We start from the raw sequence: 56709 nt of genomic DNA on the forward strand, positions 1-56709 counted from the left end.
AACCTTCGACCCTCTGATTAAAAGTCAGATGCTCTACCAACTGAGCTAATGGCTCCTTAAGATGCGGATTTTTCATAGAGCAAAACGACTTGGATCAAGTTCTTATCTTGTACTCTATTGAAGCAGTTTCCGTAACAACGAGATTTATAATATCATGAACAAATAGAAGTGGCAATAACTTTTTTGGTTTTTTTTCATATTTTTTTCTCAGACCAACTTATCTGCAGTTTTCAAACAAAAAACAAGCCCCTGAAAACAGGGGCTTGCGGGTATTCTGCTTAGTTCGCACGGTACACGCTGCGAAGGACATTTGTCTGTGAACGGTCTGGACCGACAGAGAAAATAGAAAGCGGAATGCCTGTCAGCTGAGACACACGCTCAAGATAGTGGCGCGCGTTTTCCGGAAGCTCGCTAAGGCTCTTCGCACCTGTGATATCCTCAGTCCAGCCTGGCATTTCTTCATAAACCGGTTCACATTCTGCAAGTTCTTTAAGGCTTGCAGGGAACTCTTCGATGACTTCTCCTTTGTAACGGTAAGCCACACAAATTTTCAGTGTTTCAATACCTGTTAACACGTCAATTGAGTTCAATGAAAGATCTGTGATTCCGCTGACACGGCGGGCGTGGCGGACAACGACACTGTCAAACCAGCCGACACGGCGCGGGCGTCCTGTTGTTGTTCCGTATTCACGTCCGACTTCACGGATTTGATCGCCGATTTCGTCTTTCAGCTCAGTCGGGAAAGGACCATCGCCGACACGAGTCGTATAGGCTTTTGAGACACCGACTACGTGCTGGATTTTTGTCGGGCCGACACCTGAACCGATGGTGACTCCGCCGGCAACCGGGTTAGATGACGTAACAAACGGGTATGTTCCTTGATCGATATCAAGCATAACCCCTTGTGCGCCTTCAAATAACACGCGTCGTCCTTCATCAAGCGCATCATTTAAAACAACGGATGTATCGCAGACATATTTCTTAATCTGCTGTCCGTATTCATAATACTCATCTAAGATATCTTCTATTTTAAATCCTTCTGTCTCGTACATTTTCTCAAGCAGACGGTTTTTTTCTTCAAGATTGCGCTCGAGTTTCTCCGCAAACGCGTCACGATCCAACAGATCCGCGATACGAATGCCGATACGGGCTGCTTTATCCATATAAGCAGGGCCGATTCCTTTTTTCGTTGTGCCGATCTTGTTTGCTCCTTTTCGCTCTTCTTCCACTTCATCCAACTTCAAATGATACGGCAGAATCACGTGGGCTCTGTTGCTGATTCTCAGGTTATCTGTACTGACGTTGCGCTCATGAAGATACGCAAGCTCTGTGACTAATGCTTTTGGATCTACAACCATTCCGTTTCCGATCACACACGTCTTATCTTTATAGAAAATTCCAGACGGGATTAAGTGAAGCTTGTATGTGACTCCGTCAAACTTGATGGTGTGCCCTGCGTTATTTCCGCCTTGATAACGGGCGATCACTTCTGCATTTTCTGACAGGAAATCTGTGATTTTGCCTTTCCCTTCATCGCCCCATTGCGTACCTACTACAACTACTGAAGACATGTCCGTGCACCTCCGTTAACCTTTCAAAAACGATTCTATTCAAACAAATCAAGTTTATCAGTGAAGAAACAGAAAGTCAATTGTAAATCCGAACATTAAATTCTTGTAAATCCAAATTCGTTCGCTTTAAATGACTTTAGAAGCGTTTTCTTAAAGATTTGCCTTGAAAAGCTCATGAAACTTTTATCCTTTAGCAGAGGAAAGAATCACTTGCCTGAAATCCCTTTTGTGTTCATAAACACGATCCGCCAGCCGTCTGGATCCTCTATTGTCACCCCTCCATGACTCCAGTACGGGTTCTCAGGTTCAGCCTCCTGATAGCCCATGCTTTTTAATTTTACAGTGATGGCTTTGATGTCTTCTTCGCTCGGCACATAAAAGACGAGCAGGCTATCTGGGTGGGGAACGGGGGCTGTTCTTTCCTCTGCATGCTGGGTGAATTCCAAGTGGTAATCGGTATGCGGGAGGCCAAACATGACTCCGTCAAACCCATTATGCTGATGAAATTCACCAATTCGTTCTAAGCCCAGCCCTTCTTCATAAAAGCGAATGATCTGATCAAGCCGGCCCGTAGGTCTTGCTATCCGAATTTGCGCGGCATGAAATTGTGAAAAACGATTTCTCATTGTTACCCTCTCCTTTTTGTCTCATTTTATTAAAACGCTTTCATTTTTACATCCGCTAAGTGGCTGGTTCCTCTTCAGTCTTTTGGACGAGAAAACCCCAAGAAGAAGCTCTTGGGGTTTACGCGCCAGGCGGAACACCTGCGTCGTCAAAACGCCGTTCCAGGTTGACGAATTTATTGTATTCTTTTACGAACGCAAGAGACACGGTTCCTACCGGGCCGTTACGCTGTTTGGCAATAATGATTTCGATAATGTTTTTGTTCTCAGATTCTTTGTCATAGTAGTCATCACGGTAAAGGAACGCGACAATATCCGCATCCTGCTCGATACTTCCTGATTCACGGATATCAGACATCATCGGACGTTTATCCTGACGCTGCTCAACGCCACGTGAAAGCTGAGAAAGCGCGATAACAGGGACTTGAAGCTCCCTGGCAATCGATTTCAGTTCACGGGAAATTTCTGATACTTCCTGCTGACGGTTATCCTTTGAACGTCCGCTTCCCTGAATCAATTGCAAGTAATCAATCAAAATCATGCCAAGGCCGCTTTCCTGCTTCAAACGGCGGCATTTTGCGCGGATTTCACTGACACGGATACCCGGTGTATCATCGATATAAATCCCGCTGTTGGACAGGCTTCCCATCGCCATCGTCAGCTTACCCCAATCTTCTTCGGTCAGATTTCCTGTACGAAGATTTTGGGCATTGATATTTCCCTCGGCACAAAGCATACGCATAACGAGCTGCTCGGCACCCATCTCAAGACTGAAAATGGCTACACTCTCGTCGGTCTTCGTCGCTACGTTTTGCGCGATATTCAAGGCAAAGGCCGTTTTCCCTACTGACGGACGGGCAGCCACAATAATCAAGTCATTGCGCTGGAATCCGGCAGTCATCCGATCAAGCTCAGAAAACCCTGTCGGAATCCCGGTAATATCGCCTTTTCGATTGTGAAGCTGCTCGATGTTATCATACGTCTGAACAAGGACATCCTTGATATTTTGGAAGGCGCTTGTATTTTTGCGCTGCGCCACTTCCATAATCGTTTTTTCCGCTTCACTGAGTAAATCTTCGACCTCGTCCTCGCGGGTATATCCGTCCTGAGCGATGGTTGTCGCTGTTCTGATTAACCGGCGAAGAATTGATTTTTCCTCAACGATCTTTGCGTAATATTCTATGTTAGCCGCTGTCGGCACCGAGTTTGCGATATCAGTCAGATACGATATGCCTCCCACTTCTTCCAGCAGGTCCGTGTTGGCAAGCTCTGACGTCACCGTAACTAAATCAACCGGTTCACCGCGGTCTCCGAGCACCAGCATCGCATTATAAATTTTTTGGTGAGACATTCTATAGAAATCATCTGGAATCAATACCTCTGAAGCCAGTGTTAAAGCAGACGGCTGTAAAAAAATAGCGCCTAACACGGCTTGTTCGGCTTCTATATTTTGCGGCGGCAGCCGATCATTCAGAAGGTCTGTCATGCTAAGCACCGTCCTCTCATTAAAAAATCTCCAAACTCCATTTTACCATTTATCCAGAAAAAAAATAGAAAAATTCTTTGTTTCCCATTTTTTTCAGTCAGCAGATTGGATAGTTTCGGACAGTGCCAGGCTGGGAAAAAAACTGATAAAACTTGAGGGAGGAATGAATGATGCTGAAAAAATACGCCGTAACACCCAACGTCGATGCGGACGGCTGGTTTATCAAAGTGGAGAATGTGGCGCCTACAGCTTTATACACCTCAAAAGACGCCGCTATTGAAAAAGCGAAGCAGGTAGCCAAAGAGAACAGTCCGGCGAAGCTTGTGATTTATGACCAGCATAAAAATGTGGAAGATGAATTCTCTTTCTAACAAACTACTGAAAGCCTTCGCTGCCGCGGGGCTTTTTTTAGCAGGTACGACACGTTATTCCATCCATTTGAATCCAATACGCATCATGAGATCCGCCGCCTTTTGATACAGCTCCCACTCTTCAAAGGAAGCAAATTTCCCCATCAGCTCCTGAAGCTTATGCCGCAATGCAATATATTCTTCCAATGTGACAGCTTTCTCTGTGTCTATCTGTTGCTCATACAGCATTTGTTTTAATAATGATAATGGTTTGTTCATGATGAACCCTCCTTATCTCTTTTATAAGGGGCATTTTCAGAATGCACCATCCCTTTGTGATATCTTCTTACGTTCCGCATCTGATTCTTGTACAATGGACAAAAGAGAGGAGGGATCTTTGTGAGACCTTTGCAAATTTCTGCTGAAACTGCACAAAAGCTTGCAGAGTCTTTGAATCTGCCGCTTGAACAGATCATGCATATGCCTCAGCATATTCTGCTTGCCAAAATGGCTGAATTGCAGAAAGAGGACAAATCATAACCTGCACTCGCATACTTGCTTACATGTATCGGAATGATATTAAGTATATGTTAGAAAAGAGGAGTAACTGCTTTGCCACATCCACAAAATAAAAAAATCCAATCGTTTTGGCTGATTGCCGGTATTATCTTTATCGCGTTTAACTTAAGACCCGCAATCACTTCAGTCGGGCCGGTCATCAGCTCCATCAGGACCGAGCTGCACATGTCCAATGGGGCAGCCGGTTTTTTGACCGCACTGCCGCTGCTTTCGTTTGCCGTTCTTTCTCCGCTCGCGCCTAAGCTCGGACGGGGCCTAGGAAATGAGCGAACCTTATGGCTTGGTCTCCTGATACTGTTTATCGGTGTTTTGATTCGATCTGCCGGCTATACCCCCGCTTTGTTTTTCGGAACGGCACTCATCGGAATCGGAATAGCGATCGGAAACGTACTTTTGCCAAGCTTAATCAAACATAAATACCCTGAAAAGCCAGGGATCATGATCAGCCTGTATACGACATCAATGAATATATTCGCTGCTTTAGCATCAGGTATCAGCGTTCCTTTAGCGTCCCAGTTGGATGGCGGATGGAAACAGGGATTTCTTTTATGGGGAGGCTTGGCATGTCTAGCCTTGCTGATTTGGATACCTCAGCTTCGCCATCGGGATGCGTCCAACCAGACGCCGCAGCTTAAAACCAGTCCGATTTGGGCTTCCAAAGTGGCATGGTTTGTCACCATCTTCATGGGCCTGCAATCATTTTTATTTTACAGCAGTATCGCCTGGTTTCCTGAGATTCTCCGTTCACACGGGATTGATACGTCAACCGCCGGATGGCTGGTATCACTCATGCAATTTGCGAGTCTGCCTTCCACTTTTCTGACACCGGTTTTAGCTGACCGCGTGAAACATCAGCGCGGTATCGTTGCAGCGCTGACCGCAGTCTATCTGATCGGTCTATGCGGATTATTAACAGGCGGCAGCCATGCTATGCTTGCCATCTGGATGGTGATTATCGGTATCGGACAAGGCTCCAGCATTAGTCTGGCACTCACTCTCATTGGACTCCGCAGTGAAAATGCGTATCAGGCTGCAGCGCTGTCAGGCATGTCACAGTCATTTGGCTACCTTCTTGCAGCCGTCGGGCCGATCTTTGTTGGGTATCTCTTTGACCAGACACATTCATGGACAATGCCGATTGTGCTTCTTATTGCTGCTTTAATCGTCATGGGAACAGCAGGACTCGGGGCAGGACGCGATCGATACGTCCTTCAGACAGAGAGAAAGAGAAATTCAGCGTAGAAAAAGGGCGGGGAAGATGTCTCCGTCTCTTTTTTTATGAAAAAGCTGTCAGACATTCCTTGAATCTTTATGGTTTATTCATAAGTTTTTCATTTTTGTTTTTTACAATAGGACATCATAAAGAGGTGAAAAACGATGAAAACCAAACGTTTCGACACGGTCCTTATTGTTATTTTGCTTGCAGCGGCTTTTCTCAACACCTATCACATTTGGCAGGATGACGCTGCGAACCAATACTATCTGGCAGCGGTGAAAAGCATGACGCAGAGCTTCCACAATTTCTTCTATGCGTCATTTGACCCTTCCGGATTTGTAACAGTTGATAAGCCGCCTGTTGTTTTATGGATTCAAACGATTTTCGCGCTGATCTTTGGTGTTCATACGTGGAGTGTCATCATTCCTCAGGCTCTCGCCGGGGTTGGATCGGTATTCCTTCTGTACAGAATGATCAAACCGACATTTGGCATTGGAGCGGCCCGCGCCGCCGCACTTGTCATGGCGCTGACACCGATCGCAGTCGTCGTCAGCCGGACAAACAACATTGACAGTATGCTTGTCTTTACCTTATTGCTCGGTTCATCATGCCTGCTTCGGGCGGTCAAAGAAGGCAAGCTCGTTTGGCTTCTGACGGCATTTGGCCTGATCGGCCTTGCATTTAATATGAAAATGATGCAAGCCTTTATGGTATTGCCTGCATTTGTGTTATTCTACCTGATTGCTACTCGGGTTTCGCTAAAGAAAAGAATAGGTTCGCTGATTCTGTCTCTTATCCTCCTGACCGCTATATCGCTCTCATGGGCGGTTATTGTGGATTCAACATCCTCCTCCAGCCGGCCGTATATCGGAAGCAGCCAGACAAACTCTGTGTTAGAACTCGCCTTCGGATATAACGGCACAGAGCGGCTGCTTGGGCAAACCACCGGCCTTGCACGTGGTGATATGAATGCCGCAGGCGGCGGTAACATGCAGAATAATGGCACGATGCAAGCGCCAAATCACAATGAATCCTCTGACGGAACCTCTTCATCTCAGAACAGAAACAGCAAGGCAGATGGAAATCAAAACAGCACCGGTTCCTTCGGGGGCAATGCACAGGCTCCTCAGCCGCCTTCTGGACAAAGCGGCGCTTCCAATGGAGGGGGAGGCACACCTCCAACAGGCGGACCAGGAAATGGAGGACCCGGCGGTGGCGGCGGAAAAAGCATGAACATGTTCGGCACAGGTGATGCAGGACCGCTTCGTCTCTTCCAATCTGCTCTTTCCGGCCAGATCAGCTGGATGCTTCCATTCGCATTGATCGGATTACTAGGTGTAATTGTCAGCTGGTATCGTGATCGCCGCGGTCAGGCTACGGAAATGAAAGAAACGATATTCTGGACAGCATGGCTCGGACCTGTGGCAGGTTTCTTCAGCATCGCGGGTTTCTTCCACCAGTATTACTTGATTATGCTGGCACCGCCGATTGCCGCACTTTCCGGTATCGGATGGTATACAATGTACCGCTTATACAAAAACAATAAAGATTGGGCAAACTGCCTGCTGCCAGCGGCCGTCTTCATCACAGCCGCATTCCAAGTCTATATGTTAAGTGCTTATACAAGCCAAATCGGCAGTGGTTGGATGTATGTACTCGGACTCGCAGGACTCGGCATCACCATTGCTCTGCTCATGTTCAAAAGCAGCAAACAGCTAATCATTGTCAGCTTATGCGTGCTGCTGCTCGCACCAATCTACTGGTCAGCAACGCCGCTTTTATACGGGGGCAACAGCGTTCTTCCTGAATCCGGCCCGCAGCTTAAAAGCTCGGCAAACGGAGGAAACATGTTCTCCTCAGAAATGGACACCGGTCTCCTGTCTTATCTGAGGGAGCATAATACCGGCGAAGAGTATTTATTTGCTACGTTGACAACCGTAACGGCTGCGCCATATATCATCAATACAGATGAATCTGTCATGGCACTCGGCGGCTTCAACGGCACAGATCCGATTCTGACTGTCTCTGAGCTGAAAAAACTGGTCAATGAGGGCAAAGTGAAATACTTCCTGCTGTCAGAAACTAACTCAGGCAATACTGAACTCGTTTCTTGGATCAAGAAACACGGCCAAGAAATATCTTCTGACGAGTACAGCAGTTCCACGAGCAGCACAAGCAGCCTGCAAGGCATGAAAGGTGGACCTGGCGGAGAAAGCCGGCAAACCCTTTATCTCGCAGAATAAAAAAAGAGGCTTGGATCAATCCAAGCCTCTTTTCTATTAAGCTTCTTCTTTTACATGTACCTTTAACACAGCCTGCACCTCAGGATGCAATTTCACAGGAACGTTTGTATATCCTAACGCACGGATGCCGTCCGGCAGTTCTAGCTTCCGCTTATCCACTTTAATGTTATGGTCTTTTTGAAGCTGTTCAGTAATTTGCTTGCTTGTGACAGAGCCGAACAAACGGCCGCCTTCACCTGATTTCGCGCTGAGCTCAACAGTCAGTTTTTCTAATGTTTCTTTTAAGCTCTTTGCCTGCTCAAGCTCTGCGATGGCTTCTTTTTTCTCTTTCTGCTTTTGACCGTTTAGTACACTGATGTTTGACGCGTTCGCTTCAACCGCGAGGCCTTTTTTAATCAGAAAGTTATGCGCATAACCGTCTGCTACGTTTTTCACTTCGCCTTTTTTTCCTTTTCCTTTTACATCCTGTAAGAAAATAACCTTCATCTTTGTACGCCTCCCTCAAAATACTCATCTATGGCGCCCTTCAGCCGCTCCAGCGCTTCTGTTACTGAAATGCCGGATAACTGAGTCGCCGCATTTGTTAAATGTCCTCCGCCTTCCAGCGCCTCCATGATGATCTGAACATTCACATCGCCAAGAGACCTCGCACTGATACAAACAGTTTGTTCATCACGTCTTGCTACCGCAAATGAAGCCTCAACCTCGCTCATCGACAGCAGTGAATCCGCAGCCTGCGCAATCAGCACTTGATCGAAATATTCATCCTCATTCTCAGGCAGAGACGCAATCGCGATGTTCTCTTTATAGAGGGCCGTATGCTGGATCAGCTTCGCCCGTTTAATATAGGAATCAACGGTTTCTTTGAGGAACTTCTGCACAAGCACCGTATCGGCGCCTTTCGCTCTTAAATATGAAGCTGCATCAAAGGTCCGCGAGCCCGTGCGGAGTGAAAAGCTCTTTGTATCCACTATTATACCAGCTAATAGGGCGGTTGCTTCAATCATATTGATTTTTAAGCGCTTCGGCTGATACTCTAGCAGCTCTGTCACCAATTCCGCTGTTGATGAAGCGTACGGCTCCATATAGACGAGCAGCGGGTCTCTGATAAATTCTTCGCCTCTGCGGTGATGGTCGATGACCACAATATGTTCAATTTTGTTTACCAGCCGTTCTTCCATGACAAGCGACGGCTTATGTGTATCCACGATGACAAGCAGCGTGTCGTCATTGGCAATTTCCATCGCTTCTTCAGGCGTAATGAACCTTGACCACAGATCTTCATATTTTTTAATTTCCTCAATCAAGCGCTGCACACTTGAACCGATTTGATTCGGATCAATCACAATAAATCCATCTTTGTTATTTGCCTGTGACACCTTTAATATCCCGATCGCCGCGCCGATAGAATCCATGTCGGGGAATTTGTGTCCCATGATAATCACATTGCTGCTTTCAGAAACGATTTCCTTTAAAGCATGAGAAATCACGCGGGCGCGCACCCTTGTTCGCTTCTCCATCGGGTTTGTTTTACCGCCGTAAAACTTCACTTTACCGTTTGGCAGCTTAATGGCTACCTGGTCTCCGCCGCGTCCCAGCGCTAAGTCCAGACTGGATTGCGCCAAATCGCCAAGCTCCTTCAACGATGAGACCGAAGCTCCTATACCAACGCTTAAGGTCAGCGCAACGCCGTCAAATGAAGTTTTTTCCCGTACCTCATCCAGAATCGAAAACTTCGAATTTTCAAGTTCGGTTAAAATGTGTTCATTAAGCACAGCGATGAAACGTTCGGATGAAGTCCTTTTCAGGAATATTCCATACTCCTGCGCCCAAGCGTTGAGCAAAGATGTCACTTGGCTGTTCATCGTGCTTCTCGTCTGGTCGTCTAATCCTTGCGTCACATCATCATAGTTATCAAGGAAAATATAGGCCAACACAGTTCTTTCATTTTCATATTGCTTTTCAATCTGTATCTGTTCCGTCACATCGAAGAAATAAAGCAGACGCTCATCCCGTTTGATGACCACTTTAAATTTTCGGTCATTCAATGTAACCGTTTCCGATTCTACCTCTTGTTTGATGAGCGGCACAACTGATTCACAAGTATCATAAAGTGATCTCCCCACTAATGTACTTTCATTAAAGCAAGAAGAGAGAAACGGATTTGCCCATTCTATATAGTATTGATCATTAAAAAGCATGATGCCGATCGGCATTTCCATCAATGCCTCTTCACCGACTTTTTTCAACCTGTAGGATAACGTAGAAATATAAGCGTCAATCTCTTTTCGAATAAGAGAATCCGCGCGTTTTATAAAAAACAGTATAACTGCAAGCAGCAACACTTCGACGGTTCCTATGATCCAGTTAAAATAAAAGCTGATGAGGATTGTAATGATTGACAAAGTAATCAATGCATAGATGGGATACCGAAACAACGGTTTTTCATAAAAGCTTGGCATTTCTATCACTCCCCACCATGTGAGTACAACTCATATTCACTTCACCTTATTCCTTATGTTAAAGCCCATGTCCATAACGCCTAAAATGCGAATGGCTGCCATAAAAATCGGATGCAGCAGACCAAGAATGACTGCAATGACGGCGACTGCCTTCGGATATTTTTTCTTATGGCAATAGAAAAAGATAAATGATAAACCCTGGATAAAAATAAGAAACCCGAGTATAAACTCCCCATTTAAAGCGATAGAGTACAGCATTTGGCCTTTTTCTAAAGGCAGAAATGAAAGAATGACAATCAACAAATACAGTACTACCACACTTTGCGGAAACTTCAACTCTCTAAAAGGCTTTAGACTAGGAATATCGGGGGAGAATCGCCTTAAGAGCGGCTTAGCGATAAGGTAACTGAGGAAAGAAAAAATGGCTCCTACCATCACGATAGCTGTTGGAAAAAGATATTGAACCGTACTCAATTGTTCTTCCATCAGTTTCATTTGTTTCTCAAGCTCTTCAGCATTACCCGATTGTTTCAAAACGGATTCAACGATATCGAGTGATTGCCGGTATTGTGTCATTGCTTCATCAATGATATTGATACCCAAAAACTGAATGCTTATCACAAAATAGAACACGATACAAAGCATATAAATAAGGGCACCCGAAATAATAGCATGACCGGGTTCTCTTTTTTTGAAAAAATGCCCCATGGCAATGCCCGCACAAGCTGACATAAAAGCTACAATAAGTCCGTTAAAGGACCCGACAATAAAGACAACAGGAAGACTGACAGCGCCCATCCATAATCCTAATTTCAATCCGTGTCTGATCGTATAAAGGATCATAGGCAGCGGCAGTGCAAATAACAGAATTGTTCCAATCAATGGAACATAAACGACCAACAATGTGATGATCGCAAACAGACTGATTAAAATAGCACCTTCCATTAATGCTCTTGTTTGTTTCACTTAGTCACCTCGTATCATACTGAACATACGAATAGAAAAGAGCAGCATAAACGACTGCTCTTTTTTTCATCGCCGCAACATGTTTTGCACCAATGTTTTCATATCATCTCTAAAATTACTTTTATATTTTAACATAAGTCCAAATCGCAAGTAAAATGACGTCAATGTTTCATGTGAAACATTGCAAACGAAAAGACATTCTTTAAAAGAATGCCCATCACTTCTTATTCTTTATCATCCATAAAACCAGAAGTTTCTTTGTTTTTCTTCTTCGTTTTTCTGACATACACAAATATTAAAATCACAAGTAAAAGGGTTGTTGCTTGCAGAACGCCGCTGCTAAACAAGAAAAAGTTCTTTATCATGTCCCACATCGTGTTTCACCTCTTTTTGGATGTTCTCAACCCGTATCCTATATAAGGTGAATTTCCCTTTTTAAAAACTTCAAAACATCATGAACAACATTGAACGTTGGGCATATGCTGATACAGAATCTGATTGATAAAGGAGATTTGTTACATGGATGAACGCAGAACGTTGGCTTGGCATGAAACATTAGAGATGCATGAGCTGGTTGCTTTTCAGGCAAACGGGCTCATTAAACTGAAGAAAATGATTAGAGAAGTTAGAGATCCTCAACTCAGACAGCTTTATAGCGTGTCCATTCAGGCCGTTGAGCAAAACTTAAAAGAGCTTCTCCCGTTCTTCCCTCAGGCGCCGATGCCTCGCGATGATGAAGAGGAAGAGCGCGCGGATAATCCATTTTACAGCGGTGACCTGCTCGGCTTTGCCAAAACATCTGTCCGCAGCTATGCCATCGCAATTACAGAAACAGCAACACCTCAATTAAGAACCGTACTTGTCAAACAGCTAAACGCTGCCATTAAGTTGCATGCACAGGTTTATCAATACATGTATCAGCATGGATACTACCCATCTTACAACCTTTCTGATCTGTTAAAAAATGACGTCAGAAACGCCAATAAAGCCATTTCGATGAAATAAAAGTAGCAGCAAAGGCTCTCCCTTTGCTGCTACTTCTGCTGTTCTTTTAATAAACTGTTCGAACGACGCGCCTCCAGTACTTCTCGATTGGCGTCGCCCCATTCTTTCATTTGCAATACAATCGGCTCAAGCGTTCGCCCGAATTCTGTCAGAGAATACTCAACCTTGGGCGGCACCTGGTGATAAACTTCGCGATGAACAATGCCATCCGCTTCAAGCTCCCGAAGCTGCAGGGTCAGCATTCGTTGGGTAATACTCGGGCAGATTTTGCGAAACTCATTGAACCGTTTCTTGCCATCTATCATGTGATAAAAAAGGATTCCTTTCCACTTTCCGCCAATGACATCTAGTGTAAATTCAACTGGACAGCCTTCTTTGTTCGGATAAATATTATTTTTTCGGCTCATGTTCGACCCTCCAATAGTACCTTTTTTGATACTACAGATCATTTTGCAACTGACCTACCCAGTATTTTACACACCTTTCCTCTTCCACTCAAAAAAAATGCTTTTTATTCACATCAATTTTTAAGGGTTTGCATGATTACACCCGCAGCAAGACGTGTTAAACTATAAAAAGAATGTTTACACTACTTAAAAAAGGATAAGGAGTTATCATGGAAAAAATACTTATTTTCGGACACCAAAATCCAGACACAGATACGATTTGCTCTGCTATTGCTTACGCTGATTTAAAAAACAAACTCGGTTTTAACGCTGAGCCTGTCAGACTTGGACAAGTCAACGGCGAAACACAATATGCGCTTGATTACTTCAAACAAGAAAGCCCTCGTCTTGTAGAAACAGCTGCAAACGAAGTGAACGGCGTTATCCTTGTTGACCACAACGAACGCCAGCAAAGCATCAAGGATATTGAAGACGTTCAGGTTCTTGAAGTCATCGACCATCACAGAATCGCAAACTTCGAAACAGCTGAGCCGCTTTACTATCGTGCTGAGCCTGTCGGCTGTACGGCTACAATCTTAAACAAAATGTACAAAGAAAATAACGTAACCATCGAGAAAGAAATTGCCGGCCTTATGCTGTCCGCTATCATTTCTGACTCTCTGTTATTCAAATCTCCAACTTGTACTGACCAAGACGTAGCGGCAGCAAAAGAACTTGCTGAAATCGCTGGCGTAGATGCTGAAGAATACGGCTTAAACATGCTGAAAGCCGGCGCTGACTTAAGCAAAAAAACAGTTGAAGAGCTGATTTCTCTTGATGCAAAAGAATTCACACTCGGCAGCAAAAAAGTCGAAATCGCACAAGTCAACACAGTGGATATCGAAGATGTGAAAAAACGCCAAGCTGAGTTAGAAGCAGTGATTTCTAAAGTTGTGGCTGAGAAGAACCTTGATCTGTTCCTTCTTGTCATCACAGACATCTTAGAAAACGATTCACTTGCACTTGCAATCGGTAACGAAGCGGACAAAGTGGAAAAAGCGTTCAACGTCACATTAGAAAACAACACAGCCCTTCTTAAAGGCGTTGTTTCTCGTAAAAAACAAGTCGTTCCTGTGTTAACAGACGCGATTGCAGAATAAGAAAAAGCATCCCGCTCCCGGGATGCTTTTCCTCATTCGCCAAGCTTTTCAATTTGCCCCATTACATCAGTCATTTGCTTAGTGTTTTGGATCAATTCGGATTGCTCCAATTCCTCAATCGATACTTTTCCTTCTTCCACTTGCTGCAAGACGTCTTCCGCACTTTTTTGCAATGTGTCGTTATGCTCCTGCAGGGTGTTGTGAAGCTCCGCTGCGGCATCAGGCGGGGTTAATTCATTAAAATCAGCCGCTGCCTTTTGAATGGACTCAAGCTGTGTCTCTAGTTTTTCTTTCGCCTCAGTGTCATTTACAGCTTCCTCAGCTAATGCAGGCGCTTCCTCTGCAAACGTCTTCACCTTTTCCACATAAGCTGACGCTTCATTTGTATAATCCAGCCCGTCATTCACCTGATCCAGTATTCCGCATCCGCCTGCCCCCAAAAGACCAGCGCCGGCCAAAACCGTCAGAACCATTTTCTTCATTGTTTGCCCCCTTATCGTTTCTTCTTCATTTTTTCTTTTAAGATCGGAATCAATTTCTCTTTCGCTAATGGCAGCCCCTTCTTCACCAATTCATGTTTCAGCCATTTCTTCAGCTTAGACATCGTAAATCTCCTCTCCCTTTTTTGATAAAAATGAAAAAAACTCCACCGATTTGGTGAAGTTTAGAAACAAAAAGACCTTCACCAAATCAGATTTGGCAAAGGTCTCGCTAACAATTAAATTGCCAGCAAAGCCGAGGACACCTTGTCCCGTAATGACGACTTTACTGTGAAAGCTACTCCCCTTTGGAGTGTTCATTTTTATTACTTTCATTCTAAAGCAATGGGCTTTTCCAGTCAAATTCCTGCTGTCCGTTTACATAAAAGAGAGCTGTGGTATTTAAAATTTGAATGGTATTTACATCCGGAGATCATGCTATGACAGAGGAGGTTTTCATCATGAGTCAAGAGCGCGTGAAACGGCCCGGGCATACCAGATGGTATATATCTTCGTTACTGAGCGGCATTATCATTCTTAATTATTTTGATCGAGTGGCCATTTCTGTAGCTGCCCCGGCGATACAAGATTCGTTTCACCTCACAGCAACTGAACTCGGCATTGTGTTTTCGATTTACACATATTCGTACACACTGATGCAGCTGCCCGTCGGAAGTTTATTGGACAGGTTTGGCGTGGCCTGGGTCACAAGAATCGGAATGACGGTTTGGAGCATTCTAACGATCATTCTCGCTTTTTTACAAGGAAAACTGCTCTTATATGTGTTCCGGTTTCTCATTGGGCTGACAAGCGCATCGGCGTTCCCCGCCGCTTCCAAAGCAACCGCTCTATGGTTTCCGCCAAGCGAACGGGGTCTGGCGAACTCACTGTTTGATTCAGCCGCCAAATTTTCAAACGTAATCGGAGCGCCGCTGGTCGCCTTTCTCGTCACAACATTTGACTGGCGGGTCGCCTTTTTAACGATCGGATGCATCAATGTGCTGTTTACCATCTTTTTCTGGCAGTACTACGAGCAGCCCGAACGGCACAAACGCATTTCCAAAAGCGAATTAAACTATATTCAGAAACACAATACAATCACAACAGAGCAAATCCCTTACAAAACGGGTCCGCTTTTAAAAAAGCTTTTCACTAATCGTAAAGTATGGGGCTTAATGATCGGATTTACGGGGTACGGCTATACATTCAACCTGCTGCTTACATGGCTACCGACTTTCTTTAAGCATACATACGGAATGGATCTCATGTCATCCGGTTTATTCACCGCCGTGCCGTGGCTGATCTCAACCATTTCCGGCATTGTGGTCGGCGGCTGGCTCGTCGATTACCTTATCAAAAAAGGCTATTCCAACACCAAGGTGTACCGAACCGTGATCATTGTAGGGATGAGCTTCGGCTTTTTCTTTTTAGGCTCCATTTTGACGAATAATATCACCGTCGCGATTATCTGCATTTCAATCGGCCTCGCCGGCGTTTCTGCAACGGCTCCGGTCGGCTGGTCCATCTCCGCAGAACTGGCCCCGATTGGCTCCGTTTCCATGCTGAGTTCCATGGTAAACCTGGCAAACAACCTATTCGGAGGCATAATCGCCGCTTCACTCACGGGATATTTGTTTGATGTGACAGGTTCCTTTACGCTCAGCTTCCTGGTTGCCGGTTTTGTATTGCTGCTTGGGCTGATTTTTTACGTATTTGTGCTGGGAGATGTGAAAAGAATTAAGTTGGAGTAAAGAGTGCTTGTGTGCAAGCACTCTTTTCTTTGATCATAAAACAGCTTTCTCGGGGGCTATATCCCATTCTCTCCGGGTAAAAATAACATCATTTTTATTCTTGACTCCAACCAAAGGTAAGGCCTCATAGTGATAGAGGAAGGAGGGATTGAGTTGTGAAAGTAACAGTAAAAGAACTGTCGCACATTGCGAACGTGACAATCAAAACGCTTTATCACTACCACAAAATCGGCTTGCTGGTCCCAAAAGAAATCAGCGAAGCCGGGTATCGGTACTATGGTGCCGACGAGCTAAAAAGACTGCAGGAAATCCTTTTTTACAAAGAATTAGATATTCCTTTGTCAGAAATAAAAAGGTTATTAGATGAGGATGCTGACAGAACTGGCACATTAGAAAAGCAAAAAAAGCTGTTTGAAAAGAAAATTAAAAAGTACCAGCGCTTCGTTCAAACGGTCAATATGTCTTTAGAATACACAAGAAAAGGTGAGAACATGGATCATAAGGTCATGTTTAAAGGATTTGAAACCGCTGACGAATGGAAACAATCTTTAGCGGAACAAAATGACCATTTAAAAGAGCATTACGATTTTGAAGTAGATACCCACGCTGTCAATGTAGATGAAATGAACAAAATGGCGATAGAGGCAAAACATTTTCTTGATGGAATGGCTGATTTTTTAAGAAGCGGTGTCACGTATCATGACCCTGCCGTGCAAGAGCATGTCATGAATCATATTACGTTCCTGAATCAAAACGGACATCCGACAAGCAAAGAAGATTACGTAAAACAAACACGATTTTTTATGCAGGATGATTTCCATCGAGGAATGTTAGAAGAGCAGCAAACCGGTTTATCTTATTATCTGACCGTCGTTGCAGAACACCTGTAGCGTGAGTCTTTGCGACTACGCATTCTCTCTGCTCAAGTTGCGGCACCGCCAACAATCGATACATTCTGCCGGTCAACGCCAAAATTCCGCCCGTTCCATTTCAATACGGTTTGAACATATCCCAATGAGTCAGCGTTATATCTTCCGGCGATCCGCTGATACGCCAGCAATTCGTATACGCCATCTCTGTTGAAATCAACCGGATACAAGCCGGACAAAGGATTGACCCAGCCTTCTATCGGCGCTTTTAAAACACCCTGATTCGTATAAATTTCATTCAAATAGTCTCTGCCTTTGTAAGTAAGATCCAGTATATATTGTTCATGCTGGCGTTGACTGATCACGCTCGCTTTATATTGATTTTGATAGCTCACACTGTACTTGAATTCATCATTAAAAGAATCCGAATTGAAAATCTGTCTGAACTGCCGGTTCATATAGGCAAACACATACGCATAGATAGAGCCTCCGCTTCCCCCGGTATCGATTACAACAGCCACATCTTCCGTTTGATTGCCTGTCACATCAGCCAGAAAAAGTGACGGATTGTATCCGATATTGTTATGAAGCTGGATTTGCCGTTCCTGATGTGTTTTGCCGTCACGTATCACCAAAGTGATATTTCTCCATAGCGGACTGCCTGACGTTTGATTGCCAGTAAGGAAGACTTCATCAGCGACTCCATCTCCCGTCACATCCCCCCGCGCTGCAGTAATAATGGCGCGCGAGAAAACGGGCTGCCTATAGACATATGGATACTGGTAAAGCGTTGATTCTCCGGCATGATAAACCCAATAAGGTGCCATTCTGCTGTTGTATGGATTCAATTGAATTCACCCTTTCCTATTCACCTTCATGAATCATTATATGCAGGAAAAGTACACAGCAGATCACATGCAGCCCGTCTTGTTTCAGAATGTCACGAAAATGAATGTCAATGTAGAGGAAGGGCCTGTAAAAAGAACCGGTGCGCTTGGTCCGATTCTATCTGTCTATATAAGAGATCCAGATCAGAACCTGATTGAACTATCATAGTATCTTTAAATCTCCCAAAACATACCGAGTGAATTTGGTATGTTTTTGAGGGACTTATTCCTTCTAAAAAAACGATACTCAAAATAGTTTCACCCTTCTCCCCAACCAATTAATATTCTTTAATCTCTATACTTTAAAACATACCTTTTATACAGTTCTTCATTATAAAGAATGCTTTGTCCATGCGATGAGCAGATAAGAATTGGTTTGATTTCATCTATGATTGCGCCGCTATCTATATTCTCATTCATATCGACGCTAAATTTTCTGATAGGCGGGTGCAGCTCCTCCTTACTTGTAATAAAAAGGTCTCCCGATAATAAAATGTTATCAGTTTCATGATGGTAGATAACATGCCCCGGAGAATGTCCGGGTGCTACATAGTATTGTATCGGCAAATGAGCAAGTGTATGCTCCGTCAGCGGCCGGACAATATATGCTACCCCTGTGTTTTCGACGTCATTTTTGTTCGGATAAGGCGCTTCTCCATTTATATAAATCAGTTCTTTTTGATGGGCATAAATAGGAATGTCAAACTTCTCTAACCATCTTGCTGCACCTTGAATATGATCACTATGGCCATGGGTCAGCAGAATGGCTTTTGGATTGCCAATTGCCAACGCTGCCATTATTTGCGCATCTGCGAAACGTTCTATTCCTGTATCAATGATATAAACATCATCGCCATCTTTAATAAACCAAATATGAACTGGGATATGAATCGGTACATCGAGTTCAAATTCACACTGATAGACATGTTCTGATATTTGTATTAAGTTCAAGCAAACCACTTCCTTTGTATATTTTTGTTACCATTACTGTAATACAATTTACAAATAAGGTGGATATGTAATGAAGCACATTTTTGTAACTTAAATTGTGGGGTGACGATATGGGAAATCGGTTCAATGGGTATGGTGCTTGCAGTGCAGAAGGAAAAAAGCATGTCCTGCAGAAATGACTTTACACATTATCCGCGGAAAAAGGATGCTGACGTTGCAAATAAGGGAACTAGAAGCAGATGGTGTAGTGAAGAGAAAGGCAGAGAATACTGTACCGGAAAAGGTGGAATATTCTTTAACAAAACTCGGCGAAAAGCTATCTCCTATCATTTCATCGATGGGGAATCGAATATCTGAGTCATTCAAAACCGCCCAGAGCGTAATGAAAGGGACATGGCTGACTATTAGACATAGCTTCATGCCAATTAAAAAACCTGGACGAAAAAATTCAAGATCATCACAGGCTTTAAGTATTTCAAAATATAAGGAATTACATCATTTTACTTTGCGTTTTTTTCAATATGGCGCCGTCCATCTGCTTTGTACACTCTCTATGTTCTTTTTACAGATGGAGAAAGTATGTTTTCTATTAGATACTCAATTTAAAGTATTTCTCAAATGCAGCTTTTCCGCTTTGTGTAACCTTAATAGCTCTAGTTTTAGGCATACGCACAATCCATTGTTGTTCTAGCATCCTATCTAATAATGCATGTCCCAAAGCGCCTGCTAAATGATGCTGCCGCTCGCTCCAATCTAAACAGCAAAGCGAAAAAGATCTCCTCTTATTTCTTTGTTTTTCTTCGTCGACTCCAAAATCCTTGAAAAACAAAGAGCCTTCTGAAGTCACCTCGAACTGTAAATCCGCTTTTCGTAAGAAGCCCTGCTCGACTAATGAATATGTCACTTGCACGCCGATATAACCAGCCAAATGATCATAACAGGTACGGGCAAAGTGTAAATCACTTTTTTCTTTTGAATCATTGAAAGACTTCACTTTTGAATCAGGCGAAATACTGAGCAATTGTTCGATCACTTTTGCAGCATCGGCGCTAGCCAATTTATAATATCGATGTCTTCCATGCTTCTCTACACTGATGAGCTGTGCTTCAAGTAATTTTTGCAGGTGAAAGCTCGCAGTTTGAGGCTTGATTTTAGCGAAATATGCAAGCTCTCCAGCAGGGTGTATTCTTCCATCCATAAGGCTCAAAAGAATAGAAGAACGCGTGGGATCAGATAGTAACGAAGCAACCTTTGCAATATTAGGATTCATCATTCTCCTCCTTACATTCATATTTCGATGATAGTTGAAATGTTAAACCTTTACAATATAAATAAATAATGATTAGGAGGCAGTAAGCGTTGAACAGTGAAAAACAAGACACTCTTCATTATAAAGAAATCAAACCAAACATTATGTACTATGGCACGTCAACATTCCTTCTTTCCACTTTGAATGAAGACGGAACCACCAATATTAGTCCGATGTCTTCCTCGTGGGCGCTTGGAAACTATATTGTTCTGGGCGTAGGACTAGGAGGAAAAGCCATTGAAAATATAAAGAGACACAAAGAATGTGTCATTAACTTGCCCAGCCCCGATTTATGGAAAAACGTTGAAAGAATTTCGTCTTTTAGCGGAAAAAAGAATATCCCGCCTTTGAAGAAACAGCTCGGGTTTACTTACAAAAAAGAGAAATACGAAGCGGCAGGGTTAACACCTTTACCATCAATGACAGTAGCACCAACAAGAATTAAAGAATGCCCTATCCAAATAGAAGCAGAAGTGAAACATATTCGGATACCAGAATACGAACCATCATTTGCGATTGTGGAAACACAAGCTTTACATTTTCATGCCGAGGAAAAGATCATATTGAACGACAACCACATTGACCCTTCAAAATGGAGTCCGCTTATTTATAATTTCAGACACTATTTTGGTTTAGGAAAAGAAATAGGAAAAACCTTTCGTTCGGAAACATGACTCAATAAACCTTTTAATGGGAAATTGCGTATTATACCCCTTCTATGCTTCAATGGAAATCGTTAGTAACAGCTTAAAATAAAAATGGAGATATTGAAAATGAGAATTTTAAATACGAGATTTAAACGTTTATTGAGATTAAGAGATTTTGAATTCTTTCAAGTAGAATGAAACGATGATGAGAGATTTGCTTTTTTATTATACGTTGATGAAAGATTTCCAGATTCTGAAGAAGGTAACAATATTAATGTTTATTTGATTTCTCACTTTGAGCTACCTGATTCATCATATCAAGCTGTGCTACGTTTTCATGATGATCTATTGGGTATGAAACATAATTGTTCATATGTAATGGACACTTTAACTGTTACAGAGGAATTTAATTTCGATTTCCCATTTGATATGCCAGCTATTCGTGAATATGTTCAAGAGTTATTGTCCGCTTTAAAAATTGACAAAAAACTTCCTGAATTTGAAGAAACGGATTTCAATTATTTATCTCAAGAATAGTAAAGGATTAGCATGTATAACCAGTAATTTTGGATATGGTGTACAAAGTATTGTATATGCATTAAGAAAGTGTTGTTTGATTTGCACAGAGAAACATTAAAATTCATACTAACTTTATTTGCAGTCTATGCTACATCCAAGTTACAAATGAAATTGGTCCTGCTAACGATTGGTTTCTAAAAAGACTTATTCAGTTTTTAATTTGTATAGTTGTTTTTTTGGTTATTACTTTTATATTCCCCCCAAAAAAGAATAAGTGAATTTCATTTTGGAAAAAAAGAGCTCTCATTGAGCTTTTTTTTAAGTTGTGTACTTCTGGTAAGTCTATATGCTATTCTACTCTGCATTGATGCCATGACTATTAGAATAACCATTTCTTCATTCAGATGACGGAATGAAAAAAGAGTAGACCTTTCAGTCCACTCTTAAATAAATTTTATTTCTCTCGTTCTATATATTCTTCTTTTGTTGTTTATTGCCCATAAACTTTAACCTCTAATACTTTGCCATTAGTTGTATTCGAGCTACATCCTTACATGTTATGAGAACGAGCCTATATGGCTACATACTGATTCGGTGTTTTTGTTCAGTATCTATCTCGGGCTGTATCTCCTTTGTTAGATGATGACCCTCTATATCTACATTCGGAATGATTTTGTCTAACCATTTTGGTAAATACCAAGCTGCATTCCCCATCAACTTCATGATACTTGGAATGAGTGTCATTCTTACAATAAATGCGTCAAACAATACACCAAAGGAAAGAGCTAATCCATTTGCTTTGATAGAAGCTTCACCAGCAAAGATAAATCCTGCAAAAACAAATATCATGATTAGCCCGGCTGCGGTGACAACAGGTCCACTGTGTTTTAATCCAGCTTGAATCGCTTGTACTGGATTCTTTGTTTTCACATATTCTTCACGCATTCTGCTTACAAGGAATACCTGATAATCCATTGCTAAGCCAAAAAGAATACCAATCGTTAAAATAGGCAAAAACGCGAGAATCGGCCCTTTTTCAGGTATATTGAACAAGTCAATAAGATTTCCATCCTGTAACACAAATACACAAACCCCAAGAGTTGCTGTCATTGTTAATATGAAACCTGCTACAGCAACAAGAGGTACTAGCAGTGAACGGAATACGATTGTCAGCAAGATAAACGCAAAACCAACAATGAGTACAGCGAATATTGGTATTGCATCATTAAGACGATCTGAAATATCTATATTCACTGCCGTCGATCCAGTGACGAGCAAATCTATTCCGTTTTGATCTGCTAAACTGCGTACATCTTGTACCAAATCCTTAGTAGCTTTATCGTTTGGACCTGTTGTAGGAACAACCGTAATAATAGCAAAATCGCCTTTTGCATTAGGCATTGCAGGAGTAACACTTGCTACATGGTCTAAATCCTTAATTTCTGTTACTGCATCTGCGAATGCTTCAGCTTTATTTTCTGGGACGCTTGTGGCATCCGCCACTATCGTTAATTGGCCATTAAATCCTTCTCCAAAACCTTCGGCAAGCAAGTCATAAGCCCGGCGCTCGGGACTATCCTTAGCTTTCATTCCTGCATCAGGTAAACCTAGCTCCAAATGCATAGATGGAATACTAATGACTAGCAAGATGAGAATACTAAATACACTTAAAAGAATAGGGTTCTTTGTGACAAAGCGTCCCCAGAAATTTGTTTCAGCGCTTTGTATTTCTTTTTTCTTGTTTGCTTTCGGAATCATGCGTTTCCCTGCTATTGATAAAACGGCAGGCACTAATGTAATTGAAGCTAATACAGCCATGAGCACACTGAGCCCTGCTGTTAGCCCCATTGCGGACATAAAAGGAATATGAACTACAGTCAATCCGCAAAGTGCGACAATAACTGTGAGTCCGGCAAAAACGACAGCACTTCCAGCTGTTCCCGTAGCTCTCGCAATTGATTCATTTTTTTGTATACCTTCACCTAAAAACTGGCGGTGTTTCGAAAAAATAAACAAGGCATAATCAATACCAACTGCAAGGCCGATCATTCCGGCTAATGAAAGACTGACGGAGGCAATATCAAACACTTGTGTTCCAATCAAAGTCAGCCCAATGCTTACACCTAAACCAATAAGTGCAGTTAAAATCGGTAAGCCTGCTATTAATAAAGAGCCAAATGTAATAGCTAGAACAACAAAAGCCAAGACAATACCGACTATTTCTGATACACCGCCAATCTCCATCTCGGCTCCTGGTATATCTCCGCTTAACTCCGTTTGTAATCCTTCATCATCAGCAATGGACAAACTATCTTTCACATGTTTTATAGAGTAATCTTTTATATCATCTGCTGATGATTTGTATTTGATATCAGCATAAGCCACTGTCCCATCTTTTGCGATCGTTCCTGAATGAAAAGGACTTGCAATCGAATCAATGGAATCGTCTTTATTCATTTCCTTTAGTGTATTCTCTATTGCTTCTTTTGCTGATTTGGCAGTAAGTTTCTCCCCATCCTTAGCACCGAATATGATCCGTATGCTCCCTTTATCAGGACCATGAGGAAATTCTTTATTGATCACCTTCATTGCTTTTTCCGAAGGCGTGTCAGGTATTGACATATTCTCAGAAAAATTGGGTTTTAATATGCCGGCTGCCCCTATCGTTGCAATCAACACAACGATCCACGCACATATTACTTTAATGCGATGGCGAGCGACCCATCCGCCTAATTTATATAACATTCTTGACATCATAATCTCCTTTCAATACATTGCTTGATAACATTCTTCCTAATTGTAGTTCATAAGGAAATGAAAAAAACGTACATTCGGGCATGTACGTTTGGGCAACTTTTAAATAACCTTGTGTTATATATCTAAAGTTAAAATACCTCTCTGCATGGCAATCGCGACTGCTTCTGTTCTAGAATCCGCTCCCAATTTATTATAAATGGACGTGAGTCTTGACTTCACGGTTCTTTCTGAGATTCCTAAATCAAAGGCTATCGCTTTGCTTTTGAATCCTTTTGCAATTGCCTTTAGAACAACGATTTCCTTTTCCGTTAACTGAGTATCGCTGCTTGGTTTCTTCATTCTTTCCAATTGAATTTCTTGAAAACGTTTAAGAATGTCAGGCTGCAGCAGCACTTCTCCTCTTACTGCTGCATCCATTGTATGAAATAGGGTTTCTGAGCTCGTATCCTTCAACAGATATCCTTTTGCTCCTAATTCAATCCCCTCAATCATCAAGTGATCTTCATTATAAGTAGTCAAAATAATAATGGGTATGCTGTGTTTTTCTTTTATTTGTTTAATCGCTTCTAACCCACTCATTTCTGGCATGTATAAATCCATAAGAATGATATCTGGCTTTAATTCATCTGTAAGATAAACCGCCTTTTTTCCATTTTCCGCCTCTCCGATTATTATGTAGTTATCATTCGTCTCAATTAACAGCTTGAGACCTTCTCTCACAACCAGATGGTCATCAACGATTAAAACCTTATTCATCTTCAATCTCTCCCTGATTTGACAAGATTATCTCGATTTGTGTGCCTACTGATTTTTCACTCGTTATATTGAATTGGCCTTTCATTGCTCTGACGCGTTCTTGTATACCAAGAAGTCCATAATGTCCTCTCTTTTTCCTGCCTTTTTCAATATCAAAGCCTTTTCCATTGTCTCTGACGGTTAAATGGAGGTTTCCTTTCTCATCCCAAACTGATACCCATATCGTTTCTGCTTCAGCATGTTTTGCTGCATTTGTAAGGCATTCTCCTATGATGTAATAACAATTTTCAGCAGTGCGAACATCAGGCAATTGAGTTAATCTGTAGTCTAAAAAACAAGACAGACCTGTTGCATCTTTAAAATGATCCATTTGTAAGGTAATTCTTTCTTTTAAAGAATCGATTTCTTCTGATTTGCTGCGAAGATTGTCAATAGCTGAACGTGCATCAGCTAATGTGCTTTTCACTCTATTCATAGATTGTTGAATGATTTCTTTTGCTCTATCTGTGTTACCTTTCGATATATGAACATTAATAGCATCCAGCTGCATATTTAAACTGACCAGCCCTTGAGCAAGCGTATCGTGTAAGTCCCGGGCCATACGCTGCCTTTCGTTTTGCAGCGTCAGCTGTTCGACCTGCTGATGAGCCAGCCCCAGCCTTTCAAGAGTCAGCTGCGCTTTTATTTTTTCATCAACTTGGGCAAATAATGTAGCGGCATAAGTAATAATCACGATCATAATAGGTACGGCAATGACAAGAAAATGCAAATATTCACCTTTGTGAATCTGATGTGTTGCATTGATTGACAGCAGAAGCAGTAAATACAGTATGAGGAAAGTCCTTCTTCTGTCTGCTATTCCTGCAATCTGTCCAATCAAAAATGCATAAAGGCCAATAATGATCAGCACTAAGAAGCCAGTCATGATATTAGCCAGTGTAAAAGTGATCAAACCTTGCAGCACAAAATATAGAATGACCCTTTTCTTAACCCAGCGATATGAATGCCAATGCAGCAAAGCAAAAATGGCGGTCAATACTGTAAACACATGAAGCAATAAAATGGACCAGCTCCCAATAATAAATTGCAGCACGATAGAGGCTATATATATCATGAGAATAAAAGCTAAGCCTGGCAATCTGAGAGCAAGCATATTTAATGCCCGCCTATTTCGTGAAAAGTAGTTTTTATCAAAAGGCTTTCTTCGAAACATATTGCTTCACTTCCTTTCCTTTGACAGTTTAATCACAAAGGATCCACAATAAAAATAGGAACAATCCAGTCATATTTGTCATCTTATCATAAGAGCCGGCAGGCATTTCATTTATCGGCCAGCACGGCAAGAAGAAAACGCAAGATGAACAAAAGTTTAAAAATGCCCCAACGTACATAAGGATATGCCCTTATGTACGTTTTCTATATTCAATTTTAAAATTAAAATATATGGAGAGTTACTTTCATATGGGAGGATTGCAATTTATTGAAACCAATTGATCTCATTATTATAAACTTACAAAGAAAAGGAATCAGGGCTGAAAAAACAATTAAAAATCGGACCCCTCATACATTAAAATCCTCAAAGAAGTAAAGCAGAAGGGCTCTGCAAAATGCCCCCTTAAAGAATAAAGAAAACCTATAGAGAAAAGAGGAACAAGGTATGTATTGGTTTTTTGGTGTTTTATTGTACCTTCTCATCGGTACTTGTATATTCATAGGAGTCATCAAAGACACTCAATCAGGTTCTTGGTTACTGCTTGCATTAGTAGCTCCACTCATCATCTTTGGCTATCCTTACTTTTGTTCAAAGCAGCTTCTTTCCAAAAGATAAAGATATATATTGATTACGGAGTTCTTGAAAATAATGATAAATAACCTTTCAAACTCAAACTCAATATTTACCTTCAAGACACAGACAAGACATATCATGCTGCGAACCATTGCCCCTGAAACGATATAAATAGCTAGGTCCTGACATGTACCGGTGCCATGTTCGTTTAGAATAACCAAAACCAGTAATTTGCAGTCCGCACTTTATGAACGTTTTCATTGATTGGTTCCCTCGGGGATAGAAAGCATTTGAAAAAGCGCAACGTGAAAACAAGCCGGTTCTCGTCAGCATCGGCTATTCGACTTGTCATTAAGTACAGGTTATATTTCAGAGGTCACTTTATGAAATTATATTCATTTAGGAGAGATGAAGTATGTTATACCTTATTGGTGGTTCTTCAAGGAGTGGGAAGACAACTACAGCAAAGAGAATGTTAGCGGAAACAAAAATTCCTTATTTCTCATTAGACTATTTGATGATGGGAATTGCTAATGGAGTACCAGAAATGGAGGTTAATCCAACTGATGGTGATCTTAAAAATGGACAACGACTCTGGAAAATAGTTAATCCTTTGATGACAGCTATGGTTGAGAACAAAATAGATTACATAATAGAAGGTGTACAATTAATACCTAGTCACGTTTCAAAGTTTGAACAACACTATTTAGGGAATGTTAAGACCTGTTTTATAGGGATAGCAGAAATAGATATAGAAAATAGTGTGGAAAAGATGAAATTTCACTCTAGCATGACAGAAAATGACGGACTGAGAAATCTAGATCATCTTCAGATCAGATTAGAATTAGAGAGGATAAAAACAGATAGTACCCGAATAAGAGAAGAATGCAAAAAGTATAACCTTCAATACTTCGAAAGCTCTTTAAATTTTAATAAAACTATAGAGACAATAATAGCTTATCTCATTACACAATGAATGTAGCAAAGTAAACTGCATGTGGAAACATTAACACGTTATCGAACTTGGCACCAATGGTGAGTAGGGTAACCGAGGCTGGTCAGTATAGATAATAGCACTAATAATATAAAAGAAATTTGTAATGAAAAAAGACAACGATATGTTATCCTTTTTGTTTTTAGAAAGCCTCATTATTCTTCTTTAAGTTAAGCCCGAGAATTGTTAGTAAGGAAAAAAATAAAACAAATAAAGGTAATATAAAGTATGTAACATAAGGGGTATTAACAAAATCACCAATTATTAAAGATAATCCTAGAATTGAATAATAAGAAATAGCAATTTTTGAATTATTTTTAAATCCAGCCTTAGAAACTAACCACATGTATTTATCTATATTAGTCTTAACAAGTAAAGCACACATAATACTCATAAAACCTAGGAGAGATAAACCCAACTTTTGCACCTCCTATTATTACTTTTTGGGAATAATACTATCATAATATTCCAAGAAAATCTCTCTGCAATGGATCAAATTGGTTTGTGATTGTAAACAAGTTGGCTCTCTGAATGTATTTTCTGGTTACTTTAGCATACCTGCCAACAAATGCAAGTCATGATTTACTTACCTTTTTTTGAGGAACTTCATATTTCGAAACCTTTTGTCGATCGATGCGTAGCCTTAATAAAACATAAAGTTTTGTTGTTGAGTCTAAAAGGAGAGTTATAATGGGATTTCAATTATAAGAAAGATAACTTAAATGATTAGCCATTCTATTCAAGAAGGCATTGGATTATGTAGTATAAATAAGGAGTACAAAGCAGTGGATGAATTTTATAAGGCGTTAACATATGTAAATAAAATTTTTTATGAACCAAATCACTTAACTATAAATGCTATTCGAGAAGAAGCTCAAAATTCAGATTATGGGGCTGGTATATTTCAACTAAATTCAAAATCGGTTAGATTTAGAGTCGCAAAAAAAACACCTAACAAGATAGGACAGTTTGTTGCTTTTTGGGAAAAAGATGGGGATAATAAAAACCAAGCCTTTTCATATGAAAAGGCTACTGATTTATTGGTTATCAATACTTTTACTAGTAATAATTTTGGGCAATTCGTTTTTCCTAAAGAAGTTCTTTTAAAACAAAATATCCTTAAAACAGCTACTACAAAAGGAAAAATGGCAATTAGAGTTTACCCTAGATGGGATAATCCCACTAGCAAACAAGCTATCGAAACACAAAAATGGCAGTTAGCATATTTTGTTGAGGTGAACAATACAAATGGTTTTCCAGTACAAGAACTATTAAAGCTATATTCTAACTAAAATTGGATAGTCCTGAGTAGGAAATCAACATTTAAAATTAGCAGATTCATTAAAAAAATAAGATAATAAAATTAAAGATTACAACAGTTCTATAAGGAATATTTTTTTACACTGTTCTACTCATCAGAACGGTGTTTTTCAGTTTTTATCATAGCAATTCTTATGGTCAGTCCCATTCTTTATCTGGTATGTTTTTTTATAATGCAGCGTCTGCTTTTCATTCTGCAAATTAAGAGAACATAATCTTTATATCATTCAGGACTTGTATTTGGCCACTGCATATTTCTATTGATGGGACTATACCATATAATGCACTTTAAAATTTTTAAAGTTGAAAATTTGCACTTTAGTAGTCCCTTTTGTTTCCCTTCTTCACATATCCCAATCACGTTCTACATTTTCCCTGACTCTGTAGAGAGAAGGTGATCCCATGCCAAATAACAATAAACCCAATAGATTAATCGCTGAGCAATCACCGTATTTGCTTCAACAAGCCCACAACCCAGTAGACTGGTACCCGTGGGGAGAAGAAGCCTTCGAAAAAAGCAAAACGTGAAAATAAGCTGGTTCTCGTCAGCATCGGCTATTCGACATGTCATTGGTGCCATGTCTACTAAAATAACCACAAAAAACAAGCCGAGGTATTACAAACCGACTTGTTTAATTAATACTTTTACAATTATCACAGGGCAGTTCACCCGTTAGCTACTTTATGACTTACACTGCCCAGCACCATCCCGTAAACAGTTCAATCTCCTAATGCCTACTTTGAACATAGCAAACTAATCTCCATTTAAGAAACAATTGCGGTTCTCGTTCTCCATAATTCACACCAGAATACCCCAGATTGGCTCAAACTTCACCAGAATACCTATTCCGCAGCCTCTGCATCTGCCTTGGTCACATGAACCGTACCAAATGGATGGTTAGGAGGAGAATAAATGGAGTATAGTTTTAACGGCGTATTACCAGTATTAGTAAGATTGTGCCAAGTGCCGGCAGGTATAACAATGGCAGAATCATCATAGACATTTCTTTGGAAATTTAAATTGTCTTTACTCTTGCCCATTTTAACTATCCCTCGCCCTTGCTCAATCCGTAAGAATTGATCGACGTTAGGATGGATTTCCAAACCGATGTCTTCTCCAACACCGAGACTCATCAAAGTAACTTGAATATGTTTTCCAGTCCATAAGGCGGTACGAAACGTATTGTTTTGTTTTGTTGCTTTATTAATATTAACAACAAAGGGTTTTGCTCCATAATCTTTCAAGAGAAGGTTTCTATCTTCGTATGAAGAGCGCAAATAATCAAATCTGTTTGCATGCTCCATCTCATTTGGAACAGTCCAATAAACAGATCTTCCATCGTTATACATCGGTATATTTACATAATAACAACATTGATGCGAAAAAGGTATATAATACATTTTTTCAATCCTCACAAAAATTTTGAATTTTTATGATATTATCCTATGTATTCGTTGCGGAAATGTGCATACTAGGTGAATTTCTTACACAGATGTTGTTATACTTCTTTTGGGATAATTTTTTGCAATTTAATTGCAATGTAAGTAACAAATTAAAACTTTTAATACATCACCCAGAAGGAATGTTAAACTGGGAAAATAATAAAAATATGATTTGACTGAGCGCTACATATTTTGGACCTAAAAGAGCGCCTAAGATAAAGTTATTGATTAGAGTTCTTGCTTCTTAATCAATAACTTTATAAATCAATTTCAACTTTAGTCCACAAAAAATACAATCTATGTTAAAGCTCCTTTTAAAAATACAATAAATTGATATTTCACGTACCAATCAAAAAAGTTTCGAAGGCGAATGCCACTTGCATTTGGTGCCATGTCTATTAGAGTGGAAAACATAAGCTTTAAACTCTGCTATCAAGTAAAAAACACTAAATTATATGACAATACAAATATGTATAATTTAATAATACTTAGAGATAATACGCATTGTAGTAAGAGCACACTGCTTTATCACTGATTAAAACCTTACGTGAAGATATCACCCGTCTAATCCATTGTTCCACATAAGGTTTTAATCAATTTAATCAGACCTTTTCTTTTTGAATATGTTCTTCATTTTCTTAAATCCAGTTCTGCGTTTAGCTGTTAATGCACACTCCGCCCTCAAAACGACTAATGCTGAGCCTTCTGGATTTTCTTAATTTTAAACCCCAATAACTTATCTGTATTTTCACCTTCAAATACTAGGGGATATACAACCTATTTTTGGTAGCATGTTCGTTAGAATAACCAAACTAGTTATCTGTAGTCCGCACTTCATGAAATATCCCCATTAGTGTAAAAATTGTTTATTCTTTATTGATCCTCCCCTCACGTCACCTTTTAAACTAATATTTAAGTATAGAAAGAAAGGTGATTTTTATGAAAAAACCCACAAAAATAGAAATTTTATTAGTGCAGATGATGTTAGGAATTTCTTTAGCTCTAGGTGTATTACCTCCACTCGTTATGTTTTTTTCGCAACGAAAGAAGAACATCTTTTATCGTGAAGCAAGCAGAAAAGCACTAAACTTCCATTTAACTTTAATTCCCCTCTTTATACGGCGACTAAAAAGTCTGAAATGTCCTTGAGGGAAAAACCTATAAATTTTAAAAAAAAGCAGCTCCTCGCAGAACAAGAGAAAATACAACAGACAATTGATCAACTAAACCATATGTTTGCTATATTAGAAAACCAACAAGAAGTCTACACAAGTATCTTTTGTTTTATTATTCATTCTATCCTTTGGGAAGAAGAAAACTTAGATGAACTGAATCAAATCGAAAACTCAATTTATAACTTTAGAAGCAATGAAAGATTAGACTTAGATAAAGAATATTTTTCAGTATTTACAAAGTTAAAAAGCCTTGTGATTGAAAATGTAAGCCCCCAATCACAGGAAGCACAACTTTTTATAAAAGATTTTGTAGCACTTAATAGAAAAACGCTTTTAAAAATTAAAAACTCAAAAGATAATGTGATTCATTTTAATAAGAAAGATCAACTCAATATTCTTGATCCGTTAACTGAAAAAGAAAAACTCTTTATTAAAGAAGCATTTGCTTTGATAACAAATTAAATGAAGGGCAAGGTTTCCTTGCCTTTTTTCTGTACTTTCAGATTGGTTATTCAACTAATCATTGGTGGCATGTTCGTATAACTACACATATGATTTTTTCTTGACTCCCTTTCTTATTTCACTTATGATAATCACATCAAAATTATTTGATTAATCAACCAGAGGAGGACTTCAAAATGCTACAAATACCTCTAGAGAATAAACAGTTGGAAGAGACCTTTGAACAATACGAAAAAAAGTTTAAAGCATTATCTGATAAAAAAAGGCTTCATTTGTTACACATTCTTTGTGAACGTGGATCTACCTGTGTATGTGATTTAATCGATGAAATTAAGATGCCACAATCTAAATTATCTTATCATTTGAAAATCTTACTAGATGCAGGTTTAATTACAAAAGAAACAAAAGGTACATGGAGTTATTACTCCTTGAACGAAAAAGAAATAAATCATTTGCTATCAGCAGAATTATGCTGTTTATTCCGCCCTTCTCGCTAGGAAGGGAATTATTTTCAATTTATACATCAAAAAAAATTGATTTATAGGAGGAAACATATTATGCAAAAAACATTACCAGTAGCCATTATTGGGGGAGGACCAGCAGGAATTGCCGCAGCAGCTCATCTTGTTAAAAGAAAAGAATCATTTATTCTGTTTGAATCAGGAAAAGAAATCGGAACCAACTTTTTAAATTATGGACATGTACGGCTGTTTTCACCCTGGGAATATAATATAGACCAAGCAGCAAAAGAATTATTACAAAAACACAATATTCCTCTTCCTCCAAAAGATGAACTTCCACTAGGAGAAGAGATTGTTTCCAAATACTTAAAACCACTAATAGAACTACCTGAATTGAAACCTTATATCCATGTGAACAGCCCTGTTCTTCATGTTGGAAAAAAGGGGTTTGATAAAGTCAAAACAAAAGGCAGAGATCAAGCACCCTTTATCATTCGAGTGAAAGTAAACAACACTGAAGAGAAAATATATGAGGCAAAAGCAGTTATAGACGCTACAGGTACTTGGCAAAATCCAAATCCAATAAACGCTGAAGGACTCATAACTGATGCTGAAAAAAGGATTTCTAATCAGATTTATTATGGGATTCCAGATATTTTAAATCGGGATCGAAATCGATATAAAAATAAGACTGTTGCAGTTGTTGGGAGTGGTCATTCAGCTGTAAATACTTTACTAGATTTAACACAGTTAAAAGAGCAAACTGAAAATACAGAGATCATCTGGATTCTAAGAAAACAGGATATTACAGAAGTTTACGGGGGAGAAGGAAATGATCAGTTGCCTGCTAGAGGGCAATTAGGGACAAGATTACGGGGCATCTTAGAAAATGGACTTATTAAAGCGTACCCTTCAACGTTCATTGAAAATATCGCACCCACATCTGACGGTAAATTAAATATTTTTGGATTCCAACAACAGGAACAAAAAATATTTAAGGATGTAGACGAAATTATTGCGAATACAGGTGCAAGACCAGATTTTCAGTTTTTAAAGGAAATTCGCCATACATTTGATTCTGCTTTAGAGTGCGTGCCAGATTTGGCTAATTTAATTGATCCTAATATCCACAGCTGTGGAACTGTTCGACCACATGGCGAAAAAGAATTAAGACAACCTGAAAAAAACTTCTATATTATTGGCTCAAAAAGTTACGGAAGAGCACCGACATTCTTATTAGCTACTGGCTACGAGCAGGCCCGCTCTGTTGTGGCATATATCGCTGGTGATAAGGAATCTGCTGAACGTGTGGAATTAAATCTACCTGAAACAGGAGTTTGTAAACTAACACCAAAACCTTCTGTTGCTAAGACATCCTGCTGCTGTAATTAATACAAAAAAACAGGTCTCATTTTAGAGACCTGTTTACTTTGTAAGTATTTTTCCATTGCCATTACATCTACATAATGACCGTCGATTTTCCCCTGTTCTTTAAATATATCAAGATTATGAATATCTAAAATTCTAATTAAATCGCCATCCTTAGCTTCCTTATAAGCATACCATTTCCACCTTTCTTTTAGCTTATTTTAATCAATTTTTTTGATTAAAAAAACCACAAAATTTATTGTCCCCACTCCTTATGTATATTATTACTTGAGAATTGTGTCATGTTCTTTTAGCTACATAAACAATCTATTATTATGCTAATCTAGAAGTATATTACATTTAAGTCATAAAGGGTGATGGATCTTTTGGAGTTAAAAAACAAAATCAAGCGAGTAGCCATTTATCTAAGAAAGTCACGAAATAAAGAGGCCGAAGAAACGGAAGAAACATTGGCAAAACATCGAAAAAGACTTCTTGATATTGCTCATAAAAACAATTGGCAGTATGAAATATTCCAAGAAGTTGGGAGTTCAATGGATGAAATGCGACCTGAATACCAAAGGATGATCAACAAACTCACTGATGGCATATTTGACGCTGTTTTGTCAGTTAACTTAGCACGGGTTACAAGGGATGATGCAGAGACACCTAAATTCATGAACCTTTTACGCCAAGATGATGCTTGTAACGAAAATAAAGCCGGAAGGTAAAAACATCTATTAGCCGATTCATTATAAGGTTTTTTTTCTTAGGCTAGCAAAAAAACGTTTAAAGTACTCTTCTAATGCCACTTCACCCAACTTAGGCTTAAAATTCAAATCCTGTCTTGATGTAGTAAGGTCATAGTGTCTATTTATTCCACCATAATATAATTCTACCTGACTTCTAAGTAGTGATGGCTGAGTATTCTTTTCCTTTGCTTCAAATTCAAGTTTATCAGCTAAATGTAACAACTGTTCTTTAGTATATTTTTGTGGTATCTCAAGATTAGGAATAAATTTTTTTGCAATTTTAATGATATCATCTGAAGTTACAGGCTCTTCATTAGCCAAGATGTATCTTGTACCCCTTACACCTTTTTTCGCTGCAGCAATCATACCTTTCACAACATCAGTTACATCTATTGGCGTCATTTCACTTATATAGTTAACTTTCATCTTTCCTAAAAGAATACTATCGAAGGCCAGTATGGTTGGAGTTTTCTTTAAAAACTCTCCACCAATCATTGCACCAGGAAGAACGCTAACCATATCCAAATCATATTTTTCTGCCAGCTCCCAAGCTGTTCTTTCAGCTCGTGCTTTTGAATCAAAGTATGCATTTCCATGACTGTTTTCAAGCCATGTAGTTTCATCAATTTTACCCTTTAAGTTTGTCTTGTCCAATGACAATGCTGCTACGGAGCTTACATATACTATTTTTCTTACATTTGCTTCTTTAGCAGCCTCCATTATATTTTGAGTTGCCTCAATATTAGGAATAATGATCTCTTTTTCAGGATCTTGTGCCCAATGTTTAAATACAGCAGCTGCTTGATATAAGGTATTCACTCCATCAAGTGCTTTATGAAGTGAGTCTTTATCTCTCAAATCGGCGTAGACAATCTCACAATCAAGGCCTATAAATGGTTCTTTGTCATTTAAATCTCGTACACCTGCTCTAACAGTTTCTCCTCTTTTTAATAATTCTCTTACCAAGTTGTTACCCAAATGACCATTTGCACCTGTTACCAAGGAAATTTTCTTCATAAATAAATCCTCCTAAATCAGTGATTACACCAGTCATCATAATGCGATAACAGCCTGTTGTAATTGACATATGTAAATTGCAATAAAAAAACACCAAATACTTTTATTTGATGTTTCCTAAAAACGTTTATTCTATTTTCATACTTCTCTTAATTCTACTAAGTGAGCTTGCTCTAATTCCAATATAAGAAGCAATATATGATTGATTTATTCTGCTTTCTAAAGAAGAATACTCTCTTTTAAACTCCATGTACCTTTCCAGTGCATCTTTCATAAGTAACGCCTGTTCTCGATTTAGCGTATCAACAAGAATCTTCTGAATATAATTAGTGAATATAACCTTCATTTGATTAGTTTTCTTCACACCTTGGTATATGGAATTATACGGAATAACTACGCAAATGCTGTCTTGCAGGCTTTCTACATTAAATCTAGCTTCTTCAACTCTTAATAAACCCTCTGCACAGGCAAATTCCGTTTCAGCTGCAAAACATTTTGTCACATCATTGCCTGCAGCATCTATATAATATCCTCTCATAATTCCTTTATGAATATAATACAGTGAAGAAACTTCTTGCCCCTGATTTAAAACAATTGTACCCTTTGGTACCATCTTTATATCAGCTGTTGAATTAAATAAGTATTTTAAATCTTCTTCCAACTCCAGCTTCAAACCAGCTTCAATATAATCACTCGGCTTATTAAGCATAATTCACCACCTCTCTAAACATATAAGGCATATCCTTTATCCACAATTTACTATAATAGCATTTACCCATGTCAAGCAATATAATAGATTCACTTAAAATTCAATACAATCAACGATTAGCACATATTGGGGTAGCAACACACATCCATCAACTTAAGAAATTGGCTGTTACCCAAAATGAAAAAATGAATTTAATTTTCATAATCACTATCAAGAGATTTCGTTTTGGGGGTACTTCAAAATATTAGCTTGATGGGGATGGGGAAGCTATCCTTTTAACTAAAGATATATTATCGGCACAAAAAAGAACCTTAATTGACGAGACTGACCCATAATATGAGACAAATAAAAAACACCTCCACATTTGAAAGGGGAAATATTTAAAGTATTTAATTTTATACTTGTGATACAGTAAGAATGAAAAACAAGTTGAAAGAAGGTGATCCCATGCCAACTAACAATAAACCCAATAGATTAATCGCTGAGAAGTCTCCATATTTACTTCAACACGCCCACAACCCTGTGGACTGGTTCCCGTGGGGGGAAGAAGCATTTGAAAAAGCAAAACGCGAAAACAAACCGGTTCTGGTCAGCATCGGCTATTCAACATGCCATTGGTGCCATGTCTATTAGAATAACCATCTGTCTCAATTTTCATTCCAACATTTTTGAAATGGTTAGTTCTCCATGTTTTATCATACAGGACTCCGACTTGCTGAAGTTTTTCTATGATCTGACCTGGCTTTTTATCTTTTCCATTTCTTAATCAGCAAAACTCGCGGTTTGTTTCAAAATCCTTTACATTTACATAAATGATCTCAACTTTTGACTGCTTTCTTCATATTCCCCTTAAAATTGAATAATCACTTTCCCTTTTGGTCGTCCATTTGCGACTAGTTTTAGCGCTTCATTTACGTTGTCGATGGCAAATAATGTCGGATGAATTGCTGGAACAATGTTGTTTTCTTCAATGATTTTTGTAATCTCTTTAAGTTGTGCGCCGTCAGAACGAACGAAAATAAAATGGTATTCCACGTTTTGTTTCTTGGCTTTGCGGTCATACTTTGCACCAGCAAGAGAAAATAATATTTGTTTCCATCTTGGGAAATTTCGATCTTTCCCGAAGCGTTTATTCGGACCTGTCCGAAGGGAGAGCAATTTTCCACCCGGTTTGATTATACTCAATTCACGGTCAAAATCTTTAGGTCCCAATGTATCAATTACGTAATTCACATTCGACAACAAGTCAACATAGTTTTCTATTGTATAATCCAAATATTGGAATGCACCCATTTCCAAAGTGCGTTCGCGCGCTTCTGAGCTGCCACTAACAATGACATTTAGGCCCATTGCCTTTGCGATTGGTACCGCCATTTGACCAAAGCTACCTGATCCACCTGGAATGAAAACAGCTTTACCTGACTGTGCCTCAAGTTCTTCATGTAGACCTTGATACGCTGTGAGTCCAGCCAGTGGTGCAGCAGCGGCTTCCACGTAAGACAAATTTTTTGGCATGGGTGCAATTGCGGTAGCGTCAATTGCGGCATATTCCGCAAAAGCACCAATTTTTTCGAGAGGGAGACGTGTATAGATGGCATCTCCTACGTGAAATTCTGTCACATTTTTTCCGACTTTTTCGATAACACCTGTCAATTCATTACCAAGCGTTAATGGGAATTCATAATCTTGAATCAGTTTCACGCTACCTGTAATAATTAACATTTCGAGTGGATTGACCGCCGCAGCTTTGACCTTTACCAAGACTTCATTATCAGCGATCTCTGGAATTGGAATTTCATTAATTTGGACATGGGGATTTTTTGAATATTTGGTGATCTGAGCTGCTCTCATGAGTGTTTCCATTTTTATTAGCACCCTTCCGTTGAGTTGCTTTTATTAAGTTTCTTTACCTTATTTTTATTATTTTCACTGTCTACTTCATTTTTCTACCCTCAATATAATTCTTTTTATAAAGATCTTATATTATTTCAATCGTTTAGGTGGAGGGAACCTTATTTTAAGATCAACCCACCACCTAAACCTTAAATACTCACAAAATTATCTTTTTATTCAATTGGTACTGTTGTCTTTTAGAACGTTCATTCTCAAATAATTAAATTTTTTGAATCGCTACTGCAAAGAACCTATGTTTATCAGCCACCCCAACACGTTATTTTCTGTTAATACATTAAACGCCTAGTATTGGATAGATTTGATCTCTTAAATTGAAATTGTAGCTTTCATCTACAATACCTACGACTTTATCGTTGTCATAAAGTTCCATCATAAAACCAGCCATTTGCTTAGCTGTGTGATACATTGGCATAAAGTTTTTGTAATCAAATTCTTCTACATCCTGTGCAGTTTTCTCAAATTCTGTTTCAGTCACTGCTGGTGCTAAAACTTTTGCCTTCATTTTTGCACTTTTAAGCTCTAGTTCTTTTGCAAGCCCTTCTGTAAATGCACTAACAAAATATTTAGATGCAGAATAGGTAATACCACCAATATAAGTCGCATATCCAAGTGCGGAGGATACATTAATTAATTGTGTTCCCTCTACATGAGAATAATCTCGCACAAATAGTGTGGAAAGAATCGCCAACGACTCTATATTAAGACGTAACATGGATTCTACTTTCTCTAAACTCTGGTCCGCCACAGAAGAAGATTCACCAAGACCAGCATTATTAATCCACGTCTCAATTTGATACTCCTTTAAACTGTTATACAGTGTGTATGCCTGATCTGTTATCGATAGGTCACTTGTATGAATAATAACATCTAAATCAGGATTTATATTATGAATTACTGATTTAAGCCCTTCTAATTTCTCTAATCTTCTAGCTACAATAATTAAGTTTTTGCCGCGAGCAGCAAATTCCAATGCAGTTTCATATCCTATACCTGAACTTGCTCCTGTAATAACTGTGTATTTCATATCATTCTCTCCTCGAAACCATATTTTTAATTAACTAATCGATATCACAAAATAGATTTAGTCTAGTGTCGACAAAGTGAAATTAATAATACTTTCTAATTTCTCTTTATCATTTGTCGTTTTTGTTAATACTCGTATTCCTACGAGTGAATTATGAATAAATTGAGAAAGCCCTTTGATGTCATTGTGTTTAGGAATTTCACCTTGATCTTGACCATGTTTTAGCAGATCAAATAATAAGGCTTCTGTATTTATAAAAATCTCTGTCGTTTTTTTCGCTACTTCTTCATCAATTAGGGATAACTCAACAGCTGCATTAACAGCTAAACACCCTTTTGGCTGCTGTTGTGGCGAATCAATCACCATTTCAAATAATTTTCGTATCGACTGCTTCACTGTTAATTCTGTTTTCACTTCATTCTTCATTCGGCCTTCCATTATTTCTACATAATGATTTAAGACTCGCATAAATAAAGTATGTTTGTCGCCAAATGTATCATAAATACTTCTGCGGTGAACGCCCATATGATCCACCAAGTCTTGCATGGATGTTTTTTCATAGCCCTGTTCCCAAAAAAGAATCATTGCTTTTCTTAATGCCTTCTTTTCATCAAATTCTTTATTTCTAGCCATGTAATCCCACCTTCGAACATATTCAGAGAAAGGACTGAGAATCATTGATGTACTAGAAGCACAATCTTATACATTCATCCCTCCCTCATTCTGAAATAATTAAAGAATGATCATTCTCTTTTGAGTAGCAAAACAGTTAGATCTAACATGTTTGAACTATATCAAATTTGAGAACGATCGGTAAAGAAATTAGACCTTAATCATGTGCTTTAATTTTTTTTAGCTGACATTTCACGAATATCGTTTCTTTTATTTCTACTCAAATCAGTTCTATAACCATCATGCTCTTGGTGACATGTCTATTAGAGTAACCAGACACAAGAACATTATCTATCAGTGACAGGCAGCAGAGGGCGAGAAGGAATAGGCGATGACAGTACCACAGATGTATTTAATTGACCATAAGGAATAAGGCGGTCTACTAAGGCTTCTAAATCCTTCATCGTAGCTACTGCTGCCTTTAGAAAGTAACTATTCGTTCCTGTAACTCTATGGCACTCTAGAATATCCGTTTCTTCTATGATCAATTCCTCAAATCGACGACACTCTATTTTTAAATTTCCTATTTGTATAATCACAATTGTACCTTTTCCTATAGCCTCAGCTGAAACACGTGCGGTAAACCCCTGAATAACACCGTTATCCTGCAAACGACGTAATCGTTCATTTACACTCGGACGACTTAAATTCAGTTTTTTCGATAGTTCAATAATTGTTATTCGTGCATTCTCTTGGAGCAGCTCTAATAATTTCTTGTCTATTTCGTCCATTTCCATCTCTCCTTTTCATATTGTTTATAATTTTATTGTTTTTCATCCATATCGTAAAGCATAAGAGAATAAAACATTCATTAGTTTATATAAACAAAGAGAATAACCTACTATAATAAAAATAAATTCAGAAATGTAAGGAGAGAATATCTTTGACTCAGCCATTGAAGCAAACTATATCAGTTTCACAAGGCACTGCTCTGTATGTAGGAGCCGTTTTAGGATCAGGGATTTTAATATTACCTGGTATGACAGCAGGGATCGCGGGTTCAAATGCATTAGTTTCATGGATCATTATGGTGCTGCTAAGTATTCCATTAGCGTGCACATTTGCATTCCTTTCAATTGATTTCCCTAGTTCAGGCGGAATATTAACTTTTACGGATAAAGCTTTTGGTCATTACGCAGGTGCTATTTGTGGATGGTTTTTTTTCATAGCAGGAAGTGTAGGACAGATTATTGTTTCATTAACAGGTGGGACTTATATATCTTTTGCGTTCAATTTACCGCATTTTTCTGCATATATTATTGCAAGCATATTACTCTCAATCGCTGTAATCGGAAACTATGTAGGTCTACAAACAAGTGGAAAAATTCAATTGGTATTAGCCGGACTTACTTTATTGATATTATTAGGTACATCAGTTTTAGCATTTCCAGCAATTGACCATGAGAACATAACACCACACATCACAAAAAACAGCATCATTCCAATCGGCCAATCCGCAATGCTCATTTTTTGGTCATTCTTTGGATGGGAAGCAATCTCTAGTCTGGCACCTGAATTTAAAAGCCCGAGAAAACAAAACATTATGCGATCAACATGGGGAGCCATTGTTATTATTGGTGTATTATACATAGGCATCACTTTAGCTGTCGTTGGCACAAACTCTTATTCAACTGGTGAACAAACCGTTAATAGTGCTATGAATAATGCTTCAATAGCACAAGTCGTTGAAAAAGTGGCAGGGGTAAACGGCGCTTGGGCAACAGCAATACTTGCCTTTATCATATGTTTAGGAACTAACAATGCGTTTGTTGCAAGTATGAGCCGATTAGGTTATTCCTTATCTCATAAACGTCTTGCCCCCTCATGGCTGGACAACATGAATAAAAAATATTCAACCCCTAGCCGTGCTGTACTATTAGTAGGAGCAATTGCCGGGGTTGGTTTACTTTTTAGTTTTATTTTTCACATTGGATTAGACCAGTTAGTGTTTATTCCTAATTCGTTAGCAATAGCAACCTATATAGTTGGTACAGCAGCAGGAGTTCAGCTGATTACAAATGTCTTTGGTAAGTTTCTAGCTGTCATTGCTTGTCTATTATGTCTTGCCGCTTATCCTTTTATCGGCTCCTATATAGCAATTCCTATCATTGTTGCACTTTCATGTATAGGATACATCACCTGGAGAGCTTAAAGAGAGAGAAATATTAAATAATGAAGGGTATTCTTTAAAATCAGTGGAGGTAGGCTGAAGTATATTGCCTATCTCTTTCCTATGACATGAATCTGGTGCCATATCTATTAGAATATCCATTAAATATAAAAAAAGAATAGTCTTTCGACTACCCTTTAATTACCTCTTTATTCCTTATAGACCAAATCACAACCGGTATTAGAACTAAAGATAGAAGTCCTCCACTCAAAGATAATACCGCATAACTTGTGTTAGCCATCACCATGCCCGAAAGAGCCCCGCCAGAAGCTCCTGCTAATGCAATAAAAACATCAAGTGTTCCTTGAACTTTCGCACGAGTTGAAGGCTCTGTAGAATCAACAATGAGAGCAGTACCACTGATTAAGCCAAAGTTCCATCCCAATCCAAGTAAAGATAGGGCAATCACCAAAAGAACCATAGAATCACTTGGATCTAATGCTGATAATAAACCAGCTAACAATAATGTTATACCTGAGGCAATACTCATAGCTGTACGACCAATTTTATCAACGAGGACACCTGTTACAAGTGAAGGAAGATACATGGAGCCTATATGAAAACCAATTACGATCCCTACTTCTCCTAGACTATGCCCATGATGTTTCATATGAACTGGTGTCATCGTCATAATAGCTACCATAACGATTTGTGTTAGAACCATAACTGTGGCCCCTACTGCAAGATCTCTTTTATTGTTTTTTTGATTCACCGTATTTGAATCATTATCATGACCATTTTGTTCTTTATAAGCTGCAATCCGATTTGCAATATCTAATGGATCTGGACGTAGCATAATAAAAAGTACAATGCCTGCTAGTATATATGCTGCTGCTGCTAAAATGAATGGACCTGAAAGCGAAGGAATACCGATTAAATCAGCAAATTCCCCCATTACATTTACTAGATTCGGACCCGCAACTGCTCCAAAAGTTGTCATAACCATCGTGACACTAACAGCAGTTGCGCGCTGTTTCTCATTTGCTAAATCCGTTCCCGCATAGCGAGCTTGTAAATTGGTAGCTGTACCTGATCCATAAATCAGCAGGGAAGCAAATAATAGAATCACACTATTTACCATGGCGGCAATAACAATACCAATTGCACCAAGTCCCCCTAATATAAAACCAGTGGCTAGGCCTATACGGCGTCCATAACGCTGTGAAAATCTGCCTACAAATAAGGCTGCTCCCGCTGATCCCAAAGTAAATAAAGCTGTCGGGACCCCTGCATAAGCATCCGTTCCAAGCATCTGCTGAGCAATAAGGGCACCTACGGTAATCCCTGCGGCTAGTCCGGCACCGCCAAAAATTTGTGATATACTCACAACAATCAAAACTTTTTTGTGTAATTTTTTTAGTTTTTCTGGAGAGTCTATGTAACTCCTCGTTGAATCTTCTGAGCTACTCATCATGTTCTTAACACCCTTCTATATAGGATCTATCTAAATAATTAAAACGTAACTACTTTGTCAGCCCATTCTACAAGATTAACGCAATCATTCATTGTAGAAATTGGACATGATGTCGTACTATCTAATGCCCTTGATTTCAAACATGTTCCACAAGCGAGTAACTCTCCCTTAAGCTCCTCGAATTTTTTCATCTCTTCAATAACTTTAAATTTTGGATGTTGGATGTTTTCACATTCAACGGCTTCACCCATTAAAAAAATTTTAACATCATGTCCTTTTACTATTGCAGCATTTGCAAATCTAAATGTATTCCATGCCTTTCGGGTTCTTTGGTTTCTAAAATGATTCCTAATTTCATTTTCAATCCCCCAATTCCGTTATTTGTTTCCAGTCTCTAACGCCTTCCTCCAAGCGAAATGCATGAATACCATTAGTCCTCAGAATTTCTACTGCTTCTGCCGACATTAAACAGTAAGGTCCTCTGCAATATGCAACAACTTCACAATTAGGCGGTAAAGAAGAAAGTTTATTTTCCAATTCTTCAATCGGAATAGAAATAGCACCAGGTATGTGTGCTTTTTCATACTCTTCAGGCGGTCTTACATCTAACAATAAAACCTCGCCTTTTTCCATACGTTCTTTTAATTCTGAAAGAGTTACCCCTTCCATGCCTAGATTGTCATTTAAAAATTCCTGTTTGATTTGCTGTACCTGAACGAGTTGTTTCTCTGATAAAGCATGGAGTGATGCTAAAAAATCAGCAATTGTTTCGTCAGCTAACTCATATATGACATAATTACCTTCTTTTTTATAACTAACCAATCTTGAATTAAAAAGAGTTTTTAAATGTTGAGAAACATTTGCGATAGACATATTTGTGCTTTTCGCTAAAATTTCCACACTTTTTGGACCTTGCGTCAAAACATCAAGAATCTCTAATCGTCTTGGACTTGAAAAGCATTTTCCTATTCTGGCGAACTCTTGATATAATAAATCCTTCAAATTTCTTTCGTTCATGTTAACACCCTTTAAACTATTTAAGTATTTTATTGAATGCTTAAATAGTATGTTTGTAAATACAAATTGTCAACATTAAAACTGGACCATTTTTTCACTTTATATTAATAAACTTACATGGGATTAATGCCATGTCTGTTAAAATAAACACCCATAAATGTGATAAAATAACATTATATTACATATGAAGGTGGTAGGATGTTATATGGAGCTAAAAGAAAAAATAAAAAGAGTCGCCATATACCTTAGAAAATCACGAAATAATGAAGGGGAAGAGACTGAAGAAACCTTAGCAAAACACAGAAAACGCTTGTTAGATATTGCAGAAAAAAAACAACTGGGAGAGCAAATTATTTCAAGAAGTCGGAAGTTCAATGGATGAAAATCGACCAGAGTTCAAAAAATGATATGTGAAATTAAAGAAAATCTTTTTGATGCTGTTTTATCTGTTAACCTTGCACGTGTTACTAGAGACGATGCGGAGACACCTAGATTTATGAGTTTATTAAGACAAGAAGATGTGCTCTTTATTACCGACAGTGAACGAATATATGACTTAGAAATACAAGAGGATTGGCAAGCGTTAAAATTCACCGGGTTCGTTAATAACTGGGAGTATGAAAATATAAAAGCGCAGCTAAAGAAGGGGAAAAAGGATAGTGCAAAGTTAGGCAGGTGGTCTAACGGAACCCCACCATTTGGATATATATATATAACCCTATAGAAAAAAGAGTGGAAATTGATGAAGAACAGGCAAAAGGTGTTAAGTTAGCCTTCCAATTGGTCCTAGATGGAATTGGTGTTGATAATATCGCTATCAACCTAAACCAGCTGGGTTATCGAACTAAAAGAGGGAATTTATTTAGTGGAAAAAGCATTGAAAGAATGATCCGTTTTGAAATTTACAAAGGGTGGATAGTGTCCAATCGGTTGAAAGGAAGGAATACTCACCAAGGAAAATTAAGACCTAAAGAACAATGGATTATTGTTAAAGATGCAGTAAAGCCTTGCATTATTGAAGAAGAAACGTGGGACCTAGCCAATGAAAAGTTAACCCTTAGACAAGGCCTTGCCCCAAGAGCAAGACAACGAAGACACGGTTTATCAAATTTGATTAAATGTGCTTTCTGTGGAAGGACTCACTCTGTGACCATTAGAAAAGATCGAAAACAGAAAAAGGAACTTAAACCTTGCAATAGGAAAGACCCTTTAGGCAACAGTTGCTATAACAGAGGCTTAAATTATAATTCTATGATGGATCTCATAATAACCAGAATAAAAATTAGGCGGGAAGAAATAATTGCTGAACTTCAAAATTTAAAAGAAGAATCCCAACCTTTTGATTCTAAAGTTATTAAAATACAAATGAATGAAGAACGAATAAGAAAAGTTCAAAAAGCACTGAAAAATTAGAAATGTCAGAGTAGATTCACTATCAGAAGTTAAGATTTCATTACTAATATTTCCTCTATAATTTGTATAAACTAATTATGAATTAATATAAATCTAATCGAAAGAAGGTGATGGCTTAAGAAATGGGGAAAATATCTTACCCGGATATCATATGGATAAGGAACATTGGATTTCAGTTGTTTTAGAACGGACAGATCCAGAAGGCGAAATCTATAACTTAATCGAGCAGTGCTTTCATTTAACCAAGTGAAGATAAAGAGTGTTCCTGCTAATCGAGCTGCGGAGAGTAGTGGGCGCTTTCATGTTAGGATATTGTTCTTCACTTTGTCCACAAATGCAACTTAGTCCATCTGGTGTGTGAGTGGGAGAAGAATTTCTACCAACTTCTTATGTAAAAGGATGAATAGTTATGACAAATAACTTAAAACAGAGAAGAATAGTGTTAGATTTAGCAGTTACTTTAGATGGTTTTATTGAAGGGAAAAATGGAGAAGTTGATTGGTGCATTATGGACCCTGATATGGGGTTTACTGATTTCTTAAATCAAATTGATACTATTTTATATGGTAGAAAAAGCTACGATTTATGGGGACAATATATTCCAAAAAATGAAGACCCTGATACAGAAAAGGAAATTTGGAAACTGGTTCATAGTAAAAAGAAATATGTTTTTTCCAGAACACAAAATGAGATTGACAATCAAGCCATATTTATAAATGATAATATTCTTGAAGAAGTAAATAAATTGAAGAAAAAGCCTGGCAAAGACATCTGGCTATATGGTGGAGCGAGTCTCATTACAACTTTTATAAATTTGGGGCTTATTGATGTATTTAGATTATCTATTCACCCTGTTGTTTTGGGAGAAGGAAAACCGTTGTTTATTGATGTAAAACAGAGGATAAATTTAAAAGTGGTGAATACAAGAACATTTTCCTCTGGTGTTGTGCAAATCGTTTATCATTGGAATGGCTAAAAAAATCTTTCCCTCCAAAATATACATTGTGAGGTAACACTCGACAGTTATTTTTCTTATTGAACTAAAGGGGAATCTTCCTCAGATGTTTTCATTTGAATCAATGACAAAAGATGGCCGTGCTCTTTGTAGTGGTGAAACTGTGATTCTCCAAAAAGAAATCAATCCATTTATTAGTGTGCTTCGAGAACATGATCTTATTGTAACTTCACTTCATAATCACTGGTTGTTTGATAAACCAAGACTGATGTATATTCATTTCAAATCAATTGATAAACCTATCAACTTCGCATTAAAAGTAAGAGATGCATTAAAAGTTCTTACTGATAAAGAAGTTAGAGGTTAACATTATTTTGAGCAAAAAAAAGCGATTTAAAAAAATCGCTTTTACATATGCTAAGGTAAAGTATTGATTCAAGAAAGAAGGTGATCCCATGCCAACTAACAATAAACCCAATAGATTAATCGCTGAGAAGTCTCCATATTTACTTCAACACGCCCACAACCCTGTGGACTGGTTCCCGTGGGGGGAAGAAGCATTTGAAAAAGCAAAACGCGAAAACAAACCGGTTCGGTCAGCATCGGCTATTCAACATGCCATTGATGGCCTAGGATAATCAACTCGTGTAGTACTCCATTAAAAGATAACAGAAGCCATTTTAAACGATAATACCATTTGTTCAAATAATACAGTTTACCTTTTATGTCATCCATTTTTTAAAACCTGTAATCCGTAACCATGCGGTAGCAGGTTTTTTCATTTGCTTGACTTAGAGTTAACTCTAAGTTGTAAACTAACTTTAATCAAAAGAGAGGGATGATGTTTGTTGTATTCCATTAGTAAAGCTGCTGAAAAGACTAGTATTAGCTCGTATACATTAAGATATTACGAAAAGATTGGGTTACTTCCACCACCAAAACGAAAAAACAGTGGAAGGCGTTTTTATACAGAGACTGATATTCAGTTCATGACATTCCTGAAAAGTTTAAAGGAAACAGGTATGTCTTTGGAGGATATGAATGAGTTTGTCAAAGACGGCTGTATTTTGGAAAAAATCAATTCGGATGTTACATCAGCACAACTCTCCCCATCTATAAATAAACGTATTGAGATTTTAACCAAGCACTTAGAGAAAATGGAAATTAAAAAAAGGGAGCTGGAAGAAGTGATTTCTACTACAAAAGGAAAACTGGATACATATTATTCAATTTTGAAAGAGGAAGTGGAAAACAAATGAAACATTTAAATATATACCTGATGTTACTTGGTTTCTCTATTTTCACGGGAGCTACTTTTCATCTTGCAAAATATACAGTTGGATATTTTTCTCCATCGTCTTCTGCGGCATGGCGTTTCGGTTTAGCGGCTGCAGTGATGCTCATCATTTTGATTTTTACTGAAGGTATAAAGAAAAGTCAATTACGGAAGAATGCCGTTCTATACATTGTGCTTGGGATTATAGGGATCTTTGGATTTAATGCTTTGTTTTTTGTTGGTTTGAAATATACATCTCCCGTTAACGGAGCATTAATAATGGGGCTGAATCCTTTATTAACAGCAATTCTCGCTCGAATTATCTTAAAGGACAAAATGACAAAAAAACAAGGTCTCGGCATATTCTTTGCTTTCATCGGTGTATTGTTAGTGATTACACAAGGATCTATAGAAACCATTAAAACCTTATCAATTTCAGGCGGAGATTTAATAATCTTTACAGGTAACGTTTGTTGGGCACTTTATGGTGTACTTGGACGTCGGTTTGTAAAAGATGGTACTCCGCTATCTACAACCACTTATACGATGGTTATCGGTGCTATTAGTTTAATAGTAGTTTCCTTATTTACATCCAACCCTGTTTCTTTATCGAACATCCCGATTGGAGTTTGGGGGGCAATTGCCTTTATGGCTTTCTTTACAAGTGTTTTGGGTTACCTATGGTGGAATCAGGGGATTAAGGAGATTGGGGCAGGAAAAACATCTTTATTTTTCAACCTTGTTCCCGTTGTAACGATGATTATTTCATTTGCCGTTGGAACACCGATAAAGGTATTTCAAGTTATTGGGGCTGTGTTAGTTATATTAGGGGTTTTAACCGCTTCGGGGGTAATACGTATTCCTAAGTACAATACTAAAGAACAGTCAGCTATATAAAGAAATAGGGATTATTTTTGAGAAAATGTGTTAAGTTAAATATACACTAATTATAGGAAGAAGGTGATCCCATGCCAACTAACAATAAACCCAATAGATTAATCGCTGAGAAATCACCTTATTTGCTTCAACACGCCCGTAACCCAGTTGACTGGTACCCGTGGGGAAAAGAAGCCTTCGAAAAAGCAAAACGCGAAAACAAGCCGGTTCTCGTCAGCATCGGCTATTCAACATGCCATTGGTGCCACGTCATGGCTCATGAAAGCTTCGAGGATGAGGAAATTGCGCGTCTCCTCAATGAACGGTTTGTGGCGATTAAAGTGGACCGGGAAGAGCGCCCTGATGTTGATTCTGTTTATATGAGAATCTGCCAACTGATGACCGGACAGGGCGGCTGGCCGCTGAATGTGTTTATTACGCCTGATCAGAAGCCATTTTACGCGGGTACATATTTTCCGAAGACGAGTAAATATAATCGTCCGGGCTTTGTTGACGTGCTTGAGCATCTTTCAGAAACGTTTGCGAACGATCGTGAGCATGTCGAGGATATTGCAGAAAACGCCGCTAAACATTTACAGACAAAAACAGCGGCTAAAACAAGTGAGGGGTTGAGCGAATCAGCGATCCATCGGACATTCCAGCAGCTTGCCAACGGTTTCGATACAATCTACGGCGGCTTCGGACAGGCGCCGAAATTTCCTATGCCTCATATGCTCATGTATTTGCTCCGTTATTATCACACGACGGGGCAGGAAAACGCTTTGTACAACGTCACGAAAACACTGGACAGCATGGCAAATGGAGGCATCTATGACCATATCGGCTATGGGTTTGCCCGCTATTCGACCGATGATGAGTGGCTCGTCCCTCACTTTGAAAAAATGCTGTATGACAATGCGCTCCTGCTGACAGCCTATACTGAAGCTTATCAAGTTACGCAAAACAGCCGTTACAAAGAGATTTGTGAGCAGATCATTACGTTTATTCAACGGGAAATGACCCATGAAGACGGGAGCTTTTTCTCCGCTTTAGACGCGGATACAGAAGGCGAAGAAGGAAAGTACTACGTGTGGTCAAAAGAAGAGATCTTGAAAACGCTCGGAGAGGATCTCGGCACGCTGTATTGCAATGTGTATGACATCACAGAAAAAGGAAACTTTGAGGGCAAAAACATTCCCAACCTCATTCATACCAAGCGGGAACAAATCAAAGCGGATAGCGGCTTAACCGAAGAAGAGCTCAGCCGCAAGCTTGAAGATGCAAGACTGAAACTGTTAGAGACGCGTGAAGAAAGAACATATCCGCATGTTGATGATAAGGTGCTGACGTCATGGAACGCACTACTGATTGCGGGTCTCGCTAAAGCGGCAAAGGTATTCCAGGAACCACAATACCTCACCTTGGCTGAAGACGCTATCACCTTTATTGAAAACAATGTAATCATCGACGGCCGGGTGATGGTTCGGTATCGTGACGGCGAAGTGAAAAACAAAGGATTTATCGACGATTATGCCTTTCTCTTATGGGCTTATCTCGACCTCTATGAAGCCTCGTTTGATCTATCATATTTAGAAAAAGCGAAGAAGCTGTCAGACGATATGATCGATTTGTTTTGGGACGAGGAGCATGGAGGGTTCTACTTTACCGGACACGACGCAGAAGCGTTAATTGTCAGAGAAAAAGAAGTGTACGATGGCGCCGTGCCTTCAGGAAACAGCGTGGCAGCCGTTCAGCTTCTACGCCTCGGGCAAGTCACAGGCAATTTGTCGCTGATTGAAAAAACCGAAACGATGTTTTCCGTGTTCAAGCCTGAAATCGAGGCATACCCGAGCGGCCACTCTTTCTTTATGCAAAGTGTGTTAAAACATATGACGCCTAAAAAGGAAATTGTGATTTTTGGGCGCCCGGACGATCCAGACAGAAAACAAATCACAAGCGCGCTTCAACAGGCCTTTATTCCAAACGATTCCATCCTGGTGGCAGAGCATCCCGACCAGTGCAAAGACATTGCGCCATTCGCGGCTGACTATCGCATCATAGACGATCAAACAACCGTGTATATTTGTGAAAATTTCGCCTGCCAGCAGCCGACAACAGACATCGAAGAAGCCTTACAAACATTAAAAAGCAGCAGGGATTAAACGCCTTGCTGCTTTCTTTTTGATCTCTTATGGTATTGTACAACGATAAACGCAAAGAAAAGATTAACGACAACCGTAAAGAAAGTCTCCCACATCGGATTTCCCCGTGTGATGGCAAATAATGAAGGAATATCTCCATATACACTGTTTTTTTCAGTAATAAAAAGACATAAAAACATATTATTCGCGGCATGCACACCAAGTGAAATTTCAAGGCTGCCTGTTTTGACCGTGTAATACGTTAAAAGAATCCCAATTGTTACATACTCAATGCCTGCCCAAAAAGCGCCATTACTCATTTCAGGATTGCCAAAGTGTACAACCCCAAATAGACCGCCGACAATCAGCGTCAACACAAAAGGGTTCTTTATTACTTTTCCAAAAGCCTGCAATAAAAATCCCCTAAAAAACAGTTCTTCTGCAGAAGTCTGGAGCGGCACCAATAACAGAGTTGCCACAAGCAGCCAGAGAAAACGTGAGGCGTCAAAATCCTGAAAAGTGTATTTCGCCGGATGAATCGCATAATCAATCCCCTGAACCACAGCCATCAGCAAGAAATAAGCGAGAAAGCCAAAGAAAATGCTGCGCCAGTTGATTTTTGCATGCGGTGTAATGACTGACCGAAACGGGCGTTTCAGGATAAATCGAACAGCCAGCCAAACCCCAGGAATCGCAAATACATAAACGATATGAGCTAAAAACAGATCAGCCAAAGAATCGGTTAACATACCTGTATCCACATCAAACGCGATATTCGGACTTAAAAGTGCAGTCAATAACATCATAAATACATACACAATGCTTCCAAAAAAGAATAAGCCAACCATCGCCAAAAAGGAGAAAAAATATCTCCACAATGTATTGTTTCCTTCTAGAGGACGGATAAATGAATTCATTCCTTCTATGACTCTTCCTTTCAATGAGAATATTACTATATATTTGCATAATTTGGTCTATTAATCTAATGTTTTGGAATCTTTTAAACGAAATTAAGGCGAAAAGTGTGAATTTAGTTCTTTCATCTAGTGATTTGAACTCTGTCCCCAATGAATCATGATACTTATAATAATGCCAAGAGGGGAATGTTCAGTCTTTCTCCCGCTATTAAAAAAGGGGGTTTTTTATGAATACGGGCGTCAAACAGAAACATACATATCCTTTTTCAAACGCGGCAAACCGTTTAGACCGCCTCCCGATTTCACGTGTCCACTTTCAAGTACTAACCGCTCTCGGCATTGTTTACTTCTTTGATCTTGCGGATTTATTTACTCTCAGCAATGTAGCGCCGGCACTGATCGAGCATTGGGGCATCCAGCTTTCAACCATTGCCAATGTAACGGCTGCTTCGTTTTTAGGCATGTTCTTGGGAGCATCACTTGGGGGACGGCTTTCAGATCGAATCGGCCGAAAAAAAGCCTTGAACCTATTTGTCTTCATTTTCTCAATCGCATCGTTATGCAATGCCGCAGCATGGGACATCCCATCCTTAATGGCGTTTCGTTTCCTCACTGGGTTTGGCGTCGCAGCTGCCATGATCATCACCAATAGCTATTTAGCAGAATTTTTCCCGTCCAGTGTTCGCGGAAAATATATTTCTTTCTGTGCCATGATCGGCTTGATCGGCGTTCCGATCACCAATATCGTATCAGCCTTTGTCATTCCGCTCGGCTCATGGGGATGGAGACTTGTCTTTGTGTGGGGCGCTGTTGGTCTTATATATTTTTTCTTTATTCGGCGGCTGGAGGAATCACCCCGCTGGCATGAAAATCGCGGTGAATATGAAAAAGCCGACGCTATCCTGAAAAGGATTGAAGCAAGCGTTGAAAAAGAAAAAGGCCCGCTTCCTGCTCCGGCGCCGCAAACCTCAAGCGGACAAGTCCAACATGCGGGTTACGCGGGATTATTAAAGGGGAAAAACCTTAAAATAACCATTGTGTTATCCGCGGTATGGATTTTTGAAACCTTTGGATTCTACGGCTTTGCCTCCTGGGTTCCCAGCCTGCTGAAAAGCAACGGGGTCACGATGGAAAATACATTATGGTATAACGTATTGCACTCGGTCGGCGCTCCGCTCGGCGCATTGCTGGGTTCAATGATTTCTGAAAAATTTCAGAGAAAGTGGATATTGGCCGCCAGTGCGTTTCTGACTGCCATCGCAGGTCTTTTATATGGCATGACCTTCATTCCAATCATGATTATCGTGTTTGGTTTCATCGTCAATATTACGGAACGGGTTTTCACATCCAACTTATATGCGTATACATCTGAGCCTTTCCCAACAGAATATCGCTCGTCAGGCAGCGGTTTAGCTTATGGGCTCGGGCGCTTTTCGAACATCTTCGGATCATTGCTCGTCGGTTTTATCGCAGTTCAGCTCGGCTATGTCAGCGTCTTTTTCTTTATAGGCGGCTGCTGGCTCGCATGCTCCATTTTGTTAATCTGCTTCGGCCCCAATACGAATGCCAAGCAGATATAAAAAGTCAGTGCGGCGTTAACCGCACTGATTTCAATTCAATTCCTTCAGCTTTCTCGCGGGGTTTCCCCCTACAACCGTATTCGCAGGCACATCCTTTGTCACTACGGAACCCGAAGCAATCACCGCGTTATCGCCGATCGTCACTCCCGGGTTTATTACTGCCCGTCCGCCTATCCAAACATTATCTCCTATTGTAACAGGCTTACCGAACTCCTTCCCCGACTTCCTTTCAAGCGGGTCGAGAGGGTGACCTGCCGTGTAGATATGCACCCCTGGAGCAATCAAACAATCACGTCCTATACGAACTTCACAAACATCAAGAATGACACAGTCAAAATTAACAAATGTACGATCCCCCATATGAATGTGATAGCCGTAATCACAGCGGAATGTCGGCAAAATGGCGACTTGATCACCGATCGAACCCAGCAGATTTTTCAAAAGTTCCGTTCGCACTGACTCATCTTCTGGTGATTCGTTATATTGTTTAATCAGATTTCTCGCATGTTTACGCTCTAGTGATAATTCACGGTCTTCCGAATTGTATAATTCTCCGGCTGCCATTTTTTCTTTTTCTGTCAGCATTCAAGTCACTCCAAGCTTTTAAATTGTAATCTCTATTAGATTTCCTTCCTCATCTTCAATTACGCTTTCATAGTAGCCGTCCCCCGTCGTCCTTGGGCCGCTAACTACAGCGAATCCGTCCTGCTTTAACCTTTCTGTCAGTTCATCAACATTCTCTTTGCTTCCAGTGGAAAAAGCGATATGCGCCCAGCCTGTCATTGTTTGTGACGGCTGATCAGTCACATCTCCTTTTTTCATGATTTCCAGCCTAGCTCCGGAATCAAACGTCATAAAATACGACTTAAAATCTTTCTTCTCATTATGATAAAGAGAATTGGCTTTGCCATGAAAGTACGTTTCATAAAAAGCCTTCATTCGCTCTAAATCACTGACCCAGATGGCCGTGTGCTCAATACGCATGTCTTCCTCCTCCTTTGTCTTTCAATGAAGTTATAAGGTATGAAATGCATTTCAGTTCAAGCTTTTTTCATGAATTGGTGGAGAATTTTTATATCTTTGGGACGCTCCTGCAAAAATAACGAAAATGCTGCGGTGCCCAGCTGCTCAAGATTCAGATCAAGCGATGGGAAACAGAGGGCGCGGCTGATAGAAGAATTTCCTTCTCCAATGATCTCAACATCCCAGTCTTTCTTTTTGGCAAATACATATATTCCGGCTGCCACTTCATCACTGTTTGCATAAATAGCTGTTGGAGCCTGGCCGCTTGTATAGAAATACGCACCCGCCTGCTCTCCGTCGTCCATATGATTACAGCCAGTCAGCATATGGCGGTCCTCCAGGCTTCCATAGACGGCCTGATAAGCCGCTGCTTTATCCGCTGTACTCGGGCTCTTGTCGGCGCTTCTCACGCTTGTAAAAGCGATATGTTCATGTCCGCGGTTCTTTAGATATCGAAAGCTTTCTATGTAGGCTGCTTTTCTGTCATTGTAAGCACAAGGAATATCCATGTCTCCAGTATCCTCACAAGCGATAATCGGTCCATATTCTTGATAGGCTATCATACTGTCCCAGTGATTGGCTCGTGATGTAATAATAAGGCCATCTATTTTTTTCATTCTTAACAGCTCTACATATTTGATTTCAATGTCGGGGTTATAGTTGGTAGGGAGGAGGGTTGTTGCATATTCATGTCTAAATGCCGCCTTTGTGATGCCGTTTACGATTTTATCAAAGCAAGGGTGATCGCTGTAAGGCAGGATTACACCGATCGTTTGAGTCTTGCCGCGAATAAGATCGATCGCAGTTCGATTCGGTGTGTAGTCTAATTCCTCCATGACTTGACGCACCAGCTTCCTTTTTTCTTCAGACACATACGGATGATGATTCAGTACACGTGACACAGTCGAAACAGATACATTCGCCAATCTCGCAATCTCTTTTATGTTTGCCATCTCTTTCTCCTTTTTCATCATAAAAAAAGCAGTAAGTCTCAATCCTTACTGCTATCTCATCATATATTGATCGTAAGTTCAACAGGGCAATGGTCGGAGCCCAAGACGTGTGCTGATATCTTGGCATCATCAATCTGCCCCTTAAGACTCTCAGAAACAATAAAGTAATCCAGACGCCAGCCGATATTTCTGTCCCGGGCACCCGCACGATACGACCACCAGGAATAAGCGCCTTCCAGATCAGGGTATAAATAACGGAATGAGTCGATAAAGCCGGCTTCCAAGAAACGAGTGAATGCTCCTCTTTCTTGATCAGAAAAACCCGCGTTACTCCGGTTTGCTTTTGGATTCTTCAAATCAATTTCCTGATGAGCCACATTTAAATCACCGCACAGGATAACCGGTTTTTTCTTGTCCAATTCGAGAATAAACGCTAATAAAGCCTCTTCCCATTGCAAACGGTAATCAATGCGTTCCAGCCCTCTTTTTGCATTAGGCGTGTAAACGGTCATCACATACACGTTTTCAAATTCCAGCGTAATCACTCTGCCCTCTTGATCATGCTCTTCTATTCCGATTCCGTACATGACACGCAGCGGCTCTTGTTTTGAAAAAACAGCCGTGCCGGAATATCCTTTTTTCTCTGCATAGTTCCAATATACATGATAGCCTTCTGGTTCAAGATCCACTTGTCCGTCCTGAATCTTTGTTTCCTGAAGACATACAACATCGGCATCCTCTTCTTTCAAGTAAGAGAGGAAATCCATTTTTCTCATGACAGCCCGCAGGCCGTTTACATTCCAAGAAATCAGCTTCATATTTGTTTCATCCCCCCTATAAAAAAGAGCAAGAACCCGAAGGTCCTTGCTCTTTACGTATCAGCTTACTCACCAGTTACGTATGGA

59 protein-coding genes and 9 pseudogenes (1 of these 68 only partly in view) are annotated in these 56709 nt (G+C 39.6%); 35 read left to right on the top strand and 33 right to left on the bottom strand.

The genetic code is table 11. The features are described 5' to 3' along the window. Positions 1-278 precede the first annotated feature (278 nt). The 3 genes from purA to dnaB all read right to left on the bottom strand — a co-directional run bounded on the left by purA (position 279) and on the right by dnaB (position 3680). Positions 279-1571, bottom strand: a complete 1293-nt coding sequence (gene purA / locus LNN34_RS20870; RefSeq protein WP_044160210.1) for an adenylosuccinate synthase — start codon at positions 1569-1571, stop codon at positions 279-281. 206 nt (positions 1572-1777) lie between these two features. Next, positions 1778-2197, bottom strand: coding sequence for a VOC family protein (locus LNN34_RS20875; RefSeq protein WP_044160212.1), 420 nt, complete (start codon positions 2195-2197; stop codon positions 1778-1780). Positions 2198-2315: 118 nt separating this feature from the next. After that, positions 2316-3680 (bottom strand): replicative DNA helicase, encoded by a 1365-nt coding sequence (gene dnaB, locus LNN34_RS20880; RefSeq protein WP_024123520.1) that lies wholly within the window; start codon positions 3678-3680, stop codon positions 2316-2318. A 170-nt stretch (positions 3681-3850) separates the two neighbouring features. Here dnaB and LNN34_RS20885 point away from each other — a divergent pair, with 170 nt between their 5' ends. Continuing rightward, a complete protein-coding gene (locus LNN34_RS20885; protein ID WP_044160214.1) occupies positions 3851-4051 on the top strand; it encodes a DUF2188 domain-containing protein in 201 nt (66 codons plus the stop codon). Positions 4052-4105: 54 nt separating this feature from the next. Here the strand turns inward: LNN34_RS20885 and LNN34_RS20890 are convergent, their stop codons facing one another. After that, positions 4106-4309 (bottom strand): hypothetical protein, encoded by a 204-nt coding sequence (locus LNN34_RS20890; protein ID WP_044160216.1) that lies wholly within the window; start codon positions 4307-4309, stop codon positions 4106-4108. Between the two features lie 120 nt (positions 4310-4429). Between LNN34_RS20890 and LNN34_RS20895 the strand changes: the two genes are divergently transcribed. The 3 genes from LNN34_RS20895 to LNN34_RS20905 all read left to right on the top strand — a co-directional run bounded on the left by LNN34_RS20895 (position 4430) and on the right by LNN34_RS20905 (position 8068). Beyond that, complete coding sequence (locus LNN34_RS20895; protein ID WP_003242786.1) at positions 4430-4570, top strand: YycC family protein; 141 nt, start codon at positions 4430-4432, stop codon at positions 4568-4570. A 72-nt stretch (positions 4571-4642) separates the two neighbouring features. Continuing rightward, complete coding sequence (locus tag LNN34_RS20900) at positions 4643-5851, top strand: CynX/NimT family MFS transporter (protein WP_229044497.1); 1209 nt, start codon at positions 4643-4645, stop codon at positions 5849-5851. A 135-nt stretch (positions 5852-5986) separates the two neighbouring features. Beyond that, positions 5987-8068, top strand: a complete 2082-nt coding sequence (locus LNN34_RS20905; RefSeq protein WP_229044498.1) for an ArnT family glycosyltransferase — start codon at positions 5987-5989, stop codon at positions 8066-8068. Between the two features lie 36 nt (positions 8069-8104). Here LNN34_RS20905 and rplI read toward each other — a convergent pair whose 3' ends face one another. The 4 genes from rplI to LNN34_RS20925 all read right to left on the bottom strand — a co-directional run bounded on the left by rplI (position 8105) and on the right by LNN34_RS20925 (position 11870). Continuing rightward, positions 8105-8554 (bottom strand): 50S ribosomal protein L9, encoded by a 450-nt coding sequence (rplI, locus tag LNN34_RS20910; protein ID WP_010332608.1) that lies wholly within the window; start codon positions 8552-8554, stop codon positions 8105-8107. Next, positions 8551-10530 carry a cyclic-di-AMP phosphodiesterase GdpP gene (gene gdpP, locus LNN34_RS20915; RefSeq protein ID WP_044160221.1) on the bottom strand — a complete coding sequence of 660 codons (1980 nt, stop codon included), beginning with the start codon at positions 10528-10530 and terminating at the stop codon, positions 8551-8553. Before gdpP ends, rplI begins: the two co-directional genes overlap by 4 nt. A gap of 36 nt (positions 10531-10566) precedes the next feature. Beyond that, positions 10567-11496 carry a YybS family protein gene (locus LNN34_RS20920; RefSeq protein ID WP_059335332.1) on the bottom strand — a complete coding sequence of 310 codons (930 nt, stop codon included), beginning with the start codon at positions 11494-11496 and terminating at the stop codon, positions 10567-10569. A gap of 224 nt (positions 11497-11720) precedes the next feature. Further along, positions 11721-11870, bottom strand: a complete 150-nt coding sequence (locus LNN34_RS20925; protein ID WP_044160223.1) for a hypothetical protein — start codon at positions 11868-11870, stop codon at positions 11721-11723. A 145-nt stretch (positions 11871-12015) separates the two neighbouring features. Between LNN34_RS20925 and LNN34_RS20930 the strand changes: the two genes are divergently transcribed. After that, positions 12016-12501 carry a spore coat protein gene (locus LNN34_RS20930; protein WP_024123527.1) on the top strand — a complete coding sequence of 162 codons (486 nt, stop codon included), beginning with the start codon at positions 12016-12018 and terminating at the stop codon, positions 12499-12501. 29 nt (positions 12502-12530) lie between these two features. Here the strand turns inward: LNN34_RS20930 and LNN34_RS20935 are convergent, their stop codons facing one another. Next, positions 12531-12908: a winged helix-turn-helix transcriptional regulator gene (locus tag LNN34_RS20935; RefSeq protein ID WP_024123528.1), complete on the bottom strand. Its 378-nt coding sequence runs from the start codon at positions 12906-12908 to the stop codon at positions 12531-12533. A gap of 209 nt (positions 12909-13117) precedes the next feature. Between LNN34_RS20935 and LNN34_RS20940 the strand changes: the two genes are divergently transcribed. Beyond that, positions 13118-14047 (top strand): manganese-dependent inorganic pyrophosphatase, encoded by a 930-nt coding sequence (locus LNN34_RS20940; RefSeq protein WP_229044499.1) that lies wholly within the window; start codon positions 13118-13120, stop codon positions 14045-14047. Between the two features lie 32 nt (positions 14048-14079). Here the strand turns inward: LNN34_RS20940 and LNN34_RS20945 are convergent, their stop codons facing one another. Further along, positions 14080-14529, bottom strand: a complete 450-nt coding sequence (locus LNN34_RS20945; RefSeq protein WP_229044500.1) for a DUF6376 family protein — start codon at positions 14527-14529, stop codon at positions 14080-14082. Between the two features lie 437 nt (positions 14530-14966). On the opposite strand from LNN34_RS20945, the gene LNN34_RS20950 reads away from it, so the two are divergent. Beyond that, positions 14967-16277, top strand: a complete 1311-nt coding sequence (locus LNN34_RS20950) for an MFS transporter (RefSeq protein WP_059292131.1) — start codon at positions 14967-14969, stop codon at positions 16275-16277. A 155-nt stretch (positions 16278-16432) separates the two neighbouring features. Beyond that, entirely contained in the window at positions 16433-17167 is a 735-nt protein-coding gene (locus LNN34_RS20955) for a MerR family transcriptional regulator (RefSeq protein WP_229044502.1), read from the top strand. A gap of 32 nt (positions 17168-17199) precedes the next feature. Here the strand turns inward: LNN34_RS20955 and LNN34_RS20960 are convergent, their stop codons facing one another. Further along, complete coding sequence (locus LNN34_RS20960) at positions 17200-17994, bottom strand: hypothetical protein (RefSeq protein WP_199397728.1); 795 nt, start codon at positions 17992-17994, stop codon at positions 17200-17202. 97 nt (positions 17995-18091) lie between these two features. Between LNN34_RS20960 and LNN34_RS20965 the strand changes: the two are divergent. Next, a pseudogene (locus LNN34_RS20965) lies at positions 18092-18202 on the top strand (VOC family protein); the annotation flags it as partial. Between the two features lie 119 nt (positions 18203-18321). Here the strand turns inward: LNN34_RS20965 and LNN34_RS20970 are convergent. Further along, complete coding sequence (locus LNN34_RS20970) at positions 18322-18984, bottom strand: MBL fold metallo-hydrolase (protein WP_044160230.1); 663 nt, start codon at positions 18982-18984, stop codon at positions 18322-18324. A gap of 110 nt (positions 18985-19094) precedes the next feature. Here LNN34_RS20970 and LNN34_RS20975 point away from each other — a divergent pair. Beyond that, a pseudogene (locus tag LNN34_RS20975) lies at positions 19095-19324 on the top strand (winged helix-turn-helix transcriptional regulator); the annotation flags it as partial. Positions 19325-19573: 249 nt separating this feature from the next. Here the strand turns inward: LNN34_RS20975 and LNN34_RS20980 are convergent. Further along, positions 19574-20254: an ArsR/SmtB family transcription factor gene (locus LNN34_RS20980; protein WP_229044557.1), complete on the bottom strand. Its 681-nt coding sequence runs from the start codon at positions 20252-20254 to the stop codon at positions 19574-19576. An 89-nt stretch (positions 20255-20343) separates the two neighbouring features. Here LNN34_RS20980 and LNN34_RS20985 point away from each other — a divergent pair, with 89 nt between their 5' ends. Both LNN34_RS20985 and LNN34_RS22045 read left to right on the top strand, forming a co-directional pair. Beyond that, a complete protein-coding gene (locus LNN34_RS20985) occupies positions 20344-20967 on the top strand; it encodes a flavin reductase family protein (RefSeq protein ID WP_099043897.1) in 624 nt (207 codons plus the stop codon). A gap of 99 nt (positions 20968-21066) precedes the next feature. After that, positions 21067-21477: pseudogene (locus tag LNN34_RS22045) on the top strand (hypothetical protein). Between the two features lie 561 nt (positions 21478-22038). On the opposite strand, the gene LNN34_RS20990 reads toward LNN34_RS22045, so the two are convergent. From LNN34_RS20990 to LNN34_RS21000, 3 genes are all read right to left on the bottom strand, one after another. Next, complete coding sequence (locus LNN34_RS20990) at positions 22039-24213, bottom strand: MMPL family transporter (protein ID WP_215509942.1); 2175 nt, start codon at positions 24211-24213, stop codon at positions 22039-22041. A 117-nt stretch (positions 24214-24330) separates the two neighbouring features. Further along, positions 24331-24972 carry a response regulator gene (locus LNN34_RS20995; protein WP_202646821.1) on the bottom strand — a complete coding sequence of 214 codons (642 nt, stop codon included), beginning with the start codon at positions 24970-24972 and terminating at the stop codon, positions 24331-24333. After that, entirely contained in the window at positions 24965-26185 is a 1221-nt protein-coding gene (locus LNN34_RS21000) for a sensor histidine kinase (RefSeq protein ID WP_229044504.1), read from the bottom strand. Before LNN34_RS21000 ends, LNN34_RS20995 begins: the two co-directional genes overlap by 8 nt. 444 nt (positions 26186-26629) lie before the next feature. Here LNN34_RS21000 and LNN34_RS21005 point away from each other — a divergent pair, with 444 nt between their 5' ends. From LNN34_RS21005 to LNN34_RS21015, 3 genes and pseudogenes are all read left to right on the top strand, one after another. Beyond that, positions 26630-26800 carry a hypothetical protein gene (locus tag LNN34_RS21005; protein WP_229044506.1) on the top strand — a complete coding sequence of 57 codons (171 nt, stop codon included), beginning with the start codon at positions 26630-26632 and terminating at the stop codon, positions 26798-26800. 217 nt (positions 26801-27017) lie between these two features. Beyond that, positions 27018-27110: pseudogene (locus LNN34_RS21010) on the top strand (DUF255 domain-containing protein); the annotation flags it as partial. 63 nt (positions 27111-27173) lie between these two features. Beyond that, positions 27174-27734, top strand: a complete 561-nt coding sequence (locus LNN34_RS21015; protein WP_227598399.1) for an adenylate kinase — start codon at positions 27174-27176, stop codon at positions 27732-27734. A gap of 160 nt (positions 27735-27894) precedes the next feature. Here LNN34_RS21015 and LNN34_RS21020 read toward each other — a convergent pair whose 3' ends face one another. Further along, the gene (locus LNN34_RS21020) at positions 27895-28170 is read right to left on the bottom strand and encodes a hypothetical protein (RefSeq protein ID WP_105954656.1); all 276 of its coding nucleotides are present in this window, start codon (positions 28168-28170) and stop codon (positions 27895-27897) included. A 367-nt stretch (positions 28171-28537) separates the two neighbouring features. Here LNN34_RS21020 and LNN34_RS21025 point away from each other — a divergent pair, with 367 nt between their 5' ends. Both LNN34_RS21025 and LNN34_RS21030 read left to right on the top strand, forming a co-directional pair. Then, the gene (locus LNN34_RS21025; protein ID WP_105954657.1) at positions 28538-29044 is read left to right on the top strand and encodes a MepB family protein; all 507 of its coding nucleotides are present in this window, start codon (positions 28538-28540) and stop codon (positions 29042-29044) included. A 430-nt stretch (positions 29045-29474) separates the two neighbouring features. After that, positions 29475-29655 (top strand): annotated as a pseudogene (locus LNN34_RS21030) (DUF255 domain-containing protein); the annotation flags it as partial. 260 nt (positions 29656-29915) lie between these two features. On the opposite strand, the gene LNN34_RS21035 reads toward LNN34_RS21030, so the two are convergent. Next, entirely contained in the window at positions 29916-30473 is a 558-nt protein-coding gene (locus LNN34_RS21035) for a cupin domain-containing protein (protein ID WP_229044508.1), read from the bottom strand. 1023 nt (positions 30474-31496) lie between these two features. Between LNN34_RS21035 and LNN34_RS21040 the strand changes: the two genes are divergently transcribed. The 5 genes from LNN34_RS21040 (at position 31497) to LNN34_RS21060 (ending at position 34712) form a co-directional block, all read left to right on the top strand. Beyond that, positions 31497-31664 carry a DUF4870 domain-containing protein gene (locus LNN34_RS21040; protein WP_267476778.1) on the top strand — a complete coding sequence of 56 codons (168 nt, stop codon included), beginning with the start codon at positions 31497-31499 and terminating at the stop codon, positions 31662-31664. Further along, the gene (locus tag LNN34_RS21045) at positions 31655-32152 is read left to right on the top strand and encodes a hypothetical protein (protein WP_229044510.1); all 498 of its coding nucleotides are present in this window, start codon (positions 31655-31657) and stop codon (positions 32150-32152) included. The genes LNN34_RS21040 and LNN34_RS21045 overlap by 10 nt, the downstream gene beginning before the upstream one ends. Before the next feature lie 176 nt (positions 32153-32328). Continuing rightward, positions 32329-32649, top strand: a complete 321-nt coding sequence (locus LNN34_RS21050; RefSeq protein WP_229044512.1) for an ArsR/SmtB family transcription factor — start codon at positions 32329-32331, stop codon at positions 32647-32649. Positions 32650-32709: 60 nt separating this feature from the next. Then, positions 32710-34005 (top strand): NAD(P)-binding domain-containing protein, encoded by a 1296-nt coding sequence (locus LNN34_RS21055; protein ID WP_229044514.1) that lies wholly within the window; start codon positions 32710-32712, stop codon positions 34003-34005. A gap of 362 nt (positions 34006-34367) precedes the next feature. Next, positions 34368-34712 carry a recombinase family protein gene (locus tag LNN34_RS21060; protein WP_229044516.1) on the top strand — a complete coding sequence of 115 codons (345 nt, stop codon included), beginning with the start codon at positions 34368-34370 and terminating at the stop codon, positions 34710-34712. A 21-nt stretch (positions 34713-34733) separates the two neighbouring features. Here LNN34_RS21060 and LNN34_RS21065 read toward each other — a convergent pair whose 3' ends face one another. Together LNN34_RS21065 and LNN34_RS21070 are read right to left on the bottom strand one after the other, a co-directional pair. Continuing rightward, positions 34734-35750 (bottom strand): NAD-dependent epimerase/dehydratase family protein, encoded by a 1017-nt coding sequence (locus LNN34_RS21065; protein ID WP_229044518.1) that lies wholly within the window; start codon positions 35748-35750, stop codon positions 34734-34736. A gap of 127 nt (positions 35751-35877) precedes the next feature. Further along, a complete protein-coding gene (locus tag LNN34_RS21070; RefSeq protein ID WP_229044519.1) occupies positions 35878-36459 on the bottom strand; it encodes a Crp/Fnr family transcriptional regulator in 582 nt (193 codons plus the stop codon). Positions 36460-36906: 447 nt separating this feature from the next. On the opposite strand from LNN34_RS21070, the pseudogene LNN34_RS21075 reads away from it, so the two are divergent. Then, a pseudogene (locus LNN34_RS21075) lies at positions 36907-37086 on the top strand (DUF255 domain-containing protein); the annotation flags it as partial. A gap of 222 nt (positions 37087-37308) precedes the next feature. Here the strand turns inward: LNN34_RS21075 and LNN34_RS21080 are convergent. The 4 genes from LNN34_RS21080 to LNN34_RS21095 all read right to left on the bottom strand — a co-directional run bounded on the left by LNN34_RS21080 (position 37309) and on the right by LNN34_RS21095 (position 40800). After that, positions 37309-38322 (bottom strand): NADP-dependent oxidoreductase, encoded by a 1014-nt coding sequence (locus tag LNN34_RS21080; protein ID WP_229044521.1) that lies wholly within the window; start codon positions 38320-38322, stop codon positions 37309-37311. A gap of 325 nt (positions 38323-38647) precedes the next feature. Further along, positions 38648-39397 carry an SDR family NAD(P)-dependent oxidoreductase gene (locus LNN34_RS21085; RefSeq protein ID WP_229044523.1) on the bottom strand — a complete coding sequence of 250 codons (750 nt, stop codon included), beginning with the start codon at positions 39395-39397 and terminating at the stop codon, positions 38648-38650. A gap of 57 nt (positions 39398-39454) precedes the next feature. Next, complete coding sequence (locus LNN34_RS21090) at positions 39455-40030, bottom strand: TetR/AcrR family transcriptional regulator (RefSeq protein ID WP_229044525.1); 576 nt, start codon at positions 40028-40030, stop codon at positions 39455-39457. Positions 40031-40356: 326 nt separating this feature from the next. Next, positions 40357-40800 carry an Lrp/AsnC family transcriptional regulator gene (locus LNN34_RS21095; RefSeq protein ID WP_229044527.1) on the bottom strand — a complete coding sequence of 148 codons (444 nt, stop codon included), beginning with the start codon at positions 40798-40800 and terminating at the stop codon, positions 40357-40359. A gap of 152 nt (positions 40801-40952) precedes the next feature. Between LNN34_RS21095 and LNN34_RS21100 the strand changes: the two genes are divergently transcribed. Then, positions 40953-42221, top strand: a complete 1269-nt coding sequence (locus LNN34_RS21100) for an APC family permease (RefSeq protein WP_229044529.1) — start codon at positions 40953-40955, stop codon at positions 42219-42221. A gap of 148 nt (positions 42222-42369) precedes the next feature. On the opposite strand, the gene LNN34_RS21105 is transcribed toward LNN34_RS21100, so the two are convergent. From LNN34_RS21105 to LNN34_RS21110, 3 genes are read right to left on the bottom strand one after another with little or no spacing between them, the layout of a single operon-like run. Beyond that, positions 42370-43653, bottom strand: a complete 1284-nt coding sequence (locus LNN34_RS21105) for an MFS transporter (RefSeq protein ID WP_229044531.1) — start codon at positions 43651-43653, stop codon at positions 42370-42372. Positions 43654-43691: 38 nt separating this feature from the next. Next, complete coding sequence (locus LNN34_RS22150) at positions 43692-44018, bottom strand: DsrE family protein (protein WP_416378577.1); 327 nt, start codon at positions 44016-44018, stop codon at positions 43692-43694. Then, entirely contained in the window at positions 44014-44670 is a 657-nt protein-coding gene (locus LNN34_RS21110; RefSeq protein WP_229044533.1) for an ArsR/SmtB family transcription factor, read from the bottom strand. Before LNN34_RS21110 ends, LNN34_RS22150 begins: the two co-directional genes overlap by 5 nt. Positions 44671-44875: 205 nt before the next feature. On the opposite strand from LNN34_RS21110, the gene LNN34_RS21115 reads away from it, so the two are divergent. From LNN34_RS21115 to LNN34_RS21160, 10 genes and pseudogenes are all read left to right on the top strand, one after another. Continuing rightward, entirely contained in the window at positions 44876-45052 is a 177-nt protein-coding gene (locus LNN34_RS21115; protein ID WP_229044535.1) for a hypothetical protein, read from the top strand. A gap of 21 nt (positions 45053-45073) precedes the next feature. Beyond that, on the top strand, positions 45074-45394 hold the full coding sequence (locus tag LNN34_RS21120) for a recombinase family protein (RefSeq protein WP_229044537.1): 321 nt from the start codon (positions 45074-45076) through the stop codon (positions 45392-45394). 8 nt (positions 45395-45402) lie between these two features. Continuing rightward, a complete protein-coding gene (locus tag LNN34_RS21125; RefSeq protein ID WP_229044539.1) occupies positions 45403-46083 on the top strand; it encodes a recombinase family protein in 681 nt (226 codons plus the stop codon). Between the two features lie 109 nt (positions 46084-46192). Then, a pseudogene (locus LNN34_RS21130) lies at positions 46193-46333 on the top strand (MmcQ/YjbR family DNA-binding protein); the annotation flags it as partial. Positions 46334-46492: 159 nt separating this feature from the next. Beyond that, positions 46493-47059 carry a dihydrofolate reductase family protein gene (locus tag LNN34_RS21135; RefSeq protein ID WP_229044542.1) on the top strand — a complete coding sequence of 189 codons (567 nt, stop codon included), beginning with the start codon at positions 46493-46495 and terminating at the stop codon, positions 47057-47059. Positions 47060-47135: 76 nt separating this feature from the next. Next, positions 47136-47405, top strand: a pseudogene (locus LNN34_RS21140) (DUF1259 domain-containing protein); the annotation flags it as partial. A gap of 88 nt (positions 47406-47493) precedes the next feature. After that, positions 47494-47660 (top strand): annotated as a pseudogene (locus LNN34_RS21145) (DUF255 domain-containing protein); the annotation flags it as partial. Positions 47661-47883: 223 nt separating this feature from the next. Further along, complete coding sequence (locus tag LNN34_RS21150; RefSeq protein WP_052330394.1) at positions 47884-48297, top strand: MerR family transcriptional regulator; 414 nt, start codon at positions 47884-47886, stop codon at positions 48295-48297. After that, positions 48294-49211, top strand: a complete 918-nt coding sequence (locus tag LNN34_RS21155; RefSeq protein ID WP_229044544.1) for a DMT family transporter — start codon at positions 48294-48296, stop codon at positions 49209-49211. The genes LNN34_RS21150 and LNN34_RS21155 overlap by 4 nt, the downstream gene beginning before the upstream one ends. Before the next feature lie 71 nt (positions 49212-49282). Continuing rightward, positions 49283-51352, top strand: a complete 2070-nt coding sequence (locus tag LNN34_RS21160; RefSeq protein WP_229044545.1) for a thioredoxin domain-containing protein — start codon at positions 49283-49285, stop codon at positions 51350-51352. Here the strand turns inward: LNN34_RS21160 and LNN34_RS21165 are convergent. Continuing rightward, positions 51349-52248, bottom strand: coding sequence for a CPBP family intramembrane glutamic endopeptidase (locus LNN34_RS21165; RefSeq protein ID WP_106295238.1), 900 nt, complete (start codon positions 52246-52248; stop codon positions 51349-51351). The genes LNN34_RS21160 and LNN34_RS21165 overlap by 4 nt on opposite strands. A 227-nt stretch (positions 52249-52475) precedes the next feature. On the opposite strand from LNN34_RS21165, the gene LNN34_RS21170 reads away from it, so the two are divergent. After that, on the top strand, positions 52476-53828 hold the full coding sequence (locus LNN34_RS21170) for an MFS transporter (RefSeq protein WP_202646832.1): 1353 nt from the start codon (positions 52476-52478) through the stop codon (positions 53826-53828). A 30-nt stretch (positions 53829-53858) separates the two neighbouring features. Here the strand turns inward: LNN34_RS21170 and LNN34_RS21175 are convergent, their stop codons facing one another. The 5 genes from LNN34_RS21175 to rpsR all read right to left on the bottom strand — a co-directional run. Further along, the gene (locus LNN34_RS21175; protein ID WP_229044547.1) at positions 53859-54413 is read right to left on the bottom strand and encodes a maltose acetyltransferase domain-containing protein; all 555 of its coding nucleotides are present in this window, start codon (positions 54411-54413) and stop codon (positions 53859-53861) included. Positions 54414-54431: 18 nt separating this feature from the next. Next, entirely contained in the window at positions 54432-54812 is a 381-nt protein-coding gene (locus tag LNN34_RS21180; protein ID WP_059335345.1) for a VOC family protein, read from the bottom strand. Between the two features lie 56 nt (positions 54813-54868). After that, positions 54869-55804: a LacI family DNA-binding transcriptional regulator gene (locus LNN34_RS21185; protein ID WP_095712549.1), complete on the bottom strand. Its 936-nt coding sequence runs from the start codon at positions 55802-55804 to the stop codon at positions 54869-54871. 59 nt (positions 55805-55863) lie between these two features. Then, a complete protein-coding gene (gene xth / locus LNN34_RS21190) occupies positions 55864-56622 on the bottom strand; it encodes an exodeoxyribonuclease III (RefSeq protein ID WP_229044549.1) in 759 nt (252 codons plus the stop codon). A gap of 65 nt (positions 56623-56687) precedes the next feature. Then, on the bottom strand, positions 56688-56709 hold the 3' end of the coding sequence (rpsR, locus tag LNN34_RS21195; RefSeq protein ID WP_010332656.1) for a 30S ribosomal protein S18. 218 nt of this gene lie beyond the right edge of the window; only the last 22 of its 240 coding nucleotides appear in the window; its start codon lies off the right edge, out of view; the stop codon is at positions 56688-56690.

It is taken from the genome of Bacillus sp. AF23, from assembly GCF_020861455.1.
Classification (GTDB): Bacteria; Bacillota; Bacilli; order Bacillales; family Bacillaceae; genus Bacillus; species Bacillus halotolerans.

Coding starts and splice junctions, on each gene's coding strand:
- purA (WP_044160210.1), bottom strand. CDS start 1,571: ATGTCTTCAGTAGTTGTAGTAGGTACGCAATGGGGCGATGAAGGGAAA.
- LNN34_RS20875 (WP_044160212.1), bottom strand. CDS start 2,197: ATGAGAAATCGTTTTTCACAATTTCATGCCGCGCAAATTCGGATAGCA.
- dnaB (WP_024123520.1), bottom strand. CDS start 3,680: ATGACAGACCTTCTGAATGATCGGCTGCCGCCGCAAAATATAGAAGCC.
- LNN34_RS20885 (WP_044160214.1), top strand. CDS start 3,851: ATGCTGAAAAAATACGCCGTAACACCCAACGTCGATGCGGACGGCTGG.
- LNN34_RS20890 (WP_044160216.1), bottom strand. CDS start 4,309: ATGAACAAACCATTATCATTATTAAAACAAATGCTGTATGAGCAACAG.
- LNN34_RS20905 (WP_229044498.1), top strand. CDS start 5,987: ATGAAAACCAAACGTTTCGACACGGTCCTTATTGTTATTTTGCTTGCA.
- rplI (WP_010332608.1), bottom strand. CDS start 8,554: ATGAAGGTTATTTTCTTACAGGATGTAAAAGGAAAAGGAAAAAAAGGC.
- gdpP (WP_044160221.1), bottom strand. CDS start 10,530: ATGCCAAGCTTTTATGAAAAACCGTTGTTTCGGTATCCCATCTATGCA.
- LNN34_RS20925 (WP_044160223.1), bottom strand. CDS start 11,870: ATGTGGGACATGATAAAGAACTTTTTCTTGTTTAGCAGCGGCGTTCTG.
- LNN34_RS20930 (WP_024123527.1), top strand. CDS start 12,016: ATGGATGAACGCAGAACGTTGGCTTGGCATGAAACATTAGAGATGCAT.
- LNN34_RS20935 (WP_024123528.1), bottom strand. CDS start 12,908: ATGAGCCGAAAAAATAATATTTATCCGAACAAAGAAGGCTGTCCAGTT.
- LNN34_RS20940 (WP_229044499.1), top strand. CDS start 13,118: ATGGAAAAAATACTTATTTTCGGACACCAAAATCCAGACACAGATACG.
- LNN34_RS20945 (WP_229044500.1), bottom strand. CDS start 14,529: ATGAAGAAAATGGTTCTGACGGTTTTGGCCGGCGCTGGTCTTTTGGGG.
- LNN34_RS20950 (WP_059292131.1), top strand. CDS start 14,967: ATGACAGAGGAGGTTTTCATCATGAGTCAAGAGCGCGTGAAACGGCCC.
- LNN34_RS20980 (WP_229044557.1), bottom strand. CDS start 20,254: ATGAATCCTAATATTGCAAAGGTTGCTTCGTTACTATCTGATCCCACG.
- LNN34_RS20990 (WP_215509942.1), bottom strand. CDS start 24,213: ATGTCAAGAATGTTATATAAATTAGGCGGATGGGTCGCTCGCCATCGC.
- LNN34_RS20995 (WP_202646821.1), bottom strand. CDS start 24,972: ATGAATAAGGTTTTAATCGTTGATGACCATCTGGTTGTGAGAGAAGGT.
- LNN34_RS21000 (WP_229044504.1), bottom strand. CDS start 26,185: ATGTTTCGAAGAAAGCCTTTTGATAAAAACTACTTTTCACGAAATAGG.
- LNN34_RS21005 (WP_229044506.1), top strand. CDS start 26,630: ATGTATTGGTTTTTTGGTGTTTTATTGTACCTTCTCATCGGTACTTGT.
- LNN34_RS21015 (WP_227598399.1), top strand. CDS start 27,174: ATGTTATACCTTATTGGTGGTTCTTCAAGGAGTGGGAAGACAACTACA.
- LNN34_RS21035 (WP_229044508.1), bottom strand. CDS start 30,473: ATGTATTATATACCTTTTTCGCATCAATGTTGTTATTATGTAAATATA.
- LNN34_RS21040 (WP_267476778.1), top strand. CDS start 31,497: ATGTTAGGAATTTCTTTAGCTCTAGGTGTATTACCTCCACTCGTTATG.
- LNN34_RS21045 (WP_229044510.1), top strand. CDS start 31,655: ATGTCCTTGAGGGAAAAACCTATAAATTTTAAAAAAAAGCAGCTCCTC.
- LNN34_RS21050 (WP_229044512.1), top strand. CDS start 32,329: ATGCTACAAATACCTCTAGAGAATAAACAGTTGGAAGAGACCTTTGAA.
- LNN34_RS21055 (WP_229044514.1), top strand. CDS start 32,710: ATGCAAAAAACATTACCAGTAGCCATTATTGGGGGAGGACCAGCAGGA.
- LNN34_RS21065 (WP_229044518.1), bottom strand. CDS start 35,750: ATGAAGAAAATTTCCTTGGTAACAGGTGCAAATGGTCATTTGGGTAAC.
- LNN34_RS21070 (WP_229044519.1), bottom strand. CDS start 36,459: ATGCTTAATAAGCCGAGTGATTATATTGAAGCTGGTTTGAAGCTGGAG.
- LNN34_RS21080 (WP_229044521.1), bottom strand. CDS start 38,322: ATGGAAACACTCATGAGAGCAGCTCAGATCACCAAATATTCAAAAAAT.
- LNN34_RS21085 (WP_229044523.1), bottom strand. CDS start 39,397: ATGAAATACACAGTTATTACAGGAGCAAGTTCAGGTATAGGATATGAA.
- LNN34_RS21090 (WP_229044525.1), bottom strand. CDS start 40,030: ATGGCTAGAAATAAAGAATTTGATGAAAAGAAGGCATTAAGAAAAGCA.
- LNN34_RS21095 (WP_229044527.1), bottom strand. CDS start 40,800: ATGGACGAAATAGACAAGAAATTATTAGAGCTGCTCCAAGAGAATGCA.
- LNN34_RS21105 (WP_229044531.1), bottom strand. CDS start 43,653: ATGATGAGTAGCTCAGAAGATTCAACGAGGAGTTACATAGACTCTCCA.
- LNN34_RS21110 (WP_229044533.1), bottom strand. CDS start 44,670: ATGAACGAAAGAAATTTGAAGGATTTATTATATCAAGAGTTCGCCAGA.
- LNN34_RS21115 (WP_229044535.1), top strand. CDS start 44,876: ATGGAGCTAAAAGAAAAAATAAAAAGAGTCGCCATATACCTTAGAAAA.
- LNN34_RS21120 (WP_229044537.1), top strand. CDS start 45,074: ATGATATGTGAAATTAAAGAAAATCTTTTTGATGCTGTTTTATCTGTT.
- LNN34_RS21135 (WP_229044542.1), top strand. CDS start 46,493: ATGACAAATAACTTAAAACAGAGAAGAATAGTGTTAGATTTAGCAGTT.
- LNN34_RS21155 (WP_229044544.1), top strand. CDS start 48,294: ATGAAACATTTAAATATATACCTGATGTTACTTGGTTTCTCTATTTTC.
- LNN34_RS21160 (WP_229044545.1), top strand. CDS start 49,283: ATGCCAACTAACAATAAACCCAATAGATTAATCGCTGAGAAATCACCT.
- LNN34_RS21165 (WP_106295238.1), bottom strand. CDS start 52,248: ATGAATTCATTTATCCGTCCTCTAGAAGGAAACAATACATTGTGGAGA.
- LNN34_RS21170 (WP_202646832.1), top strand. CDS start 52,476: ATGAATACGGGCGTCAAACAGAAACATACATATCCTTTTTCAAACGCG.
- LNN34_RS21175 (WP_229044547.1), bottom strand. CDS start 54,413: ATGCTGACAGAAAAAGAAAAAATGGCAGCCGGAGAATTATACAATTCG.
- LNN34_RS21180 (WP_059335345.1), bottom strand. CDS start 54,812: ATGCGTATTGAGCACACGGCCATCTGGGTCAGTGATTTAGAGCGAATG.
- LNN34_RS21185 (WP_095712549.1), bottom strand. CDS start 55,804: ATGGCAAACATAAAAGAGATTGCGAGATTGGCGAATGTATCTGTTTCG.
- xth (WP_229044549.1), bottom strand. CDS start 56,622: ATGAAGCTGATTTCTTGGAATGTAAACGGCCTGCGGGCTGTCATGAGA.